The organism is Nocardia sp. NPDC059154, from assembly GCF_042755705.1.
Taxonomy (GTDB): domain Bacteria; phylum Actinomycetota; class Actinomycetes; order Mycobacteriales; family Mycobacteriaceae; genus Nocardia.
In genome coordinates, this window is sequence record NZ_JBHZCS010000031.1 from 1 (window position 1) to 57,671 (window position 57,671).

The 57,671-nt window shown below is 68.5% G+C and carries 53 protein-coding genes and 1 pseudogene; 33 read left to right on the forward strand and 21 right to left on the reverse strand.

Annotated features, from left to right (window positions below; all coding sequences use genetic code 11):
- From ACFXN1_RS25480 to ACFXN1_RS25495, 4 genes and pseudogenes are all read right to left on the reverse strand, one after another.
- Window positions 1-404 (reverse strand): annotated as a pseudogene (locus ACFXN1_RS25480) (hypothetical protein); the annotation flags it as partial.
- A gap of 27 nt (window positions 405-431) precedes the next feature.
- The gene (locus ACFXN1_RS25485; protein ID WP_379401089.1) at window positions 432-713 is read right to left on the reverse strand and encodes an acylphosphatase; all 282 of its coding nucleotides are present in this window, start codon (window positions 711-713) and stop codon (window positions 432-434) included.
- Window positions 710-1,174 (reverse strand): OsmC family protein, encoded by a 465-nt coding sequence (locus tag ACFXN1_RS25490; RefSeq protein WP_379401090.1) that lies wholly within the window; start codon window positions 1,172-1,174, stop codon window positions 710-712. Before ACFXN1_RS25490 ends, ACFXN1_RS25485 begins: the two co-directional genes overlap by 4 nt.
- A 70-nt stretch (window positions 1,175-1,244) precedes the next feature.
- Window positions 1,245-1,901 (reverse strand): HAD family hydrolase, encoded by a 657-nt coding sequence (locus tag ACFXN1_RS25495; protein ID WP_379441028.1) that lies wholly within the window; start codon window positions 1,899-1,901, stop codon window positions 1,245-1,247.
- A gap of 163 nt (window positions 1,902-2,064) precedes the next feature.
- Between ACFXN1_RS25495 and ACFXN1_RS25500 the strand changes: the two genes are divergently transcribed.
- Window positions 2,065-3,258, forward strand: coding sequence for a cytochrome P450 (locus tag ACFXN1_RS25500; RefSeq protein WP_379441027.1), 1,194 nt, complete (start codon window positions 2,065-2,067; stop codon window positions 3,256-3,258).
- A 114-nt stretch (window positions 3,259-3,372) separates the two neighbouring features.
- Window positions 3,373-4,986 (forward strand): alkaline phosphatase family protein, encoded by a 1,614-nt coding sequence (locus tag ACFXN1_RS25505; RefSeq protein ID WP_379441067.1) that lies wholly within the window; start codon window positions 3,373-3,375, stop codon window positions 4,984-4,986.
- 87 nt (window positions 4,987-5,073) lie between these two features.
- On the opposite strand, the gene ACFXN1_RS25510 is transcribed toward ACFXN1_RS25505, so the two are convergent.
- The 3 genes from ACFXN1_RS25510 to ACFXN1_RS25520 are packed head-to-tail and all read right to left on the reverse strand — an operon-like array spanning window position 5,074 to window position 8,437.
- Window positions 5,074-5,775: a response regulator gene (locus ACFXN1_RS25510; protein ID WP_354837780.1), complete on the reverse strand. Its 702-nt coding sequence runs from the start codon at window positions 5,773-5,775 to the stop codon at window positions 5,074-5,076.
- A complete protein-coding gene (locus tag ACFXN1_RS25515) occupies window positions 5,772-8,288 on the reverse strand; it encodes an ATP-binding protein (protein WP_379401093.1) in 2,517 nt (838 codons plus the stop codon). The genes ACFXN1_RS25510 and ACFXN1_RS25515 overlap by 4 nt, the downstream gene beginning before the upstream one ends.
- Window positions 8,285-8,437: a hypothetical protein gene (locus ACFXN1_RS25520; RefSeq protein ID WP_379386754.1), complete on the reverse strand. Its 153-nt coding sequence runs from the start codon at window positions 8,435-8,437 to the stop codon at window positions 8,285-8,287. The genes ACFXN1_RS25515 and ACFXN1_RS25520 overlap by 4 nt, the downstream gene beginning before the upstream one ends.
- 447 nt (window positions 8,438-8,884) lie before the next feature.
- On the opposite strand from ACFXN1_RS25520, the gene ACFXN1_RS25525 reads away from it, so the two are divergent.
- From ACFXN1_RS25525 to ACFXN1_RS25550, 6 genes are all read left to right on the forward strand, one after another.
- A complete protein-coding gene (locus ACFXN1_RS25525; RefSeq protein ID WP_379441026.1) occupies window positions 8,885-9,550 on the forward strand; it encodes a hypothetical protein in 666 nt (221 codons plus the stop codon).
- Window positions 9,551-9,628: 78 nt separating this feature from the next.
- Complete coding sequence (locus tag ACFXN1_RS25530) at window positions 9,629-11,374, forward strand: protein kinase (protein WP_379441024.1); 1,746 nt, start codon at window positions 9,629-9,631, stop codon at window positions 11,372-11,374.
- Window positions 11,375-11,785: 411 nt separating this feature from the next.
- A complete protein-coding gene (gene kdpF, locus ACFXN1_RS25535; RefSeq protein WP_157514163.1) occupies window positions 11,786-11,872 on the forward strand; it encodes a K(+)-transporting ATPase subunit F in 87 nt (28 codons plus the stop codon).
- On the forward strand, window positions 11,873-13,549 hold the full coding sequence (gene kdpA, locus ACFXN1_RS25540) for a potassium-transporting ATPase subunit KdpA (protein WP_379441023.1): 1,677 nt from the start codon (window positions 11,873-11,875) through the stop codon (window positions 13,547-13,549). It abuts the gene before it with no gap.
- Window positions 13,546-15,696 (forward strand): potassium-transporting ATPase subunit KdpB, encoded by a 2,151-nt coding sequence (gene kdpB / locus ACFXN1_RS25545; RefSeq protein WP_379401097.1) that lies wholly within the window; start codon window positions 13,546-13,548, stop codon window positions 15,694-15,696. The genes kdpA and kdpB overlap by 4 nt, the downstream gene beginning before the upstream one ends.
- Entirely contained in the window at window positions 15,696-16,625 is a 930-nt protein-coding gene (locus tag ACFXN1_RS25550) for a potassium-transporting ATPase subunit C (RefSeq protein WP_379438780.1), read from the forward strand. Before kdpB ends, ACFXN1_RS25550 begins: the two co-directional genes overlap by 1 nt.
- A 66-nt stretch (window positions 16,626-16,691) precedes the next feature.
- Here the strand turns inward: ACFXN1_RS25550 and ACFXN1_RS25555 are convergent, their stop codons facing one another.
- Entirely contained in the window at window positions 16,692-18,230 is a 1,539-nt protein-coding gene (locus tag ACFXN1_RS25555) for a substrate-binding domain-containing protein (RefSeq protein ID WP_379438779.1), read from the reverse strand.
- A 145-nt stretch (window positions 18,231-18,375) separates the two neighbouring features.
- Here ACFXN1_RS25555 and ACFXN1_RS25560 point away from each other — a divergent pair, with 145 nt between their 5' ends.
- Window positions 18,376-19,188, forward strand: coding sequence for an alpha/beta fold hydrolase (locus ACFXN1_RS25560; protein WP_379438777.1), 813 nt, complete (start codon window positions 18,376-18,378; stop codon window positions 19,186-19,188).
- 42 nt (window positions 19,189-19,230) lie between these two features.
- Window positions 19,231-20,199 (forward strand): alpha/beta fold hydrolase, encoded by a 969-nt coding sequence (locus tag ACFXN1_RS25565; RefSeq protein ID WP_379438776.1) that lies wholly within the window; start codon window positions 19,231-19,233, stop codon window positions 20,197-20,199.
- 41 nt (window positions 20,200-20,240) lie between these two features.
- Here ACFXN1_RS25565 and ACFXN1_RS25570 read toward each other — a convergent pair whose 3' ends face one another.
- The 5 genes from ACFXN1_RS25570 to ACFXN1_RS25590 form a co-directional block, all read right to left on the reverse strand.
- The gene (locus tag ACFXN1_RS25570; protein ID WP_379438774.1) at window positions 20,241-22,391 is read right to left on the reverse strand and encodes an acyltransferase family protein; all 2,151 of its coding nucleotides are present in this window, start codon (window positions 22,389-22,391) and stop codon (window positions 20,241-20,243) included.
- An 83-nt stretch (window positions 22,392-22,474) separates the two neighbouring features.
- The gene (locus ACFXN1_RS25575) at window positions 22,475-23,764 is read right to left on the reverse strand and encodes an ArsB/NhaD family transporter (RefSeq protein WP_379438773.1); all 1,290 of its coding nucleotides are present in this window, start codon (window positions 23,762-23,764) and stop codon (window positions 22,475-22,477) included.
- 19 nt (window positions 23,765-23,783) lie between these two features.
- Complete coding sequence (locus tag ACFXN1_RS25580; RefSeq protein ID WP_379438771.1) at window positions 23,784-24,227, reverse strand: CBS domain-containing protein; 444 nt, start codon at window positions 24,225-24,227, stop codon at window positions 23,784-23,786.
- A gap of 177 nt (window positions 24,228-24,404) precedes the next feature.
- The gene (locus tag ACFXN1_RS25585; protein WP_379438770.1) at window positions 24,405-25,115 is read right to left on the reverse strand and encodes a metallophosphoesterase; all 711 of its coding nucleotides are present in this window, start codon (window positions 25,113-25,115) and stop codon (window positions 24,405-24,407) included.
- Between the two features lie 109 nt (window positions 25,116-25,224).
- A complete protein-coding gene (locus ACFXN1_RS25590; RefSeq protein WP_354837756.1) occupies window positions 25,225-25,665 on the reverse strand; it encodes a carboxymuconolactone decarboxylase family protein in 441 nt (146 codons plus the stop codon).
- Between the two features lie 230 nt (window positions 25,666-25,895).
- On the opposite strand from ACFXN1_RS25590, the gene ACFXN1_RS25595 reads away from it, so the two are divergent.
- Window positions 25,896-26,075, forward strand: coding sequence for a hypothetical protein (locus ACFXN1_RS25595; protein WP_379401108.1), 180 nt, complete (start codon window positions 25,896-25,898; stop codon window positions 26,073-26,075).
- 105 nt (window positions 26,076-26,180) lie between these two features.
- Here ACFXN1_RS25595 and ACFXN1_RS25600 read toward each other — a convergent pair whose 3' ends face one another.
- Window positions 26,181-27,305, reverse strand: coding sequence for an acyl-CoA dehydrogenase family protein (locus ACFXN1_RS25600; RefSeq protein ID WP_379438768.1), 1,125 nt, complete (start codon window positions 27,303-27,305; stop codon window positions 26,181-26,183).
- Window positions 27,306-27,307: 2 nt separating this feature from the next.
- Window positions 27,308-28,540, reverse strand: coding sequence for an acyl-CoA dehydrogenase family protein (locus ACFXN1_RS25605; RefSeq protein ID WP_379438767.1), 1,233 nt, complete (start codon window positions 28,538-28,540; stop codon window positions 27,308-27,310).
- Window positions 28,541-28,712: 172 nt separating this feature from the next.
- On the opposite strand from ACFXN1_RS25605, the gene ACFXN1_RS25610 reads away from it, so the two are divergent.
- On the forward strand, window positions 28,713-29,141 hold the full coding sequence (locus tag ACFXN1_RS25610) for a DUF1707 domain-containing protein (RefSeq protein WP_379438765.1): 429 nt from the start codon (window positions 28,713-28,715) through the stop codon (window positions 29,139-29,141).
- A 186-nt stretch (window positions 29,142-29,327) separates the two neighbouring features.
- Entirely contained in the window at window positions 29,328-29,762 is a 435-nt protein-coding gene (locus tag ACFXN1_RS25615; RefSeq protein ID WP_379438764.1) for an Rpn family recombination-promoting nuclease/putative transposase, read from the forward strand.
- 303 nt (window positions 29,763-30,065) lie between these two features.
- Here ACFXN1_RS25615 and ACFXN1_RS25620 read toward each other — a convergent pair whose 3' ends face one another.
- On the reverse strand, window positions 30,066-31,004 hold the full coding sequence (locus ACFXN1_RS25620) for a MerR family transcriptional regulator (protein WP_379438763.1): 939 nt from the start codon (window positions 31,002-31,004) through the stop codon (window positions 30,066-30,068).
- A gap of 94 nt (window positions 31,005-31,098) precedes the next feature.
- Here ACFXN1_RS25620 and smc point away from each other — a divergent pair, with 94 nt between their 5' ends.
- Both smc and ACFXN1_RS25630 read left to right on the forward strand, forming a co-directional pair.
- Window positions 31,099-34,710 carry a chromosome segregation protein SMC gene (smc, locus tag ACFXN1_RS25625; RefSeq protein ID WP_379438761.1) on the forward strand — a complete coding sequence of 1,204 codons (3,612 nt, stop codon included), beginning with the start codon at window positions 31,099-31,101 and terminating at the stop codon, window positions 34,708-34,710.
- Window positions 34,711-34,814: 104 nt separating this feature from the next.
- A complete protein-coding gene (locus ACFXN1_RS25630; protein ID WP_379438760.1) occupies window positions 34,815-35,471 on the forward strand; it encodes an HAD family acid phosphatase in 657 nt (218 codons plus the stop codon).
- 57 nt (window positions 35,472-35,528) lie between these two features.
- Here the strand turns inward: ACFXN1_RS25630 and ACFXN1_RS25635 are convergent, their stop codons facing one another.
- Complete coding sequence (locus tag ACFXN1_RS25635; protein WP_379438758.1) at window positions 35,529-36,449, reverse strand: NmrA family NAD(P)-binding protein; 921 nt, start codon at window positions 36,447-36,449, stop codon at window positions 35,529-35,531.
- Window positions 36,450-36,552: 103 nt separating this feature from the next.
- Here ACFXN1_RS25635 and ACFXN1_RS25640 point away from each other — a divergent pair, with 103 nt between their 5' ends.
- Together ACFXN1_RS25640 and ACFXN1_RS25645 are read left to right on the forward strand one after the other, a co-directional pair.
- On the forward strand, window positions 36,553-37,389 hold the full coding sequence (locus tag ACFXN1_RS25640; RefSeq protein ID WP_379438757.1) for a TetR/AcrR family transcriptional regulator: 837 nt from the start codon (window positions 36,553-36,555) through the stop codon (window positions 37,387-37,389).
- A 174-nt stretch (window positions 37,390-37,563) separates the two neighbouring features.
- Window positions 37,564-38,469, forward strand: coding sequence for a hypothetical protein (locus ACFXN1_RS25645; RefSeq protein WP_379438755.1), 906 nt, complete (start codon window positions 37,564-37,566; stop codon window positions 38,467-38,469).
- Window positions 38,470-38,487: 18 nt separating this feature from the next.
- On the opposite strand, the gene ACFXN1_RS25650 is transcribed toward ACFXN1_RS25645, so the two are convergent.
- A complete protein-coding gene (locus tag ACFXN1_RS25650) occupies window positions 38,488-38,877 on the reverse strand; it encodes a DUF2237 domain-containing protein (RefSeq protein ID WP_326357779.1) in 390 nt (129 codons plus the stop codon).
- A gap of 238 nt (window positions 38,878-39,115) precedes the next feature.
- On the opposite strand from ACFXN1_RS25650, the gene ftsY reads away from it, so the two are divergent.
- The 8 genes from ftsY (at window position 39,116) to ACFXN1_RS25690 (ending at window position 49,464) form a co-directional block, all read left to right on the forward strand.
- The gene (gene ftsY, locus ACFXN1_RS25655; protein ID WP_379438754.1) at window positions 39,116-40,810 is read left to right on the forward strand and encodes a signal recognition particle-docking protein FtsY; all 1,695 of its coding nucleotides are present in this window, start codon (window positions 39,116-39,118) and stop codon (window positions 40,808-40,810) included.
- Between the two features lie 197 nt (window positions 40,811-41,007).
- Window positions 41,008-42,393, forward strand: coding sequence for an ammonium transporter (locus tag ACFXN1_RS25660; RefSeq protein WP_379401122.1), 1,386 nt, complete (start codon window positions 41,008-41,010; stop codon window positions 42,391-42,393).
- A 5-nt stretch (window positions 42,394-42,398) separates the two neighbouring features.
- Window positions 42,399-42,737 (forward strand): P-II family nitrogen regulator, encoded by a 339-nt coding sequence (locus tag ACFXN1_RS25665; protein ID WP_040859831.1) that lies wholly within the window; start codon window positions 42,399-42,401, stop codon window positions 42,735-42,737.
- 116 nt (window positions 42,738-42,853) lie between these two features.
- The gene (locus tag ACFXN1_RS25670) at window positions 42,854-45,301 is read left to right on the forward strand and encodes a [protein-PII] uridylyltransferase (protein WP_379438752.1); all 2,448 of its coding nucleotides are present in this window, start codon (window positions 42,854-42,856) and stop codon (window positions 45,299-45,301) included.
- A 197-nt stretch (window positions 45,302-45,498) separates the two neighbouring features.
- Window positions 45,499-45,807 (forward strand): hypothetical protein, encoded by a 309-nt coding sequence (locus tag ACFXN1_RS25675; protein ID WP_354837728.1) that lies wholly within the window; start codon window positions 45,499-45,501, stop codon window positions 45,805-45,807.
- 119 nt (window positions 45,808-45,926) lie between these two features.
- Window positions 45,927-47,498, forward strand: coding sequence for a signal recognition particle protein (gene ffh / locus ACFXN1_RS25680; RefSeq protein ID WP_379438750.1), 1,572 nt, complete (start codon window positions 45,927-45,929; stop codon window positions 47,496-47,498).
- Window positions 47,499-47,745: 247 nt separating this feature from the next.
- On the forward strand, window positions 47,746-48,693 hold the full coding sequence (locus ACFXN1_RS25685; protein ID WP_379438749.1) for a fumarylacetoacetate hydrolase family protein: 948 nt from the start codon (window positions 47,746-47,748) through the stop codon (window positions 48,691-48,693).
- A 33-nt stretch (window positions 48,694-48,726) separates the two neighbouring features.
- The gene (locus ACFXN1_RS25690) at window positions 48,727-49,464 is read left to right on the forward strand and encodes an MBL fold metallo-hydrolase (protein ID WP_379401126.1); all 738 of its coding nucleotides are present in this window, start codon (window positions 48,727-48,729) and stop codon (window positions 49,462-49,464) included.
- A 61-nt stretch (window positions 49,465-49,525) separates the two neighbouring features.
- On the opposite strand, the gene ACFXN1_RS25695 is transcribed toward ACFXN1_RS25690, so the two are convergent.
- A complete protein-coding gene (locus ACFXN1_RS25695; RefSeq protein ID WP_379438747.1) occupies window positions 49,526-49,846 on the reverse strand; it encodes a hypothetical protein in 321 nt (106 codons plus the stop codon).
- 58 nt (window positions 49,847-49,904) lie between these two features.
- On the opposite strand from ACFXN1_RS25695, the gene ACFXN1_RS25700 reads away from it, so the two are divergent.
- From ACFXN1_RS25700 to ACFXN1_RS25735, 8 genes are all read left to right on the forward strand, one after another.
- Window positions 49,905-50,303 (forward strand): hypothetical protein, encoded by a 399-nt coding sequence (locus tag ACFXN1_RS25700; protein ID WP_379463683.1) that lies wholly within the window; start codon window positions 49,905-49,907, stop codon window positions 50,301-50,303.
- 56 nt (window positions 50,304-50,359) lie between these two features.
- Entirely contained in the window at window positions 50,360-51,460 is a 1,101-nt protein-coding gene (locus ACFXN1_RS25705) for an amidohydrolase family protein (protein ID WP_379438744.1), read from the forward strand.
- Window positions 51,461-51,965: 505 nt separating this feature from the next.
- Window positions 51,966-52,403 carry a 30S ribosomal protein S16 gene (gene rpsP / locus ACFXN1_RS25710; RefSeq protein ID WP_356997761.1) on the forward strand — a complete coding sequence of 146 codons (438 nt, stop codon included), beginning with the start codon at window positions 51,966-51,968 and terminating at the stop codon, window positions 52,401-52,403.
- Entirely contained in the window at window positions 52,403-52,645 is a 243-nt protein-coding gene (locus tag ACFXN1_RS25715) for an RNA-binding protein (protein ID WP_029930032.1), read from the forward strand. Before rpsP ends, ACFXN1_RS25715 begins: the two co-directional genes overlap by 1 nt.
- Entirely contained in the window at window positions 52,646-53,182 is a 537-nt protein-coding gene (gene rimM / locus ACFXN1_RS25720) for a ribosome maturation factor RimM (protein WP_379438742.1), read from the forward strand.
- Window positions 53,183-53,186: 4 nt separating this feature from the next.
- Window positions 53,187-53,882 carry a tRNA (guanosine(37)-N1)-methyltransferase TrmD gene (gene trmD / locus ACFXN1_RS25725; protein ID WP_379438741.1) on the forward strand — a complete coding sequence of 232 codons (696 nt, stop codon included), beginning with the start codon at window positions 53,187-53,189 and terminating at the stop codon, window positions 53,880-53,882.
- Window positions 53,883-53,894: 12 nt separating this feature from the next.
- Window positions 53,895-54,221, forward strand: coding sequence for a DUF732 domain-containing protein (locus ACFXN1_RS25730; protein WP_379438739.1), 327 nt, complete (start codon window positions 53,895-53,897; stop codon window positions 54,219-54,221).
- Between the two features lie 317 nt (window positions 54,222-54,538).
- Window positions 54,539-56,857, forward strand: coding sequence for a Tex family protein (locus tag ACFXN1_RS25735; protein WP_379438785.1), 2,319 nt, complete (start codon window positions 54,539-54,541; stop codon window positions 56,855-56,857).
- 70 nt (window positions 56,858-56,927) lie between these two features.
- Here ACFXN1_RS25735 and ACFXN1_RS25740 read toward each other — a convergent pair whose 3' ends face one another.
- Both ACFXN1_RS25740 and ACFXN1_RS25745 read right to left on the reverse strand, forming a co-directional pair.
- Window positions 56,928-57,296 carry a bleomycin resistance protein gene (locus ACFXN1_RS25740; protein WP_379401132.1) on the reverse strand — a complete coding sequence of 123 codons (369 nt, stop codon included), beginning with the start codon at window positions 57,294-57,296 and terminating at the stop codon, window positions 56,928-56,930.
- Between the two features lie 69 nt (window positions 57,297-57,365).
- Window positions 57,366-57,575, reverse strand: a complete 210-nt coding sequence (locus ACFXN1_RS25745; protein ID WP_354837704.1) for a TOBE domain-containing protein — start codon at window positions 57,573-57,575, stop codon at window positions 57,366-57,368.
- Window positions 57,576-57,671: the final 96 nt, after the last annotated feature.

The window sequence follows — 57,671 nt, forward strand, 5'->3', positions numbered from 1 at the left end:
CCGAATCCGGATTCGTTCGGCAGCGCGAGCGTCGGCTCGTAGCCGCCCGGGCGACCCGGGCCCGGCTCAGCGGAATGTTCGGACTCGCCGCCCGCACCTCCTGCGCCGGATTCGGCGGGCAGCGCGAGAGTTGGCTCCTGGCCGTGTGGTTGACCTGGTGCGGGTACTCCGGTCGAACCAGGTGCGGAGTCCGAACCTCGCGCGGTCTCCGGCGTGAATCGGACGGTCGGGTCGGTACGGCCGATGGGCGCGGCGGTCTCGTCGTCCGGATCGCCGGGGAGCGGGTAGTGCTCGTGGCCCGGGTGGGCGGGATCGGCTGGGGCGGTATGAGATTCGGCGGGGTGTGCGGGGTCGGGGGTGGGGCGGTCCGGGTTTTCCGGACTACCGGGACGGTCTGTGGACATTGGTCGACTCCGTGGGCTCGCCGCTCGCTAGCGTTCTTCGAATCCTGTCATGTCGCCCGCGGCGGCACTCCAGTCTTCCACCACCAGGTTTACCCGACCCGGTGTAGTACCGGAACGTAGCAGGTCGAGCAGGGTTTCGCAGCGATCGCGGGGCCCTTCGGCCACGACGTGCACGCGGCCGTCGCGGTGATTGCGGGCATAGCCGGTCAGGCCCAGTTCCAGGGCGCGCGAGCGCGTCCACCAGCGGAAGCCGACGCCCTGGACCAGGCCGTGGACCCAGGCGCTGAGCCGGACCGGGTCACCGCTCATTCGTCGACGCGGAACGTCAGGTTGACGGTGGTGCCCGCCTTGAGGGTGCGGCCGACCGTGCAGACCTTGTCGACGGCGCGCTGCGCGGCGACCAGCAGGCGCTCGCGGGTTTCGGCGTCGAGTTCGCTGAGGTCGAGCTCGAACTCCTCGTTGAGCTCCGGGTACACCTCGTTCTCGCGGTCGGCGTCGCCGGAGACGTGCACGGTGGCGTCGAACGTCTCGCCCAGCCGGCGCGCGAGGGTGAAGTCGGCGCTCAGGCCGGTGCAGCCCGCCAGCGCGATCTTCAGCAGCTCACCCGGGGTGAACGCGCCCGGCACGCCCGCGGACGCGATGAACACCTCGCCACCGCGGTTGTTGCGGCCGGTGTAGGCGCGGGTGCCGGTGCGTTCGGCCCACAGCTTGACCGGCTCGGCGGCCGGGTCGGTGGTGGCGGTCTGCGGTGCGGCGGTCTGTTCGGACATAAGGAAGATCCTCCCATTGAGTCACCCGGGACAACCATCTGGTTGCCGCTCGTTCGGAACGCCGAGGCGGTCAGCGGAATTCCGCCATCAGCTCCGGGGTGATCTCTTTCAAGCTGTCGGCGACGTACGCCGCCAGCGTGATGGCGTCCACGGCGGGCGGGTACTTGGGATGCGGGACGGCGATGACCGTCATGCCCGCGGCGTAGGCGGCGCGCAGGCCGTTGCTGGAATCCTCGATGGCGACGCACGCGTCGGGGTCGATGCCCAGCCGCGCGGCGGCCTCGAGGTAGCCGTCGGGCGCGGGCTTGCCGCGCGCCACCTCCTCGGTCGACACGGTGGCGGCGAACAGGTCGGAGACGCCCATGTGGTCGAGCACCACGTCGATCAGCCGGCGCGGGGACGAGCTGGCCAGCCCGAGGGTGTAGATCCCGGCCAGCCGGCGCACGGTGTCGACCGCGTCCGGCATGAGCGGCAGATGGTCGGCGTAGCGGGCGGCCATCCGGGCGATGACATCCTCGGCGACCTCGTCGGGCGTGCGGCGGCCGTCGAGCAGCTCCTCGCTCAGGTACCGCGACCATTCGGCCGTGCTCATTCCCATGAACCGGTCCTGAGTGTCGGGCAGCCAGCGCCCGCGCATCTCCTCGACGTACGCGCGCCGCACCTCTTCCCAGATGGGTTCGGTGTCGATGAGCACACCGTCCATGTCGAATACGATCGCAACAGACATGTCCTCCATGGTGGTTCATCACCGTCCGGGTACCCGGCATCGGGGGCGCATGCGGCGCGTCCACTGACTGGGATCGCGGTGCGGAACCGCGTCGCCCGCTCGCGCGCGGCGTTAGCGTCCGAAGCGAAAGACGCATACTCGCAAGCGAATACCGAGGTGGGCCGTGGGCACGGTCATGGACATCTACGATCCGGAGCTCTATGTGTCCGGGCCGATCCACGAGATCTTCGCCGATCTGCGGCGCACGGACCCGGTGCACTGGCAGGAGATGCCGGGCGAACCCGGCTACTGGGCGATCCTCAAGCACGCGGATGTGGCGCACGTCGCCCGCAATCCGGAACTGTTCTCCGCCGAGCGGGAGGGCGTGATCCTGGAGAACCAGCCGCCCGAACGCCTCGAGCAGACCCGCAACATGCTGCTCATGATGGATCCGCCGCGGCACACCGACTACCGCAGGCCGCTGGCCGAGCACTTCAAGGCACGGGTCATCGGCGAGCTGGAGGACCGGGTCCGCGAGCTGACCCGGAACCTGCTCGAAAGTGTCGACGGCGACGTCGAATTCGTGCACGACGTGGCGGGCGTACTGCCCAGTCAGGTGGTGGGCGGTCTGTTCGGGATTCCGGTCGCGGACTGGCCGAGCATCCGGCGCTGGGCCGAACAGTCCACCAGCCAGCAGGATCCGGACCTGGTCGGCGATTTCGACGTGACGGCCGAGCTCACCAATATGGCCATCTACGCCATCCAGTTCTCCATGGCGCGGCGGGCCGAGCCGCCGCAGGCGGATCTGACCTCGCTCATCCTGGGCGGATCCTACGGTGGAAAACCCATGTCGGACCTGGAGTTCGGCAGCTTCTTCACCCAGCTGGTGACCGCGGGCAACGACACCACCAAGACCATGCTGTCCTCGGGTCTGGAACTGCTGCTGCGGCATCCCGAGCAACTCGCGGCACTGCGCGCGGACCCGGCGCTGATTCCCGGTGCGGTGGAGGAGATCCTGCGATACGCCAACCCGCTGCACTACTTCCGGCGCACCGCCACCGCCGACACCGAGATCCGCGGGGTCCCCATCAGGGCCGGGGACAAGGTGGCCATGTGGTACACCTCGGCCAATCGGGACGAGGACGTCTTCGACGACGTGCAGCGCTTCGACATCCGCCGAAATCCCAACCCGCACATGTCCTTCGGGCTGGCCCAGCACTTCTGCCTGGGCGTGCACCTGGCCCGGCTGGAGGGTCGGGTGTTCTTCGAGGAGCTGCTGACCCGCTTCCCGGCAATGGAGCAGACCGGCGAATCCCGCCGGATCCGTTCGAATCTGAACAACGGCCTCAAGACATTGCCGCTCCGCCTGACGCGGTAAGTTCGCGCGTCCATCACCACGGCGACGCCCGGCCGTTACCCGCACCCGCGACTCTGTCGGGATCTCGGCGCACCGGTACGGGTGGCCGGAGGTGAGGAGACGGAATTGAGTCAGGTGCGTGGACTGGGCTACCGGCTGGCGGCGGCCGGGGCCTGCGGGGTGCTCGGGCTGACGGGGTCCGGGTGCGGGAGCAGCGCGGATTCGGCGGCGCACGATCAGCATGTGCTGCTGCTGTCGATCGACGGCATGCACCAGTCGGATTTCGCCGGTTATGTGGCGGCGCACCAGGATTCGGCGCTGGCCAAGCTGGTCGCCCGCGGCGCGCAGTACACCGGCGCGCAGGTCCTGGCGCCGGCCGACTCCTTCCCGGGCACCATGGCGATGATCACCGGCGGCAGCCCCAAGACCACCGGCGTCTACTACGACGACACCTGGGCCCGGGACCTGCTCCCGGCCGGCACCAAGGACTGCGCCACCGCCAGGAAGGGTGCACAGGTCCCGCTGACCGAGGAGATCGACAAGAACACCGACGAGCTCGACGGCGGCCAGGGCCTGACCGGTCTGCCGGACGGCATCGCGGTCATGACCGGAGATCCGGGCTCGGTGCTGGATCCGGCCAAGCTGCCGGTGGATCCGGCTACCTGCAAGCCGATTTCGCCGTCGGACTATCTGAAGGTGAACACCGTCTTCTCGGTGGTGCACGACGCCGGGCAGCGCACCGCCTGGTCGGACAAGCACCCGGCGTACCAGATCATGAACGGCAAGGGCGGCCGCTCGATCGACGACCTGTTCGCCCCGGAGATCGACAGCAAGTCGCCGAAAGGTGATGCCTGGACCAAGGACTCGGACCAGACCAGGCGTTACGACACCTACAAGGCCGACGCGGTCGTCAACGAGATCAACGGCAAGGACCACTCCGGCACCCAGCAGGTCGGTGTGCCCGCGGTGTTCGGCATGAACTTCCAGGCGGTGTCGGTCACCCAGAAGCTGCCCGCGTCCAAGGGCTACTCCGCCGACGGGAAACCCGGTGCGCTGCTGTCGGCTTCGCTGGATTTCGTGGACCAGCAGATCGGCCGTTTCGTCACCGCCTTGGACCGGGCGGGCCTGACCGGCACCACCACCATCGTGCTGACCGCCAAGCACGGGCAGTCGCCGATCGATCCGAACGCGCTGACCCGGGTCGACGACAAGCCGATCATCGATGCGGTGAACAAGGAGTGGGCGGCCACCCACCCCGAGACCCCGAAGCTGATCGCGCACTCCATCGACGACGCCGCCATCCTGTGGTGGCTGGCCGACCGTTCGCCCGAGGCCACCGCCTTCGCGAAGCGAAAGCTGCTGGAGGCCAGCGGAACCGGCACCGACATCAACGGCAACCCGAAGCCGTTCACCGCGTCGGGCGTGGACACCGGCCAGGTGTACGCGGGCGCGGACGCCGTGAAGTACTTCGGCGCGGACGCCGACGACACCCGCGTGCCCGACCTCTTCGCCGGCACCAACGGCACGGTCTACACCGCCGGCAAGTCCAAGATCGCCGAGCACGGTGGCACCAGCCCCGACGACCGCCACGTCCCGCTGGTGGTCGTGGGCTCGGGCATCTCGAAGCACGATGTCCCCGACCAGGTTTCCCTCACCCAGGTCGCTCCCACCATCCTGGCTCGCCTCGGCCTGGACCCCCGGAAACTCGACGCCGTGAAATCCGAACACACGGCGACCCTGCCGAGCTAGGGGGTCCATACCAGATCAGGGAGCTCTCAGCGCGGAATTCTGTCCGATACCGCGCGGTGAGAGCTCCCTGATCGCTGTCCGGGGGATTTACGACTGGAAGCGGTAGCCCATGCCCGCCTCGGTGAGGAGATGTTTGGGCTGGGAGGGATCGTCCTCGAGTTTGCGGCGCAGCTGGGCGAGATAGACACGCAGGTAATGGGTTTCGGTCGCATAGGACGGGCCCCAGACCTCGCGCAGGAGCTCACGGCGGCCGACGAGCTTGCCGCGATTGCGCACCAGCATCTCCAGCACGCCCCACTCGGTCGGGGTCAGGTGCACGTCGTGGCCGTGGCGGGTCACCTTCTTGGCCGCGAGATCGACTGTGAAGGAGGCGGTTTCGATGACCGGCTCGGCGGTGTCGGCGGTACTGGCCGAGCGGCGGACGGCGGCGCGCAGCCGGGCCAGCAGTTCGTCCATGCCGAAGGGCTTGGTGACGTAGTCGTCGGCGCCGGCGTCGAGAGCCTCCACCTTGTCGGAGGAGTCGGTGCGGGCGGAGAGCACGATGACCGGGGCGGTGGACCAGCCGCGCAGGCCGGCCAGCACCTCGATGCCGTCCATATCGGGCAGGCCGAGGTCGAGAATTATGACGTCCGGGTGCTTCTCGGCGGCCGCGCGCAGGGCCGCGGCCCCATTGGACGCCGTGGTCACCTCGTAGCCGCGGACCGACAGATTGATGCGCAGGGCACGCAGGATCTGTGGTTCGTCGTCGACCACGAGCACTTTGATCGGCGCTGCCGCCGCGTTCGTCACCCGTCCTCCTCTTCGGTGTTCGCGGGGTCGTCCCCCGCGGGCAGATCGATCACCATGGTCAAACCGCCGCCCGGGGTGGGCTCCGCGTGCACGGTGCCACCCATGGCGTCCACGAAACCGCGCACCACCGACAGACCCAGGCCCACTCCGGTGGAGGTGTCGCGGTCGCCGAGCCGCTGGAAGGGCTCGAACAGTTGGTCCTCCAGGCCGGTCGGGACACCCGGACCGGTATCGACCACCGTAACGGCCACCCGCTTCCCGACCTGCTCTGCCGCCACCCGCACCATCGAATCCCTGGGGGCGTAGCGGGCGGCATTGTCGATCAGATTGGCCAGGACCCGTTCCAGCAGACCGGGATCGGCGCGCACCGAGACGGTGTCGACGTCCACCTTCACCCGGTCCATGGTGGTGCGGCGCATGCCGCGGGTGCCCATGCCCATGAGCGCGTGATGCACCACCTCGTCGAGGTAGACCTTGCGCACCTGCGGCTTGATCACGCCGACCGCCAGGCGCGAGGAGTCCAGCAGGTTGCCGACCAGCGCGGTCAGCTGATCCACGGATTCCTCGATGGTCTCCAGCAGTTCGGCGGTGTCCTCGGGGGAGAACTCCACATCGTCACTGCGCAGGCTCGACACCGCCGCCTTGGCCGCGGCCAGCGGGGTCCGCAGATCGTGGCTGACCGCCGACAGCAGAGCGCGGCGCAGCTTGTCGGCCTCCATGACCGCCTGCGCTGCGCTGGCCTCCTCCTGGAGCTGCTTCTGTTGCACCAGTCCCGCCGCCTGATTCGCGACCGCGCCCAGCACCAGGCGGTCCCTGGAGGTCACGGGACGTCCTCGCAACAGCAGCCAGTGCATGTCATCGCCTGCCTCCAGAGCGGTTTCGGCGTCGCTGACCTTCGTCGGCGGCTTCTCGCCCACCGACGCGATGACCTCGTCGTCGGTGACCAGGCTGACGGCGTCCTGGCCGTAGGTCTCGCGGGCGCGTTCGAGCAGATCCTGAAGATCCGCGCCGTGCAGCACCGAGCCCGCGAACAGCGTCAGCAGCTCGGCCTGGCGAGAGGCCTTGCGCGCCTCCAGGGTTCGCTTGGCGGCCACATCCACCAGCGCCGCGACCGCGACCGCCACGAACAGCAGCACCACGATGGTGAGGAAGTTGTCGAGCTGGTCGATGGTGAGGCTGTAGCGGGGTTGGGTGAAGAACCAGTTCAGCAGGACGCCCGACAGGATCGCCGACAGCGCCGCGGGCGCCACGCCGCCCAGCAGCGCGACCGCGATGACGCCGATGAAGAACAGGGCGCTCTCACCGCTGAGGTCCAGCAGGCGATCGAGCCAGAAGTAGATGACCGCGCAGATCACCGAGGGCACGATGAACGCGGCCGACCAGGAGCCGACCTTGCGCTCGCGCCGGGTCAGCGAGGACCAGCGGAAGCCGCCCTTGTTGGATTCCTCGTGGGTCACCATGTGCACGTCGATCTTGCCCGACTCCTGCACCACGGTGGCGCCGATACCCTCGTCGAGCATGCGCGCCCAGCGTGAGCGGCGGGAGGTGCCCAGCACCAGCTGGGTGGCATTGACCTGACGCGCGAAATCCAGCAGCGCGGTGGGCACGTCCTCACCGGTGACGGTGTGCAGGCTGGCGTCGAGACTCGTGGCCAGGTCGCGCAGGCGGCTGAGCCGTTGCGTCGAGACCCCGGCCAACCCGTCACCGCGCACGATGTGCACCACGATCAGCTCGGCGCTGGACTTGGCGGCGATGCGGCTGGCGCGCCGCACGATGGTCTCCGATTCCGGACCGCCGGTCACCGCCACCACGACGCGTTCGCGCGCCTCCCAGGTGGTGGTGATCTTGTGGTCGGCGCGGTATTTGGCGAGCGCGGCATCGACCTGATCGGCCAGCCACAGCAGCGCCAGCTCGCGCAGTGCGGTCAGATTGCCCGGGCGGAAGTAGTTGCGCAGCGCCGCGTCGACCTTCTCGGCGGCGTAGACATTGCCGTGGGACATGCGGCGGCGCAGGGCTTCCGGCGTGATGTCCACCAGCTCCACCTGGTCGGCGGAGCGAACCACCCAGTCCGGCACGGTTTCCCGCTGCACCACGCCCGTGATCTGCTCGACCACGTCGTTGAGGCTCTCCAGGTGCTGCACATTCACCGTGGACACCACGTCGATGCCCGCGTTCAGCAGGTCCTGGACGTCCTGCCAGCGCTTCTCGTGCTTGCTGCCCGGGACATTGGTGTGCGCCAGCTCGTCGACCAGCACCACCGCCGGATGCCGCCGCAGCACGGCGTCCACATCCAGTTCGGGCATGGTGGTGCCCCGGTACTCGATCATCCTGGGCGGGATGCGCTCGATTCCGGCCAGCAACTCGGCGGTCTTGCTGCGGCCGTGGGTCTCGACGACGGCGGCCACCACATCGCGCCCACGCTCGAGCCGCCGATGCGCTTCGGCGAGCATCGAGTAGGTCTTGCCCACGCCGGGGGCCGCGCCGAGGTAGATGCGTAGTTGGCCGCGTTTCACTCGTCCATCATCGCGCGGGGTGCGCGGAAGCCCTGCTGTGCCGTGCGGATGGATTCGCGGGTGCCTTCGGCGGCGGCCAGGACGCGCAGTATCAGCGCGCAACCGAGGAACCCGAAGATCACCATCAGGGTGACGGCGATGTGCGGCACGGCTTCTCCTTTATCTATCGGGGGTGTGCGCCCGGGCGCGCGTGCGCGCGTAGGGGTTCCCACTTCATACCTCCGATGCTGGTCAGGTCGCTGATCCTGACGGTTTCTTTACGGTGGTGTCTCGCGTTGTTGACAGGATCCGAGCGGGCCCCGAAAGAGCGACCGGTACGAGATCTGACTGGATGCCGGCGTCCGGGAGTCACTCGGCGAACCGCTGAGCGGATAGCAACAAAGTGGCAAACATTGTGCTGGCATCGAAGTCAAAGCCCCTTCGCATGATGCGCTGATCGCTGGGAGCGCGACGGGACCTATTGCCAAATAGTGTGGTTTGCGCCACATTATTCTGCATAACGCAGTTACTGTGTAGCTATCATTCTTGACGCGCGTTTTCGATAACCAGTGGTCAGGGGAGCTGTTCCAAGTCGAATCCAGCGAGAGGGCTGTCGCATGACTCGTCGGTATGGAGAATCCAAGACCAGCGCGTCGCGACGCGCCCTGCTGCCGATCGTCGGCGCGATACCACTGGCCGTCGCGGTGACCTGCTCCATCGCCACGGGCGACGCTGCGGCGCAGCCCAGCGTCCCGGCTCCCGCGGCTGTCGAGCAGCTCTGGACGAGTCCGGTACAGCCCGGTGCGTTCGGCATCCCGGTGCCGCAGAGTGTCCCCGACACCATGCTCGATCAGGCGAAAAACGCTGCAGCCGCCACCAATGCCGCCATCGGCGGCGGCCTGCACGCGGTCGACGACAACTACTCGGACAGGGTCACCAGGCTGAACGTGGGTAGCGGCACCGCCGGTCTCATCATCGGCACGGTCGTGGCGGCTGTACCGGGCGCGGTGGTCGGGGCGGTGCCGGGAGCAATTATCGGGGCTGCGTTCGGTGCGATTGCCGGCGCGATCGCGGGCGGCGTCGTCATGGCCGTTCCGACCATGGGGGTGGGTGCGCCCTTGGGAGTCGCAGGCGGCGCCCTCGCGGGGGCCGGCGTCGGCGGTGTGGTGGGTGCGGTGGTCGGTGGTCTGGTGGGCGCTGTTTCCGCTGGCGTCGTGGGCGCAGCCGTCGGTTACGAGCTCGGCGCAGCCACCGGGCAGGGCAACGGCATGCAGGGCACTTAGCCTGAATTCACCGCGCTCGAAAAGACTGACCGGTACGAGATCTCGCGTGGACAGTGGGGGAACCCTAAGCTGTCGTCCGTGAATTCCGGGCGGGCAGTGGTCGACGGGCGTTTCGAGTTGATCGAACCACTCGGCAGTGGCGGCATGGGCACGGTGTGGCGCGCCTACGACATCGCGCTGCACCGCGAGGTGGCATTGAAAGAGGTGCGAGCCGAAGGCGACGCGGGCTCCGCGGAGGTGCAGCGAGAACGGGTGCTGCGCGAGGCACGCGCGCTGGCGCGCATCACGCACCCGAATGTGGTTGCCATCCACCACATCGTGGACACACCCGCCGAGAAGCATCCATGGATCGTGATGGAACTGGTCGCGGGCGGCTCGCTCGCGGACCGGCTGGACGAGGGGCCGATGTCGCCCGGACAGGCCGCCTGGGTCGGTCGCGGCATCCTGGCCGGCCTCCGCGCCGCGCACGCGGTGGGCGTCCTGCACCGCGATGTGAAACCCCCGAATGTGTTGCTGCGCACCGACGGTTCCCCCGTCCTCACCGATTTCGGCATCGCCGCAGTGAACGACCTCACCGGTCTCACCTCCACCGGCAGCGTCGTCGGCTCCCTCCCGTACGTCGCCCCCGAACGCCTCCAGGGCCACGAGGGCAACCCCGCCTCCGACCTCTGGTCCCTCGGCCTGGTCCTCTTCGCCGCAGTCGAGGGCTACCAGCCCATGCGCCGCGACACCGATGTCGCCACCCTCGCCGCCGTCCTGATGGGCGCGGTCCCACCCCCACGCCAGGCGGGCCAGCTGACCCCGGTCCTGCAAGCCCTGCTGGTCCCCAACCCCGGACACCGCCCGCCGGCCGATCAGGTCGACCAGATGCTCGCCCAGGTCACCCAGGACTTCACGCCGCCGTCCCAGGGCTTCCAGCCGTCGCCGCAGGACTTCACGCCGCCGCCCCATTTCCAGGGATTCACGACGGCGTCCAGACCCCAGGACGCGCCGCCGTCGCAGGGCTTCCCGGCAACGCCCCCGCCCCAAGGGTTTTCGACCGCACCGCAGCAGCAGGGCTTCCCGACCTCGCCACCCTCGACGGGATACCCGACAGTCCAGCAGCCTCACGGGTTCACCGCATCCCAGCCGTTTCCACCCGGCTTGCCGAACCCCGTCCACACTGCGCCGCAACGCAATTCGCGCCCCTTGATCCTCGCCGGCATCGGTGTCGTCCTGGCCGTCGCCGCGGTCGCCGCCATCGCCTTGTGGCCCTCCTCCTCCGGCGGCGGCCAAGGCCAATCAGGTCAGCCGAACGTCCCCACTCAACCCACGGGCATCCCCCTGAGCGGAGTCATCCCGCCCACCGTCATCGCCCCCACCACCGCCAAGGGCGACGCGACCACCGACCTGCTCACTCCCGACGGCATCCGCAAGGCCGTCGCCGCCCTCGAAAAGGTCACGGGCGGCAAGCAATTCACCGAAACCACGATATACCCGACCTACATCAGCACGGGCGCCCCGGTCCAGGGCCAGCCCAAGCTCTACGACCAGTTCTCCTACCGCAACGGCACCGCCAAACGCGACGGCGCCGGCAGTGAGCTGACCGACCCCACCATCGACCTCGGCTCCATCAACTGGGACCTCCTCCCCACCCTCCTCACCGCCGCCGCCCAGCAACTCAACGTCCCCAACCCCACCAGCCGCTACATCATCGTCAACCCCGCCTGGACCTTCAACGACGACCAGCCCAGCCTGCTGGTCTACCTTTCGGACGAGTACGGCGGCGCCTACCTGGCGGCTGGCCTCGACGGCACCATCGTCAAGACCTACCCCCGCAAGTAAGCCGTCGTTCAGGCCACGGTCGAGGACGGTCCGGCCAACCCGGTCCGTTCCCGATGCGCCTTCTGGCGACAGCCCCGGAGAGCATTGCTCTCCGGGGCGGTTCGGCGTCCGGAGTCCGTCGAAATGCCAGGTCCTGACGGTTTCTTGATGGATTTGGGTGATATGTCGACGACATCTCTGCGACACGCGGCGCGACCCTGTAAGCGGAGCGTCAATGCGACCCGCTGGGACGCTAAGAAGGCGTAAAGGACCTCGAAGTTGGGCTATCCGGGCGCTTGACTCACCTCCGGCGCGTCTCAGGACGTGCCCGTAAGCAGAGAGGTTTCGAGACATGTCTGTCGTGGTGTTCACGGTGCTGACGGTGGCGATCTTCGCCCTGTTCGGCTTGATCCAACGCGGGGTGGAACGGCTGTGACGCAGAACATTATCGGTCTGGTCCTTGCCATCGGCATCGCCGTTTACCTGGTAGCTGCGCTGCTGTATCCGGAGAGGTTCTAAGTGAGCACGACAACAGCGGGGATCCTGTTCGCGGTATCCCTGGTCATCGCGCTGGCCGCGGTGCATGTGCCGCTGGGCGACTACATGTACCGGGTCTACAGCAGCGAGAAGCACTCCAAGGCCGAGAAGGGTATCTATCGACTGATCGGCGTGCAGCCGGGCGTCGAGATGACCTGGGCCGTCTACGCGCGCAGCGTGCTGGCCTTCTCGGCCATCAGCGTGCTGCTTCTGTTCTTCCTGCAGCTGATTCAGGGCAAACTGCCGTTGCACCTGAACGATCCGGGTACCAAGATGACCCCGGATCTGGCGTGGAACACCGCCATCAGCTTCGTCACGAACACGAACTGGCAGAACTATGCCGGTGAATCGACGATGGGTCACGTCGTTCAGGCCGTGGGCCTGAGCGTGCAGAACTTCGTCTCGGCGGCCGTCGGCATGGCCGTGGCGGTCGCGCTGGTGCGCGGCTTCGCCCGGCGTCGCAGCGGCGAACTCGGCAACTTCTGGGTGGATCTGGTGAGGGGAACCACCCGTATTCTGCTGCCGCTGTCGATCGTGTTCGCCATCGTGCTCGTCGCGGGCGGCGCCATCCAGAACCTGCACGTGTACGACCAGATCGCCCAGACGGTGGGCAACACCGGTTCGCAAACCCTGCCGGGCGGACCTGTTGCCAGCCAGGAAGCGATCAAGCTGCTCGGCACCAATGGCGGCGGTTTCTACAACGTGAACTCGGCGCACCCGTTCGAGAACCCGACCGCGTGGACCAACTGGGTCGAGATCTTCATGCTGCTGGTGATCAGCTTCTCGCTGCCGCGGACCTTCGGTCGCATGATCGGCTCCAAGAAGCAGGGTGTGGCCATCGCCGCCGTCATGGCGACCCTCGCCATCCTCAGCGTCACCGTGATGAACCTCTTGCAGCTGCAGCACCACGGCACGGTGCCGTCCGCCATCGGCGCGTCCATGGAAGGTGTGGAAACCCGTTTCGGCGTCTCGAATTCGGCGACCTTCGCCACCGCGACCACGCTCACCTCGACCGGTGCGGTGGACTCGGCGCACGACTCCTACACCAGCCTCGGCGGCATGATGACGATGTTCAACATGCAGCTGGGTGAGGTCGCGCCCGGTGGTACCGGTTCGGGCCTGTACGGCATGCTGATCCTTGCGGTCATCACGGTGTTCATCGCCGGACTGATGGTCGGCCGCACCCCGGAGTACCTGGGCAAGAAGATCACCCCGAAGGAAATCAAGCTCGCCGCTTCGTATTTCCTCGTCACCCCGCTGATCGTGCTGACCGGCACCGCCGTCGCCATGGCCCTGCCGGGCGAGCGCGCGGGCATGGCCAACTCGGGTCCGCACGGGCTCTCGGAGGTGTTGTACGCCTTCACCTCCGCGGCCAACAACAATGGTTCGGCCTTCGCCGGTCTGTCCGGCAACACGCAGTGGTGGAACACCGCGCTCGGCCTGGCCATGGTCTTCGGTCGTTTCCTCCCCATGATCTTCGTACTGGCACTGGCCGGTTCGCTGGCGGCTCAGGGGCACACCCCCGCCTCCGAGGGCACGCTGCCGACGCATCGGCCGCAGTTCGTCGGCATGGTCGCGGGCGTCACCGTCATCCTGGTCGCGCTCACCTTCCTGCCGATGCTGGCGCTCGGCCCGCTTGCTGAAGGAATCCACTCATGAGCACTCCCACCCTCGATTCCGCGCCGGCGGAACAGGCGCACGGCAAGCCGAAACGCGGTGTCTCGGCGGGGTTGTTCGACCCCAAGATGCTGGTGAAGTCCCTGCCGGACGCGGTCAAGAAACTGGATCCGCGCATCATGTGGCGCAATCCGGTGATGCTGATCGTCGAGATCGGTGCGGTCTGGTCCACCATTCTCGCGCTGGTGCATCCGACGTTCTTCGCCTGGGCGATCGTCGTATGGCTCTGGCTGACAGTGATTTTCGCCAACCTGGCCGAAGCGGTGGCCGAGGGCCGCGGCAAGGCGCAGGCCGACACCCTGCGCAAGGCCAAGACCGACACCATCGCTCGCCGTCTGGTGGACTGGTCCCCGGGCGCGCGGGTGGTCGAGGAGAAGGTCGCGGCCCCCGAGCTGCAGCGCGGCGACTACGTGGTCGTCGAGGCGGGACAGGTCATTCCGGGTGACGGCGATGTCGTGGAAGGCATTGCCTCCGTGGACGAGTCGGCCATCACCGGTGAGTCCGCGCCGGTCATTCGCGAGTCCGGCGGTGACCGTTCCGCGGTCACCGGCGGCACCACGGTGCTGTCGGACCGGATCGTCGTCAAGATCACCCAGGAGCCGGGCGGCTCGTTCATCGACAAGATGATCGCGCTCGTCGAGGGCGCCTCGCGGCAGAAGACACCGAACGAGATCGCGCTCAACATCCTGCTGGCCGCGCTGACGATCATCTTCGTGTTCGCGGTGGCGACCCTGCAGCCGCTGGCCATCTTCTCGAAGGTCAACAACCCGGGTGTGGGCGACAGCCAGGCGCTCGACATCAACGGTGTCACCGGCATCGTGATGGTCTCGCTGCTGGTGTGTCTGATCCCGACCACCATCGGCGCGCTGCTGTCGGCCATCGGCATCGCCGGCATGGACCGGCTGGTACAGCGCAATGTGCTGGCCATGTCCGGTCGGGCCGTCGAGGCCGCCGGTGACGTGAACACGCTGCTGCTGGACAAGACCGGCACCATCACCCTGGGTAACCGCCAGGCTTCGGACTTCGTGCCGATGCCGGGCATCACCGCCGACGAATTGGCCGACGCCGCACAGCTTTCCAGCCTCGCGGACGAGACCCCGGAGGGCCGCTCGATCGTGGTGTACGCCAAGCAGGCGTACAACAAGCGCGAGCGCACCCCGGGCGAGCTGACCGGCGCCCACTGGGTGGAATTCACCGCCCAGACCCGCATGTCGGGTGTGAACCTGGCCGACGGCCACCAGCTGCGCAAGGGCGCGGCCAGCGCCGTCACCGAATGGGTCCGCTCCAACGGCGGTCGGGTGCCGACCGAGGTCGGCGTGACCGTCGACGGCATCTCGGCGTCCGGCGGCACCCCGCTGGTGGTGGCCGAGATCAAGCAGGGCACCGCCATGCTGCTCGGCGTCATCCACCTCAAGGACGTGGTGAAGCAGGGTATGCGGGAGCGCTTCGACGAGATGCGCCGCATGGGCATCCGCACCGTCATGATCACCGGCGACAACCCGTTGACCGCCAAGGCCATTGCCGACGAGGCGGGCGTGGACGACTTCCTGGCGGAGGCGACTCCGGAGGACAAGCTCGCGCTCATCAAGAAGGAGCAGGCCGGCGGCCGCATGGTCGCCATGACCGGTGACGGCACCAATGACGCGCCCGCGCTCGCGCAGGCCGACGTGGGTGTCGCCATGAACACCGGAACGTCGGCGGCCAAGGAAGCCGGCAATATGGTCGACCTGGATTCCGACCCGACCAAGCTGATCGAGATCGTGGAGATCGGCAAGCAGTTGCTGATCACCCGTGGTGCGCTCACCACGTTCTCGATCGCCAACGACATCGCCAAGTACTTCGCGATCATTCCCGCGATGTTCGTGGTGCTGTTCCCGGGCCTGGACGTCCTGAACATCATGCGACTGCATTCGCCGCAGTCGGCGATCCTGTCGGCGGTCATCTTCAACGCGCTCGTCATCGTGGGCCTGATCCCGCTGGCGCTGCGCGGCGTCAACTACCGTCCGTCGAGCGCGTCGAAACTGTTGAGCCGCAACCTGTACATCTACGGCCTCGGTGGCATCATCGCGCCGTTCATCGGGATCAAGCTCATCGACCTCGTCATCCAATTCTTCCCGGGGATGTCCTAATGCGTATGTCAACCTGGATCCGGCAACACATCGCGGCGCTGCGCGCGCTGCTGGTGCTCACGGTGATCACCGGGCTCATCTACCCGGCCGTGGTGCTGGGTATCTCGCAGATACCCGGGCTGAAGGACAAGGCGGACGGGTCGCTGATCACCAAGGACGGAAAGCTGGTGGGCTCCAGCCTGATCGGGCAGGCGTTCACCGACGGCAAGGGCAACGCGCTGGTGCAGTACTTCCAGACGCGTCCGTCCAACTCCGCCCCGGCCGACGGCAGCATTCCCGACGGCTATGACCCGACCAACACGGCGTTCGGCAATATGGGCCCGGAGTCGGTGGTCGACACCCTCGACGCCAGTGACCCGAAGAAGGACAAGCTGAGCCTGCTCGGCACCGTGTGCTCGCGCAGCGCGGCGGTCGGCCAGCTGGAGGGCGTGGACGGCAGCCGTCCGTACTGCACCTCCGGTGGCGTCGGCTCGGTGCTGGCGGTCATGGGCGACCGTGACTCGCACGGTCTGGTCACCCACCCGACCCAGGTGATCAGCATCAACGAGGCCTGCTCGACCGATCCGAAGAACCCGACCACGCCGTTCATGGAGGCGTACGAGGGTGTGAAGGTGGAGTGCGCCAAGCGTGGCGAGGACTACTCCGCCGGTCAGATCGTGCCGATCCGCGGCGACGCCTCGTCCGACACCCCGGTGCCGACCGACGCGGTGACCGCCTCGGGCTCCGGCCTGGATCCGCAGATCTCCCCGGAATACGCCGCCATCCAGGTGGCGCGGGTTGCCAAGGCGCGCCACGTCTCCGAAGATCAGATCAAGGCCCTCGTGGATGCCCACCGGAGCGGCCGGGCCCTGGGCTTCATGGGTGAGCCCACGGTCAATGTCGTCGAGCTGAACTACGACCTGGACAGCAAGTACCCGTCCAAGGGCTGATCAGCCGACCCCTGGGGTCCGGTCGCTTCGCTCACGAAGGCGACCGGGCCCCTTGGCATGTGTCGGCTACCGGTCCGGCGAACACGTGGTGGGGTTGGGCAGCTCACCGCACGGGGTGTTGCCGTAGGACCGCAGCACATCCTTGCCGGTCCCGCCGGTGAGGAAGCGCAGGAAGGCCGCGGCGAGTGAAGCGGCGGGGAGTTCGCCGTTGCTGTAGGCGTATTCGACGCTCCAGAACGGATAGGTGTGGTCGAGGACCTGGTCGCGGGCGGGCACGTGGCCGTCGATGGTCACCGTCTTGATGCCGGAAGCCTTTGCCGCGTCGGAGTATTCGCTGTATCCGATCGAACCCGGCAGGTCGGCAATGGTTTTCAGCATGTCGCTGGTGACCGGGACCTCGCAGAATGCGGGTCCGGGCGGATTGGTGGCCGCGATGGTGCGGCAGGAGGTGGCGGCCGGCGCAGCGGGCTGGTCGCTGCCCAGCACATGCTGGCGGAAGGCCTCCCGGGTGCCCGAGCCCAGCGCCCGATTCACCACGCGCACCGGCAGATCCGGGCCGCCGACCAGTCGCCAGTTGTCGATGCGCCCCGCGTAGAGGTCGCGGATCTGCTGGGTGGACAGATCGTGCACACCCACCCCCGGATTGACGACCATGGTGAACAGCGACATGGCCAGGGTGCGGGGGAGCAGGTTCGGGTAGCCGACACCCTTCGGGCCGTCGGTGACGGCGAGCAGCCCCGGATTGTTCCTGCCGTCCTCGTCCACCCGGCTCAAACCCCGGTCGCTGCTGTCGAATTCGAAATCGAAGTGCGCGGTGGAGCAGTGCTCGGCGTACGCGCCGGCCGCATCCTGGATGGCGGGCTCGAAGGCGGTGGAGCCGACCAGGGTCAGCGTCCCCGAAACACAGTCCGCCGCATCGTTGTTCGACCTGCCGTCGCCCATGCCCATGACGAACTGCACGGCGATGACCGCCACCAGGAAACCGATGAGCCCCAACAGCTTCGGTGAGACGCCGACCCGGCTGCGGGTCTCCGACACCCGCCCGCCCTTGAGCTTGGCCCGCATCACCGGCGCGGGGTACTCACCCGCTCCGGCCGTGCGCTGCAGGATGGCCAGGATTTTGTAGTGGTCGCCCCGGTCCATGGGCACCTTGGGCAGGTCGATGATCCCGACCCGGTGCTGGGTGTCCTCGCGGCTCCCGATCCCGGTACCCGGTTTCAGGCTGTCGCCCATGGCGTCGTCGGACAGCTCGGTCACCGCCATGCCGATGACCCGGCGGTGCGCGAAGTGCAGGTGCAGGCCGACATTGTCGGTGTCGGGGGAGGCGTAGTCGGCGCTGTCGATATCGGTGATGCCGTTGTTCTCGATGCGCACCAGCACCACCGACAGATCCTGCAGGTCCGGCGCGGATCCACCGCCCTCCGGCCGCAATTGGGGCAGTACGCCCGGAAAGACCGATTCGATCTCCCCGGTGACCGGCGTATCCATCTGTACCCGGTACCCCAGCCGCTTCCGGCCCACCAGCACGAATTCCCACACGAAGGCCACGATCGGCACCGTGATGCCGATGACGGCCAGCGCCGTGTCGAGGGCAATACCACTCACCGAGTCCCCGAATTCTGTTGTGTTACCGCGTCATCGGTAGAGCGTAGTCGTGTCAGGGGTCGTGTCAGGTCCGTGTCAGGCGCTTGCCAGCACGGGCGACGACAGTTGCGGACATCGCCCGAAGCGGATCAAGGAGCAACCCGTCATGACGAACAACAGCACTTCCCCGGCCACCTCGACCTGGACCGGCATGGTGGCGGTGGAGGACACGGCCCTCGCGGTCACCGACACCGGCGGTAGCGGCGTTCCGGTCGTCTACCTGAACGGTTCCTATGCCACGCAGAAGAACTGGAAGAAGGTGATCGCCGATCTCGGTCCCGGGTTCCGGCACATCACCTTCGACGAGCGGGCGCGCGGCAGGTCGAAGACCTCGGCGGACTACTCGTTCGACGCCTGTGCGCGGGATGTCGATGCCGTGCTCGCGGCGCGGGGTGTCGAGCAGCGGCCGATTCTGGTGGGCTGGTCCTACGGTGCGCTGGTCGCGGTGCACTGGGCCGACCGGAACCCCGACCGCATCGCGGGCGTCGTATCGGCCGACGGTGCGATGCCCTGGGGTTTCACCGATGAGGAGAACCTGGAGCGGATCCGGGCGATGTTCCGCAAGATGGGGCCGATGATGCCGGTGCTGCGCCCACTGGGCCTGGCCGCGCGGATGAGCGCCGAGCAGCACGCCGAGGTCAATGTCGAGCTCAACCAGCTCTGCGCCGCCCTCGCCCCGGTCCTGGAACGGCTGCGCTGCCCGGTCCGCTACGTCGTGGCCACCGGCGCCAATCTCGGTGCGGCCGAAGCGGAGATCGAAGCGGTGCGGGCCTCCCTGGAACCGCTGCTGGCGGTCAACCCGAACCTGACGGTCAGCGCGCGGGTCGCCAGCAACCACTCCAAGATCCTCGCCAAGGATTTCCACGCGGTCGCCGAGGCCATCCGCGAGACGACAGCGGCTCTCGACCAGCTGAGCTGAGCAGATCAATCCACCGGACACTCACCAGGTTTCAGGACACCCATGTACTTTCCGACATCCGGCAAGCGGGTCGGCCCGCTTGCCGCGCTGCTGGCCGCGGCCGCTCTCGTCGCGGTCTCCTGCTCGTCGTCACATGACACCGCGGCACCGAAACCCGCGGCATTCCCCGGATTCCAGGACGGAACCGTCGACGCCGACGGGATCGCGATGCACTACGTCAAGGGCGGACAGGGTCCGGCGATCGTGCTGCTGCACGGCTGGCCCGAAGACCTGCAGGCGTTTCAGAAGGTCGCACCCGATCTGGCCAAGGACCACACCGTGATCGCCGTCGACCTGCCCGGGTTCGGGGATTCCGGGTTCCCCGAGACCGATGACGGGTATCAGGCCCTGGCTGTCGCCGCCGACGTGCACGCGGTGACCCAGGGCCTGAACCTCGGCCGCTTCGACCTCGTCGGCCACGACTGGGGCGGGGCGATCGCATTGGCCTATGCCGCCGAATACCGTTCCGATCTGGGGCATCTGGCGATCCTCGAAGCCCCGCCGACCACCGACTACCTCGAGCTGGTGCAGCACAGGCCCGGGACCTTCTGGTGGGATTGGCTGGCGAACGGCCCCAAGAACGACCTGGCCGAACAGCTCATCGACGGCAAGGAGTCCGCCTTCTACGGATCCTTCTACCGGGAGGCCGACGGCGCCATCGACAAGGCCGAAAGCGATGGCCTGATCGCCGCTTTCAGCAAACCCGGCCGCACCCACGCCGGACTGGAGTACTTCCGTGAGCAGGAGATCGGCGAGAAGGCGGTCGACGCTCTCATCGCCAAGGACGGCAAGATCACCGTCCCGGTGCTGGGCATCGGCGCCGAGCACAGCATGGGCGCCGGCGTCGGGGGGCTCACCGCACGGGTCGCCGAGCACGTCACCACCGACGTGGTGCCCGGCGCCGATCACTGGGTGCTGGAGGAGAATCCGATCTACGTGCTCACCAGCGTGCGGAACTTCCTGAAGAGCTGAACGATCCGCCCGGCGCTCGGGCACCATCGGTCCAGGATGGGCTACCACCAGTCCAGGATGGGCTGGAGTTCGCGGGCGAGTTCGGGGGCCATGGACCGCGAATAGCTTGCGGTCAAATGGTGTTCGTCGTGGTAGATGAGGATGTTGCCCTCCACGACGGGGCAGATGTCGTGTTCGCAGACCGCGTCGTTGGGGTCGATGAGGTGCATGTTCGGGAAGGCGGCGGCGGGTGCGGCGGCCGGGTTCTCCGCATTGAGGGCCTCGGCGCGCGGGATGCCGCAGCTGAGGCGATCGCCGCCGCCGGCCAGGCAGTCGATGGCGCGGTAGCGAATGCCGTTGCGGCGCAGCCACGGAGTGTCGCGGATGCCGATGAGCTGGAGGCCGCGGTCGGAGAGCGCCGACCAGACGTCGACGTAGTCCTGCGGTGTTTCGTCGCCGCCATTGTCGTTGGGGCGGGTGGCGGTGGTGAAGACGTAGTCGGGGCGCTCCACGCCGAGCCGGTCGATCACCTCGGACGACCAGTCGCGGCAGTCCGGATTCTGCTGGCCCTTGTACACGGGATCCTCGGCGACCGTGAGCGGGCAGCCCATCTTCAAGTAGACGACGACCCGGAAACGGTACTGCTCGCCCAGGATCTGCAATGCCGGAATCCAGTGCTCGGCATGCGAATTGCCCACCACCGCGAGGGTGCGGTGCGCGTCGCGATCACCGTAGGTGCAGGTGGTGACCGCGCGGGTGTCGAAGTCGGAGATACAGCCGTCGCGCGTGGGGTAGGGGATATCGGCGGGGGCTTCCTCGGTGGTGGGGCGCATCGGGGCGCGCGGCACCAGCGCGTGATCGGTGAGCGCCTCCGCACCCGGATATTTGGCGGGATCCAGCTCGCCGACCGCGTGCGCCTTCGCACCCATGCTCCACTGCCAGGCGAGGGTCGAGCCGACCAGCAGCACCCCGACCGTGGACACCGCCACCCCGGCGAGTACGCGGCCGAGCGCGGGGGTCGCGGCGGGCCGCGAGCGCAGCCGCAGCGGCTCCTCGACCAGATGATGGGTCACGAAGGCCAGCAGCAGCGAGATCAGGATGATGACCAGCCCGCCCAGCCACCCGGCCCGGCGCTGATGCTGTTCACCCAGGTAGAAGATGAGCATCGGCCAGTGCCACAGATACAGCGCGTAGGCGAACCCACCGAGCTGCACCACCGGTCCGGTGGCCAGCAGGCGATTCACCACCGGCTGATCGGCAGTGTCGCGGCCCGCACCCGCGAGAATCAGTGCGGCCGTGGCCAGGACCGGAATCAGCGCGGCCGGGCCGGGGAAGACCAGGGAGCCGTTCACCATCCAGCCACAGCAGGCGATGGCCGCGATTCCGGTCCAGGCGAACACTTCCCGCGTGGGCCTGGGCAGCCGGATCAGCGGCGCGGCCAGGGAGAGCAGACCGCCCACGAGCGGTTCCCAGGCGCGGGCGAAGGTGTCGTAATAGTTCCAGCCCTGCTGGGTCGAAACGCCTTCACCGGCATGGCGGAACGAGATGATGGCGGCGGCGGCGAACATTACCGCGAGCGTCAGCCGCAGCACGCCGTCCTGTCCTGCGCGGCGCAGCAGCGGGTACTCGGCGGCCAGTTTCCAGGCCCCCGCCCGGACCAGGCGCCGCAGCATCCAGGCCACGACGGCGACCGTCAGCAGCAGTACGAGATACATCTGGCCCTGCACCGACATCGACCACAGATGCTGCAGCGGGCTCACCGAGGGATCCGCGGCCAGATAGTCCGACCAGGACAGCGCCAGGTACCAGTTCTGGTAGTAGAACAGCGAGGCCAACGTCTGGCCCGCGATATTCGACCAGCGGGTGTGGGGGAGCAGCACCACCGTGGCGACGACCACCGCCGCCAGCACCACCACCATGGCGGGCAGCAGCCGGCGCAGCGTGCGCCGGATGGTGGTCAGCACACCCACCGATCCGCTGTCGGCGCGGCGCACCAGCATGCCGGTGAAGAAGAAGCCGGACAGCACCAGGAATACGTCCACACCGCCGGATACGCGTCCGGCCCAGATGTGGAAGGCGACCACCAGCGCGATAGCTACGCCGCGCAATCCGTCCAGATCGCGTCGGTAGGCCCCGGGCCTGGTGGGTGCGTCCGGTGCGTCCTGGCGGTCGCTGCGCGGCGCGGTCGGGTGATCGGTGCTGGATATGGACATGGCGGCTGCCATTGTCGGTCAGGGGTCGCGGAAATTACCAATCGCCACACAGAAGAGGTCCGTGTTGTGCCGATTGTCGCTGGTCAGGCGAATGCGAAATAGCGCAGCCACAGATATGGCGCGGCCACCGCAATCGTGACCGCAGTCACCGGAATGCCCTTCCGGGTGAATTCCCAGAACGAGATCGGATGGTCCGAGCGCCGCGCAATGCCGAGCATCACCACATTCGCGCTGGCCCCGACTGCTGTGAGATTGCCACCGAAATCCGCGCCCAGTGTCAGCGCCCACCACAGGGCGTTCGCCTGGGCCGGGTGATCGACGTGCTCCACCAGCTGGGCCACCAGTGGACTCATGGTCGCCACGTACGGGATGTTGTCGATGACACCCGAGAGCACCGCCGAGACCACGAGTATCAGCATGGTTGCCACGAGCGCGTCACCGCCGGTGAGTTCGGTCGCGGATTTCGCAATCCGGGCGATCACACCGGTTTTCACCAGCGCCCCGATCATCACGAACAGGCCGGCGAAGAACAGCAGCGTTTCCCATTCCACCGCGGACAGGTAATCCTGTTGCGGCAGACCGGAAATCAGCACCAGCGCGCCCGCGCCGAGCAATGCCACCAGCGACGGTTCGAGGTGGAAGATCGGGTGGCCGAAGAATCCCGCGAATACGGCGGCGAGCACAATTCCGCACTTGATCAGCAGCTTCGGATCGCTGATCGCCTCGCGCTCGTTCAGCTGCATGATGTCGGCGGCGCGTTCGGGATCGACGTCGAACGAGCCCTTGAACAGGCGCGGCAGCAGCAGGGTGAACACGGCCAGCGTGATCAGCACGATCGGCGTCAGATTCAGGAAGAAATCGTTGAACGACAGCCCCGCCCGGCTGCCGATGATGATGTTGGGCGGGTCGCCGATGAGGGTCGCGGCGCCGCCGATATTGGAGGCCAGCACCTCGGCGATGAGGAACGGCGCCGGCGGCACCTCGAGGCGCTCGCACACCAGCAGGGTGACCGGGGCGATGAGCAGCACGGTGGTGACATTGTCCAGGAAGCCGGACGCGGTGGCGGTGATGAGCACCAGCAGGATCATCACCCGCAGCGCGGATCCCTTGGCGCGCTTGGCCGCCCAGATGGCGACGTACTCGAAGATGCCGGTCTGCCGCAGTACCCCGACGATGATCATCATGCCGAGCAGCAGGTAGATGACGTTCCAGTCGATGCCGGTCTCGTGCGAGTAGAAGACGTCGTCGGAGTCGAGGATGCCGATACCGATGACCACGCCCCCGCCGACCAGCGCCGCAATGGTCTTGTGCACCCGCTCCGAGGCGATGAGCACATACGCGACGACGAAAACGGCGATGGCGGCCGCGGTCACGACAGCCGCCCCGGCGGGCTCAGTTCGCCAGCGCCACCTCGAGCAGCCGCGAGGACGTGATCACGCCGAGCAGCGTCTTGCCGTCCTGCACCGCCACCAGCGGCGACTTGTACTTCGCCATCAGCGCGGCCACCTCCACGATATTGTCGTCGGCCTTCGCCGCCGGAATCTTGGTGAGCCGCTCCGGAATCACATCCCGAACCTTCTTGCCCCGCAACCGCTTCACCACCTGCCCGCACATGGACTCGTTCAGCACCCCCGCCAGCGACGGATCGTCCTGCACGTATTTCGGCACGATGAACAGCGCCACCTGCGACGCCGGCAGCACCGAATGCGGCGCCCCCTTGGCATCGGTCACCAGGATCCCGGGTAGTCGATGCTCGGCCAGCAACTTCGCCGCGTCGATCGCGTCGGAGTCCAGATCGATCACGGGATAGTCCTCGGCCATCTGAGCGGCATGCATATGTGCAGGATACGACGAATAGCCGGGCATTCACGGCAGCAGAATACGTCAAGATCGAAAACGGATGCCGCATCGAAACTCCCAGGTCGGACCGTGCGACCCGAGGTTTCGGACCGGCCGACCAGACTTCCCGGCACACCGTGTGTAGAGATTTCGTCAACGGTACCGCGAACGGGTTTACCTGTCGCCCGGGTGGCTGAGCTCGTACACCCGGCAGGCTGCGCGGATGACCGGATAGGAGACGTTGCGCACCTCGACGCCGCCGGCGGTGCGGCCGAATTCGGTGCCGCCGTGGGCGTGGCCATGGATGGCGAGGACGGCGCCGGACGCGTCCACCGCCTCGGCGAGATCGTGGCAGCCCAGGCCCGGGTAGATCTTCGGGGGCTCGCCGGCGAGGGTGTCGACGACGGGGGAGAAGTGCATGAGGGCGATGCGGAGATCGGTGTCGAGGGATTCCAGGGCGGCGCGCAGGCGGGTGGCGTCGGCGGGGCCGCGGCGGAAGCGGGCGCGGTGTTCGACACTGCCCTCGGCGGGATTGCCCGGGTGGCCGGGAAATCCGCCGCTGCCGCCCATCACCCCGGCGATGCCCAGACGAATCCCATTGACGGGCAGGGTGATCGCGGTGCCGTCGAGCATGTGGACGCCGACCTCGCTGAGCCGCACCGAGATCCGGAAGCCGAGCCGGCGGTCGTGATCGTGATTGCCCAGGACGGCGACGACCGGGACCGGCAGCTCCTCGATCTCGGCGCACAGCGCGTCGGTGTCGCGCAGGGTGCCGCCATTGGTCAGATCACCGGCCAGCAGCAGCACATCCGCGCGTTCACCCAGTTCCAGCAGGGCGGGCCGGAATCGGCCGCGCATGCTCTCGCGCATGTGCAGATCGCCCACTGCCGCGATCCGGACGCGTCCGGAATCGCTCTCACCACGGCCCATACCGTCAGCCAGCCACAGAACCTTCCTGGCTGTCAACGCTATTCGGGTTGTGGCCGGTGCGGGCCTACTCGCCCAGGGGCTCCAGCCGCAGCGGGACGCCGATCCGGTTCCACAGGTTGATCTGCGCGGTCACCGCGACCAGACCTGCCCGCTGGCCCTCGTCGAAGTGCTTCTCCACGCCCGCCCAGATCTCGTCGCTCACCCCGTGCGGGCCGAGTTGCGTTGCGGCCTCGGCGTATTCCAGCGCGGCCTGCTCGGCCGGGGTGAAGAGCTCGGACTCCCGCCAGGCGTTGAGGTGCCAGAGCCGCCGCTCGGTCTCGCCCTCCTTGCGGGCCTCGGTGGAGTGCATGTCGATGCAGAACAGACAACCGTTGACCTGCGAGACCCGGATCTTGACCAGTTCCCGCACGGTGGCGTCGAGGGGGCCGCGACGGATCGCGGTCTCGGCGGCGATCCAGGCCTTGTAGACCTCGGGGGCCGCCTGCTGCATGTTCAATCGCGACATGGTGTCGTCCTTTCGTCCGGTTCGTTTCCACACCAAGGACGAGGCAGGGCCCGCGGACGTGACGGGTGGACCGCTGTGGCCTCGATCACACCAGCATGGCGCTGGTCGCGGCCGCAGTTGCCGGTGGGTTCCCGGACCGCGTCCCAGCTGGACCGGTCGGCTCGTTCGGTCCGGAGGGTGGCGTTTGCCGTAATTGTGCGAAATGCGGCGCGGCGGACAATAATCCGCACGTGGGAACAGTTCTGCTGATCGCGCTGGGTCTGCTGTGCTTCGTCACCGGACCCGCGTTGGCGCTGGTTATCGTGCTCGCCGTGCGAGGGTCGGCGCGGGGCGCCGCCGCCGCGCCCCGGTCCGGACGCCGTGATGCCGGACGGATACCCGTCGGCGTCGACCAGGGCCATCGCCGGTAGCCACGGGATCGCCTGCGCGACGGCCGGGTTCCGGTGGATCCCCCAGGCGATCCACCGGAACCCGGCCGGACACCGGATCACCCCTGAACCGGTGTGCGGGAACCGCTACGGCCGCGTCAGTGCGGCATAGCGGGCGATGTGCTGGTCGGTGGTGCCGAATTCGTACTGCACAGCGGTCAGGCGCTTGAAGAAGTGGCCGATGGCCAGCTCCTCGGTCATGCCCATGGCGCCGTGCAATTGCACCGACTCCTGGCCGATGCGCCGGGCGGCGCGGCCGATGGTGGCCTTGGCGGCCGAGGCGGCGCGGGCCCGCTCGGGTGCGGGGGCATCCAGCTTCAGCGTCACCAGATACGTTGCGGCCACGGCCTGTTCGAGCTCCAGCAGCATGTCCACCATGCGGTGCTGCAGCGCCTGGAAGCTCGCGATCGGGACGCCGAACTGCTGGCGCTGCTTGGTGTAGGCGACGGTGTCGGCGACGACCTTGCGCATGGCTCCGACCGCCTCGGCGCACACCGCCGCGATGGCCTCGTCCAGGGTGGCGGCAATGGCCTCGCCCGCGTCTGCGAGCAGCAGGGCGTCGGCGGGCACGCGCAGGGCCTCGAAGGTCAGGTCCGCGGCCTGGCGCTCGTCGATGGTGCGGTACTGGCGCGCGGTGAGCCCGGCGGGGGGACGGGCGGCGTCGAAATCGACCGCGAACAGCGCGATGCCGCCGTCCAGTCGCGCGGTCACCAGCAGGTGGGTGGCCAGCGGTGCGGCGGTCACCACCGTCTTCTCTCCGGTCAGCACCCAGTCGTCACCGTCGCGGACCGCGGTCGCCGCGACAGCGGTGTAGTCGTAGCCGGATTGCGGTTCCAGCGCGGCGAATCCGGTGACCACCTCGCCGGCGGCGATGCCCGTCAGCAGATCCTCGGCCCGCTTGCCGTCGGCGCGCCGCAGCAGGCCGCCGCCGACCACCACGGTGTCCACGTACGGTTCCAGCACGAGTGCCGCGCCCAGCGCCTCGGCGATGATCATGGTCTCGACCGGGCCGCCCCCGATGCCGCCCACCGACTCCGGCAGGCTCGCCCCGAGAATCCCGACCTCCTCGGCCAGCCCGCGCCACACCTCCGGCTGCCAGCCGGCCCCGGTGCGCGCCGCCGCGCGGCTGGGCTCGAGCGGATAGCGCGCCGCGAGGAACTCGGTGACGGTGTCGCGGAGCAGTTCTTGTTCGGCGGTGAAGGAGAAGTCCATGGCTACAGTCCCAGGGTGGCTTTGGCGATGATGTTGCGCTGAATCTCGTTGCTGCCGGCATAGATCGAGCCGGCGCGGTCGTTGAAGTACCGCAGCGGGGCGACCGCCTGCCAGTCCGCGCCGGCGACGAAACCATCGGCGGGCGGGGTGAAATCGGCGATCGGGCCGCCCGGCATGGTGGCGTGCGGCTGATAGGCGCGACCGCGCGGACCGGCGGCCTCCAAAGCGAGCTCGGTAAGTGTCTGGCTCAGCTCGGTGCCGAGGATCTTGATGGTGGACGCGGCCGGGCCCGGGTCCTTGCCGCTGGAAACCAGTGCGAGAGTGCGGTATTCGAGGATCTCCAGCACGTCCGCGCGCAGGCGGGCATCGGCCAGCTTGGCGGCGAAGGCGGGGTCGTCGATGAGCGCCCCGCCGTTCGGGGCGACCTGCTCCGTGGCGGCCTGGGCGAGCTCCTCGGCCATGACCTGCAGGGCCGGGGCCGCCGCGCCGCCGCCGCGCTCGAAGTTGAGCAGGTACTTGGCGACGGTCCAGCCGTCGTCGATGGCGCCCAGCACGTTCGCCTGCGGCACCCGCACCTGGTCGAAGAACACCTGGTTCTGCACCTGCTCGCCGGAGGTCATGACCAGCGGGCGGATCTCGATGCCGGGGGTGCGCATGTCGATGAGCACGAAGGTGATGCCCTGCTGCTTCTTGGCCTGCCGGGAGGTGCGGACCAGGGCGAAGATCCAGTTGGCCTCGGTGGCGTGCGTGGTCCAGATCTTGGAGCCGGTGACGACCAGGTCCTCGCCGTCGGGCACCGCGGCCATGGTCAGCGAGGCCAGGTCCGAGCCCGCCTCGGGCTCCGAATAGCCCTGGCAGAAGAAGACGTCGCCGGTGAGGATGCGGGGCAGGAAGAAGTCCTTCTGCTCCGGGGTGCCGAAGGCCATGATGGCGTGCGCGACCATGCGAATTCCCATGGGGGACAGGTTCGGTGCGCCGGCCAGGGTGCATTCGCGGCCGAAGATGTAGTGCTGGGTCAGGCTCCAGTCGCAGCCGCCGTACTGCACCGGCCATGCCGGGGCGGCCCAGCCGCGCTCGTGCAGGATGGTCTGCCACTGCATGCTGGCCTCGTGGTCCGGGTAGACGCTGGTCGCCAACCGTCCCGCACGGCGAAGACCATCGGTTAACTTTTCGTCGAGGAAGCTGCGCACTTCATCACGAAATGCCAGATCGGCAGGCGACCAGTCGAGGTCCACGATGACTCCTTGTCCGAGAACTGGCACTAACCATCTCATCGCATCACCCCTGCTGGCAAATGTGCTGGCACCTGCCTTCACTTCAATGTCCTTGACATTCCATTGTGGAGGTTTATCCTGGATTCATATTCCACTGTGGAACATATGGAAGCGTCCGACCGAGAGGATCGACATGGACATCACCACCGGCACCCGCGCCTCCGACGCCGAGCGCGCCCAGATCGCCGACCTCCTCGGCCGCCACCTCTCCGACGGCCGCCTCGACCTGGCCGAATACAACGAGCGCCTCACCCGGGTCTACGCCACCGCCACCCGCGAAGACCTCCAACTGGTCCTCCAGGACCTCCCCAAACTGCCCAAGGCCGTTGCACCCCAGTCCATCTCCCGCACCCGCTTCCCCATCTGGCAGCAGATCGAAGGCAGCGCCTGGCTCGGCGTCAGCCTTCTCTGCCTCGGTATCTGGGCCGCAATCTCACTCACCACAGGCGAATTCACCTACCCCTGGCCCATCTGGGTCATCGGCCCCTGGGGCGCAGTCCTCGTCTTCCGTGTCGTCATGGGCTGGGAATCCGCTGCCCAGAACCGCCACCGCACTCGCTGACCCCGAGTACTCGTCAGGGCGTGGCATCGCCGCGTGTCAGATGGCGAGTCGCCATGAAACCGATTGCAGGGGAGTGGATGCGGCGTAGGTTGCCCGAATATGGCTGACCCGCCGAACAATCCGCACGACGCCTACTTCCGGCACGTCCTGGCCAAGCCCGCGAACGCTGCCGGAGAATTGTAGGCGGTGCTCCCGCCGGCCGTATCCGCGCGCGTGGACTGGGACGCCCTGGAACTGCAGCCCTGCAGCTTCGTCACCCCAGAGCTCCGCTCCCGCTTCAGTGATCTCCTGTTCCGCACCCGCCTGGCGGGCCACGACGCCTTCATCTATGTCCTGGTCGAACATCAAAGCCAACCCCACCCGCTGATGCCGTTCCGGATGCTGGAGTACATGGTCCGCATCTGGAACCACTACATAGACGACCACCCCAAGACCGACACCCTGCCAGTGGTGATCCCCATGGTCGTACACGCCGGCCCCAACGGACGCCGTTGGAACAAACCGACCGAGCTCGCTGACCTGATCAGCATCGACGCAGGCGCCCGCACCGCGCTCGGCGATTACCCGATCTCGGATCCGTCATCGGACAACTCGGACCCCAGGCCAGGGAGGTCATCATGACGACAGCAGACCGACTCCGCGCCGAAGGCCGCGCGGAAGGCGAGGCGAGGGGTGAAGCGAAAAGCGAAGCGAAATGGCGCGCGCAGGCTCTGATCGAGCAGCTGTCGGAGAAGTTCGGGACGCTTACCGCCGAGACTGTCGCCGCGGTCCGTTCCGCGACCCCGGAGCGGTTGCGCGCGTGGAATGCGCGGGTTCTGACAGCGGGCAGTCCCGACGAGGTGTTCGAGGATCAGTGTGCAGCACTTCCCATTTGGGATTTGCTGCACACTGATCGGCTTTCGGCACGGGCTCTCGGTGCCTCGACTACTGGGCGAGTCGGCTTCGCAGCGCGGTGGCGAACCAGCTGAAGGTTGGGGTCAGGTCGGGGAGTGGGGGCCAGGCGTTGATGGTGGCTACCAGGTGCCAATAGCATTCTACGCGTGGGTCGTTGGCGATTTCCAGGCGGTTCAGGATCCATTCTCGGAGATTGCGGTCGTCCGGCTTGGTGAAGGTTTCGGCGTAGCGGGCTGTGAGGGTGTCGAGGACGGGTGCTGCGGCGGGGCTTTCGGGGGCGATGCCATCGGTCAGGGCTCGGGCGACTTCGGTGCGGACGGCCTCGGTGAGGTCGTGGTGGAGGCCGGTGTCGTCGCCGGCGGCGCGTTCCTCGGCCTGGTAGTCCGCCATGCGGCGGACCGCGGCGCGAAATTCCTTGTCCTGCACCAGTTCCACCAGGTCCATCCAGGCGCCGACCTGGTCGGGGGTGGGGTCGTCGGGGAGTTCCGGCATGGTGGAACGGAGCAGTTCCAGGACGGCGGGGTTGCCGTCCACGGCGCCGAAGGTGTCGTCGACGAAGTCGTGAATGATTCGGGCGCGTTCGGCTTCCGACAATTGCACCAGTTTGTGCATGAATCCCATCTCCTTGTCATCCGATCCCCGGTTGGCCACCGCGCGGAGCACCGCGCGCCGGAGCCGCAGTACGCGGATCTGTACGTCCACAGCCTCGGCGTGCCCGGTCGCGACCTCGGTAAGGGAGGTTTCGCGGGACAGCACGCGCCGCACGGTCGCCAGGTCCATGCCCAGTTCGCGCAGGGTGCGTACCAGTTCCAGGCGCGCCACGGCCTCGATGTCGTACAGCCGGTAGCCGCCGGGGCTGTACATGGTCGCCGGAACGATCCCCTTATCGGAGTAGAACCGAATGGTCTTGACCGTCAGGCCGGTGCGTTCGGCCAGCGCCCCGATCGTGTAGAGCGTTTCGTCGTCCATGCGTCAACCTTGGTGCTTCCCCTTGGTGGAGACTCAAGTCCTCGTGTCCGGCATACTCGGGGCAATCCCGGCGGAGCGGGTAGTCTGAGCCGCTGTGCACCTGAAGAGTCTGACGCTGAAGGGGTTCAAGTCCTTCGCGTCCGCGACGACGTTGCGATTCGAACCGGGGATCACCTGCGTGGTCGGGCCCAACGGGTCGGGGAAATCCAACGTCGTCGACGCGCTCACCTGGGTGATGGGTGAGCAGGGCGCGAAAGCGCTGCGGGGCGGGAAGATGCAGGACGTCATCTTCGCCGGTACCACGGGCCGCGCCCCGCTCGGTCGTGCCGAAGTCACGCTGACCATCGACAACTCCGACGGCGTGCTGCCCATCGAGTACTCCGAAGTGTCCATTACCCGCCGCATGTTCCGGGACGGCGCGGGCGAGTACGAGATCAATGGAAACTCCTGCCGGCTCATGGATGTCCAGGAGCTGCTCAGCGACTCCGGCATCGGCCGGGAAATGCACGTCATCGTCGGGCAGGGCCAGCTGTCGGCGATTCTGGAATCGCGGCCGGAGGATCGGCGGGCCTTCATCGAGGAGGCCGCGGGCGTGCTCAAGCACCGGCGGCGCAAGGAGAAGGCGGTCCGCAAGCTGGACGCCATGCAGGCCAACCTGGCCCGCCTCACCGACCTCACCACCGAATTGCGCAGGCAGTTGAAGCCGCTGGGCCGGCAGGCCGAGGTGGCCCGCCGCGCCGCGACCGTCCAGTCCGAGCTCCGCGACGCCCGCTTGCGCCTGGCCGCCGACGATCTGGTGAGCCGCCGCCGCGAACTGGAGAGTCAGCAGAGCAAGGAAGCCTACGCCCGCGAGCAGCAGGTCAACATGCAGGCCGAGCTGGACGCCGCCAATGCCGCCCTGGCCCAGCAGGAATTCGAGCTCTCCAAGCTCACCCCCAGCGCCGAGGCCGCCGCCCAGACCTGGTTCCAGCTGTCCGCCCTGACCGAACGCGTCAATGCCACTATTCGCATTGCCCGCGATCGCGCCCGCAACCTCACCATCGAGCAACCCGCCGGCGCCGGCCGCGACCCGGAACAGCTGGAGCGCGAGGCGGATCGGGTCGAAGCCGAAGAGGCCGAACTACGCGAAGCGGTCGAAATGGCCACCGAAACCTTGGAAGCCGCCCGCGAGCAACTGCACGAACGCGAGCAGGCCGCCAAGGCCGCCGAACAGGCCCACCTGGCCGCCGTCCGTGCCATCGCCGACCGCCGCGAGGGCCTGGCCCGCCTGTCCGGCCAGGTCGATACCCTGCGCATCCGCGCCCAGTCCGTGGACGGCGAGATCGCACGCATGTCCACCGGCATCGCCGAGGCCCGCCGCCGCGGCGAGGACGCGAACGCCGAATTCGACGCCGTCCAGGGCGAATTGAGCGAACTCGACGCGGGTGAGGAGGGCCTCGACACCTCCTACGAGCACGCCGCCCAGGCGCTCGCCCTGGCCGACCAGCGCGTCACCGAACTGCGCGAGAAGGACCGCGAGGCCGGTAAACGCGTCGCCTCGCTGACCGCCCGCATCGAGGCCCTCACCATGGGTCTGCGCCGCAAGGACGGTGTGGCCTGGCTGCTCGAGCACCGCACCGACGGCCTGCTCGGCCCGCTGTCCGGGCTGATCCGGGTGCACGGCGGTTTCGAGTCCGCGGTCGCCGCCGCACTGGGTCCGCTCGCCGATGCCGTCGCCGCCGACACCGGGCCCTCGGCCCACGCCGCCGTGCGCGCTCTCAAGGAATCCGACGGCGGCCGCGCCGCCATCGTCTACGCCGACGCCACCGATCACCCGGTGGCACCGGCGGATTCGCGACTACCGGCCGCCGCGCGCTGGCTCACCGAGGTGGTGGACTGCCCCGCCGACCTGCGCGGCGCCATCGCCGCCCTCACCGCCGGCATCGCCGTCACCGACGATCTCGCCACCGCCGCCCGGGTCCTCGCCGAGCGCCCGGAACTGCGCGTGGTCACCCGCGACGGCGACCTCACCGGCAGCGGCTGGCTGCTCGGCGGCTCCGACCGCGCCCCCAGCCAGCTCGAGGTGCAGGCCGACATCGATTCCGCCAAGGACGAATTGGCCTCCTGGCAGCGCACGGCCGAGGAACTCGAGGCCGCGCTCGCGGGCGCGCTCGCCGAGCAGTCCGACCGCAAGGAGGCGGTCGACCACGCCCTGCTCGCCCTGCACGAATCCGATCAGGCCCTGGTCGCCATCTACGACCGCCTGGGCCGCCTCGGCCACGCCGCCCGCACCGCCCAGCGCGAATGCGACCGCCTGCTGGCCCAGCGCGACGATGCCGAAACCGGCCGCGAGGACACGCTTTCCAAGCTGGCCGACCTCGAGGACCGGCTGCGCCACGCCGAACTCGAACAGGCCGAAATGGATCCGGAGGCCGCCGGCACCGAGACCGCGGGGTACGCCCGCGAGGAGGCTGCCGTCGCCCTCGCCGAGGCCCGCTCGATGGAGGTCGAGGCCCGTCTGGCCGTCCGCACGGCCGAGGAACGTGCGGAATCGGTACGCGGCAAAGCGGATTCGCTGCGCCGCGCGGCCCGCGCCGAACGCGAGACCCGCGCCCGCGCCGAACGCGCCCAGGCCGCCCGCCGCCAGGCCGGCGCAGTCGCCGCCGTGGTCGCCGAGTCCGCGGAACGGGTGGCCGCCGAACTCGAGCAGGTGGTCGGCCAGGCCGCCACCCGCCGCGACGAATTGGTGCGCCGCCGTAGCGAATTCGCGGCCCAGGCGGAGCAGACCAAGGAACGCTCCCGCGCCCTCACCACCCAGCTCACCCAGCTCACCGACGCCGTGCACCGCGACGAGGTGGCCCGCGCCCAGGCCGCGCTGCGCATCGAACAGGTCGAGACCACCATCTCCGAGCAGTTCGGCATCAGCCTCGACGACCTGATCGCCGAATACGGCCCGGACGTCCCCATGCCGCCCACCGCGCTGGAGCTGATGGAGTACGAGCAGGCCCGCGACCGCGGCGAAGCCGTCAGCGCACCCCAGCCCATGCCCTACGACCGCGCCACCCAGGAGCGCCGCGCCAAGCGCGCCGAGAAGGACCTCACCACCCTCGGCAAGGTGAATCCCCTGGCGCTGGAGGAATTCGCGGCCCTCGAGGAGCGCTACACCTTCCTCAATACCCAGCTCGAGGACGTCAAGAAGGCCCGCCAGGATCTGCTCGACGTGGTCGCCGAGGTGGACGAGCGCATCCTGCAGGTCTTCACCGAGGCCTACGAGGACGTCGAACGCGAATTCACCGGGGTCTTCGGCCGCCTGTTCCCCGGCGGTGAGGGGCGGTTGCTGCTCACCGATCCCAGCGACATGCTCACCACCGGCGTCGAGGTCGAGGCCCGCCCGCCGGGCAAGAAGGTCAAGCGACTGTCGCTGCTCTCCGGTGGCGAGAAATCCCTTGCGGCAGTGGCTTTCCTGGTGTCGATCTTCCGGGCCCGGCCCTCCCCGTTCTATGTCATGGACGAGGTCGAGGCGGCGCTGGACGACACCAACCTGCGCCGGCTCATCGGCCTGTTCGAGCAGCTGCGCGAGAAGAGCCAGCTCATCGTCATCACCCACCAGAAGCCGACCATGGAGATCGCCGACGCGCTCTACGGCGTCAGCATGCGCGGTGACGGCATCACACAGGTGATCTCGCAGCGCATGCGCGGGGAGAATCTGGTCGGCGCGACACCGTGACCCGGTGACGACCGTGGTGCAGCCGTCCCGGTGAGCGGGATTGCGGTGCGGCGCAAAGTGAAACGCCTGCGGGTCGCACGGGCGAGGCATTAGCGTCCGGCCCCATGAGACGCTCCATCGCAGTACTGGCCGCCGGCATCGCCGTCGGCCTGGTCGCCCCGCTCCCGGTCGCCCTGGCCGACTCCGGATCCTCCGCACTCGGATCCGGATCGGCCTCCGGCTCGGGCACCGGTTCCCTGTCCGGTTCCGGCGGCAGCAACAGCAACCTGCCGCCCTACAGCCAGTGGATCGGCGACATCACCCCGATCGCCGCTGACGCGCAGACCTACCTCACCACCGCGCTGCCCGGAACCGCCAAGCCCGCCATAGTCTTCGACGTCGACAACACCGTGCTCGAGACGACCTACCATCCGGGCCCGATCACTCCGGCCATCCAGCCGATCCTGAAGCTGGCGCAGTGGGCGAAAAGCCAAGGCGCGTCCATCATCTTCGTGACCGGCCGGCCCGCGCTCATGAACTTCTACACCCAGGTCAACCTGACCACCGTCGGCTACCCGGTGGACGGGCTCTACGGCGGCGGCCTCACCACCGGCTCCAGCGGCGCGGGCGCCCTCGCCGACTACAAGACCGCCACCCGCGCCTCCATCGAGGCCCAGGGTTACACCATCGTCGCCAATATCGGCAACAGCGCCTCCGACCTGTCCGGCGGCCATGCACTGAAAACCTTCAAGCTGCCCGACTACAACGGCGCCCTGCCGTGACCTACCGAGTCCCGTGACCGCGGGAGAGGAGGCTCCGGTCCGCCTCGCCCGCGGTTCTCACCCGTCCAGCAGCGACTTCAGCCGCGCCGCACCCGTTTCGGCGAGCCACATGTCGAAAGTCCGCAAACCGGGGTGGATTTCGCGCAGCGCGGGAATGTCGGCGTGCCAGCCCTGGCCCTGCCGCGACAAGCGCCAGACCGCCCCGACCTCGGGCCCCATGGCATCGGCCTCGGCCTCGGTGCCCTCCAGGTACCGCACCGCATGCCCGGTGGCGGCCGTGATGGCCGCGGCCGCGGCGGGCATGGTCGGATCGTCACCCGCCAATTCCAGGACCTGGCCGTGGAATCGGGCCGGATCCGCGAAGGCCAGGTGCGCGAACACGGCGATATCGTCGAGGGCGATGGACTGCACCGGCCGGTCCGCCGGGAACAGATGCTTGTGCACGCCATCGTTGATGCCGTCCACCGGGAAGCCCTGCATGAAGTAGTTCTCCATGAAGCGGGCCGGGCGCAGGATCGTCCAGTGCAGACCACTGGACTGCAACGCCTCCTCCACTCGCCGCTTGCCCTGCGCACCCCACTTGCCGTCCTCGGTGTAGGAGGCGACGGTGGTGAACACGATGAACTCCACCCAGGCGGCGCGCGCCGCCGCGATGAACCGCGTGCCGCGCTCGACCTCCAGTTCGGTGTCCCAGCCGTTCGGGCCGAAGGTCGCGGGCGGTACCAGGAAGGCCGCGCCCACGCCGGACAGTGCCGGGGCAAGGGACTCGGGAGCGTCGAAGTCCCCGATGGCCAGTTGCGCACCCGCGGCCGCGAGTTCCTGTGCCGCAGGCGATTCCGGATCACGCACCAGCACCCGCACCGCCCGGCCGGAAGCGAGCAGCCGGCGCGCGGTGGCCCCGCCCTGCTTGCCGGTCGCCCCGGTCACCAGCACCAGATCATTGCGAGAAGGCTCGGTCGGATCATTTCGAGAAGACATCGTCAGCCGTTCGTTCGGTAGTATTCGGGTCGGTCGACCCGAATATGGACGCTAGAACCGCCCGTTTCCGTTGACCACCACCGGAAAGGACCCGCGTAACGAAATGTCCGCGCCCAGCCTGTCCCACGTAGAGCCCACCCTGTCCGACATGGAGCGCACCCTGTCCCGCGTAGAGCCGACCCCGCTCCGCGACAAGCCCGCCCCGAACACCCGGTCCGATGCGCGCCGCAATCGCGCGCTGGTGCTGGCCGCGGCACAGCGGGCCCTCGCCGAGGCCGGCGTCGCGGTGTCGCTGGCCGAGGTGGCCCGCCGCGCGGGCGTCGGCGCGGGCACCGTCTACCGGCATTTCCCCACCAAAACCGCACTGCTGGAAGCGGTCATGCAGCAGCGCATCGACCGCCTCACCGCTCTCGCGCACCGCCTGCGGGATGCGCCCGACCCGGGTCGGGCCTTCTTCGTCTTCTGTACCGAGGTCATCGTCTCGTCCCATCGCAACCAGGCCGTCTGCGACCTGGCCGCCAATGACGGCTGGCCCCGCGAACTGGTGCAGGACGCGGGCGCCCGCTTCCACACCGCCCTCGACGATCTGCTGGTCGCCGCGCAGCGCGCCGGCGCGGTCCGCCCGGACCTCGCGCTCTCCGACGTGCTGGCCCTGTTCACGGGATGTGTTGCCATCCAACGCCTCAGCCCGGGTCGCGAACTGTCCCGCCCCGCCGCCCTGGTCCTGGATTCCATGCGCGCCCGGGCCGCATCCGGCACCGTAACGAAACTCCGGAACCCGCCCGCGCCCCGTGATGAAACCAGGGCGCGTGACGAAATACCCCACTGCCCGATCTGCGCCACCCCGATTCACCCGACCGGCACCGGCCGCCCGGCCCGCTACTGCTCCGCCGCCTGCCGTCAGAAGGCCCATCGCCGTCGCCACGCCACCCCCGCATGAGCCCCTGATCGGCCCCGCCCTGAAAGCCGTTGGGGCACTTCGTGACCTGGGTGTGTCCGAACGGATGCGAAGGTGTGACGAGACGGGTGTGGAGGCGAAAAATACTGGTAGAAGGCCATATTTGGCGTCTTGGTATGGACCCGCAACAGGGCGGTGGGGAAGTACGCTCCCTGCGTGGTTTGGGTGTCGGCCGCGACGTTCGGTGTCGCATGGTGGCTCGGTTTGTATCTACTGGCGCGGGATCCGCGAAAGCCGTTGTTACGCAGGGCTGCCATCGGGCTGCTGGCATTCGCCGCGGCCGTGGTGGCGGATCGGCTGGCCGGCGGCAACTCCTGGTTCGACGGTCCGCGGATCGTGCTGGTGTGCGCGCCGGTGCTGGCCTTCAGCGGAGTCTTCGTGCGGCTGCTGCCCCTCGGCGCCGTCGAGCGCGTGGACCGCTGGTGGCGGGTCGGGCTGCTGCCACTGTCAGCCCTGCTGGCCATGCCCGCCGTGGGCGGCTTCCTGCCCGCCGGGTACCTGCTCGGCGCGCTCACCCTGCTGGCGCTGCTCGGCACCATGCTCGGGATGCTGGGACAGCACGCCGAATGGTCCGAGGATTCGCGGCGGTCGGCGGCCGGGCTGCTCACCATCGGCGCGCTGCTGCTCGGGCTCAGCGCGGCCCTGATCCTGTTGGGGCTCAACGTCCTGCCGCGCACTGCCATGCTGTCGGTGATCGCGGCCGACCTGGTGGTGCTGGGCCTGGGCATCGCCGTGGTGGACGCCTACGACGAGGGCGAGGCGCTGCGCGCCGACATGACCCACTCGCTGGTGCTCTCGGCGGCCACCGCGGCCGTGTTCGGCGGTCAGGCCGCGCTCGCCCTCACCCTGGCCGGTGAGCGCCCCGCCCTGATCGCCCTGTTCTTCGGCGCCGTCGCGGGCTCCATCACCCTGCAGGTCCTCCACGGCCCCCTGCACGCCGGCGCCGACCGTGTGGCCTTCGCCTCGGACCCGCAGCTGTGCGCGGCTCGCGTCGAATTGCGCAGCGCCACAGAGGCATTGCTGCGCAGGGGTAGCGACAACGAGCTGCACACCGGCGGATGAGCCGACTGCGGCAGGGTCTCAGAGCAGGTCGCTGACGTCGTCGGGGACGTCGACGGCGTACTTGCGCAGGGTTTCCATGGGCACCACCTCGAGGGCGTTCTCGTGGGTGGCTGCCAGCACCACCGGCGCGGCCACCCCGTCCTCGTGGGCGTGCAGCCAGCGCACGGCCACCACGCACCACCTGTCGCCCGGTTGCAGGCCCGGGAAGTTGTTCTCGGGCCGCGGAGTGACGAGGTCGTTGCCGATCGACTTCTGGTGCTCCAGGAATTCCGCCGTCACCACGGTGCAGACGGTGTGGCTGCCCAAATCCTCGGGACCGGTGCTGCAGCATCCGTCCCGGTAGAAGCCGGTGAGAGGATCGGTGCCACACTCCTCCAGCGGTCCCCCAAGCACATTTCGATCGGTCACGTCGCCGATCCTATTGTCTCGGTGTCGCATTCGCCGCTCCTTCCGCACTGTGGCACGATCTCGAGCAGACCGGTTGGTAGTTGCTGGGATTTCCAAGCCCCTCCCCGGCGTGTCTCCGCATCGGACGGCCTCGCTGTGTGATAGACGACACTGCCCTGCGTGATAGACGACACTGCCCTGCGACGCGTCGGTAGGTATGTGAATCCGGCAATACAGGTGCCTCTGAAAGGATGGGGGCGTGACGACTGCTGAACTGTGGATTCTCATCGCCGCGATCGCGGCGGTGCTGCTCGTGGCGCTGGTTGCCGGCTACGCCCTGAACAAGCGCCGCCGGATCTCGCTGACCCCGGAGGTCACCGAGACCAAGGAGGTGACCGACCGGTCGGGCGGATATCAAGCCTCGACCGGATTCAACTTCAGCCAGGGCAGCGGCACCGCGGAGCGCGAGCAGGCGCCCGCCGCCAAACCCAAGCCGCAACCGCTGCCGCTCCCGCCCGAGCGCACCGACGACGAGGGCCAGCCACACGTCGGCGACGACGCCGCCGTCCCGCGCGACGCCGCCAAGCGCAGCATCACCAATGTCCGCCTCCCCGAACCGGTCCAGGGCCCCGAGCCCGCTCCGGCCACCGAGCCCGTCACGCCCACCGAGCCCGTCGCCACCGAATCCGCCCCGGCCACCGAATCCGCCCCAGCCGCCGAGGCCGGCGAGGCCGCCGACGCGGGTGACGCGGCCGCGCAGTCGACCGAGAACGCCGAGGACAACGCCCGAGCTGCGGCGGTCGAGGCCGCCGAGCAGGCCGGTGAGACCGCGGCCGGCACCGCCGCCGGGGATGTCGTCGAGCACCCCGCCTCGGAAGAGGCCGCCGCCGAGGAGGCCGCCGAGGCTGCGGTCGCCGCCGCCGAGGTGGCCGCTGCCGCCGAGGCCGCCATCGCCGCGCACGCGGGTGCGCCCGCCGCCGCGCCCGAAACCGCGCCCCCCGCCGAGGCTGCCGCCCCGGCCATCGCCGAGATCGAGCCCACCGCGGGCCGGTTGACCCGGTTGCGCGGTCGCCTGTCCCGCTCCCAGAACGCCGTCGGCAAGTCGCTGCTCGGCCTGCTGGGCGGTGGCGATCTGGACGAGGACTCGTGGGAGGAGATCGAGGACACCCTGGTCATGGCCGACCTGGGTACCGCCAGCACCGCCGCCATCGTGGAGCGGCTGCGTCAGGAGATGGCCGCCCGCAGCATCCGCACCGCCGCCGACGCGCGCGGCCTGCTGCGCGAGGTGCTCGTCGACGCGCTACGACCCGAGCTGGATCGCTCCATCCGTGCCCTACCGCACGCCGATCACCCGTCGATCCTGCTGGTCGTGGGCGTGAACGGCACCGGAAAGACCACCACCACCGGCAAATTGGCGCGTGTGCTGGTGGCCGACGGCCGCCGGGTGCTGCTGGGCGCGGCCGACACCTTCCGCGCCGCGGCCGCCGATCAGCTGCAGACCTGGGGTGAGCGCGTGGGCGCGGAGACCGTGCGCGGCAAGGAGGGCGCGGATCCCGCGGCCGTGGCCTTCGACGCGGTGTCGGCCGGTATCGATCGCGGCGTGGACGTGGTGCTCATCGACACCGCCGGTCGCCTGCACACCAAGACCGGCCTGATGGACGAGCTGGGCAAGGTCAAGCGCGTGGTGGAGAAGAAGGCCGCGGTGGACGAGGTCATCCTGGTGCTCGACTCCACGGTCGGCCAGAACGGCCTGATGCAGGCGCGGGTCTTCGCCGACGTCGTGGACATCACCGGTGTCGCGCTGACCAAGCTGGACGGAACCGCCAAGGGCGGAATCGTCTTCCAGGTGCAGCATGAGCTGGGCGTTCCGGTCAAACTGGTCGGTTTGGGAGAGGGCGCCGACGACCTCGCACCCTTCGAACCGGGCGCCTTCGTCGACGCCCTGCTGGGTTAACCGCTACTGAACTGCATCGATACCGAAATCAACATCATCCTCACCCGGTCGTCCTAACAGCGGTGCGGTTTCGGAAACGTGACCGCAACAGTGCAAGCTCACCCGTTCACCTAGGCGAAACGCCGCAGGATCACGGCTGAAACACCGACTGGTGAATCTCATTGCAGGCTTATTCGCAGGTTGCTGCGGGGCCAGAGATGAGGAGGACAAAGGTGGCGTACCCCATCGTTGATTTGCCGAACACCGGCGACACAGCCTGGATGTTGGCGAGTTCGGCATTGGTGCTTTTGATGACCCCGGGGCTCGCGTTCTTCTACGGCGGCATGGTCCGTAGCAAGAACGTGCTCAACATGATCATGATGAGCATCAGTGCCATGGGCATCGTCGGCGTGCTATGGGCAATCTTCGGATTCTCGGCAGCGTTCGGCAACAACAAGTTCGGACTGATCGGCAACCCGAAGCAGTTCTTCGGCCTCAAGGGCCTGATCGGTCCCGACGCGGTCGCGGATTCCGATCCGACCAAGGTCGTCGGGATCCCGCTGGCCGGTAACACCCACATTCCGATGACCGTGTTCGTGGCGTTCCAGCTGATGTTCGCGATCATCACCGTCGCCCTGATCTCGGGCGCGGTGGCGGACCGTCTGAAGTTCGGCGCCTGGGCGCTGTTCGCCGCGGTCTGGGCCACGATCGTCTACTTCCCGGTCGCGCACTGGGTCTTCGACTTCAATGCCACCGACTCCGACGGCAATGTCATTCACGAGGGCGGCTGGATCGCCAACAAGCTGCACGTGATCGACTTCGCCGGTGGTACCGCGGTCCACATCAACGCCGGTGCCGCGGGCCTGGCCCTCTGCCTCGTCCTGGGTAAGCGCAAGGGCTGGCCGAAGACCCCGATGCGTCCGCACAACCTGCCCTTCGTCATGCTCGGCGCCGGTCTGCTGTGGTTCGGCTGGTTCGGATTCAACGCCGGTTCGGCGCTGTCCTCCAACGGCACCGCGGGTTCCACCTTCCTGACCACCACCTTCGCCACCTGCTCGGCCATGCTCGGCTGGCTGCTCGTGGAGAAGCTGCGTGACGGTCACGCCACCTCGCTGGGCGCCGCGTCCGGCATCGTCGCGGGTCTGGTCGCCATCACCCCGTCCTGCTCCTCGGTGAACGTCCTCGGCGCGCTGGCCATCGGCGCGGTCGCCGGTGTGGCCTGTGCCCTGGCCGTCGGCCTGAAGTTCAAGCTGGGCTTCGACGACTCGCTCGACGTGGTGGGCGTCCACCTGGTCGGCGGCATCATCGGCACCCTGATGGTCGGCCTGGTGGCCACCAAGGAGGCGCCGGCCGGTGTCGCGGGTCTGTTCTACGGCGGCGGCTTCAACCAGCTGTGGCGTCAGGCCGTGGGAGCCGGTGTGGTGCTTGCCTTCTCGTTCATCGTGACGCTGATCATCGCGTTCGCCATCAAGTTCACCATCGGTCTCCGCGCCAAGGAGGAAGAGGAGTTCGTCGGCATGGACGAGTCGGATCACGCTGAAACGGCATACGATTTCGCTGCTGTGGGTGGTGCGGCGCGCACCGCCGCCGTCAAGGAGGCATGACGAAAATGAAACTGATCACTGCGATCGTGAAGCCGTTCACCCTGGAGGACGTGAAGACCGGCCTGGAGCAGGCGGGCGTGCTCGGCATGACCGTCAGCGAGGTTCAGGGTTACGGTCGCCAGAAGGGCCACACCGAGGTCTACCGCGGTGCCGAGTACTCCGTCGACTTCGTCCCGAAGGTTCGGGTCGAGGTGGTCGTGGACGACGCCTCCGTCGACAAGGTCGTCGAGGTCATCGTCGAGGCCGCCCGCACCGGCAAGATCGGTGACGGCAAGGTCTGGGTGACCCCGGTCGACGCCATCGTCCGGGTGCGCACCGGCGAACGCGGTTCCGACGCTCTGTAGGCGGTAACCAGAACAGCGGAACCAGTGGCGGCCCCGGCCACCGTCGGTGTCGAACCGGCGGTGGCGGGGCCGCCCCCATGTGCGGCGAAGAACTGAATTCAGATGGGTGGTGGGTTGTGGGTTTCCAGCAGGAACGCGACGACAGAACCGAGGCCGAGCAGGTTTCCGGCGGAGCCTCGGACCTGGTCCGGGCCCGCAACCAACTGCTCGCGGAGCACAGCGCCAACGGCCGCGCGGCCCGTCTGGACCCCGAGGCGCTGCGGGAAGCGCTGGTGGATCTCTACGAGCTGTGGCTGACCACCAAGGGCCACGAGGTCGGCATCACCGCCGACAGCGGGCTCGCCCTCGTCGCCGTGGGCGGACTGGGCCGCCGGGAAATGCTGCCCTACTCCGACCTGGATCTGGTGCTGCTCTACGACGACGTCGATCCGCAGCGGGTCGCCGAGGTCGCCGATCAGCTCTGGTATCCGCTGTGGGACGCCCACATCAAGCTCGATCACAGCGTGCGCACCGTCCCGCAGGCGCTGCGCGTGGCCGCCGACGATCTCACCGCCGCCCTCGGCATGCTCGAGGCCCGGCACATCGTGGGCGACGACGGTCTGAGCAACCTGCTCATCAGCGGCGTGCGCCGGGACTGGCGCGCCGGAATTCGGTCCCGCTTCGACGCCCTGATCGAACAGGCCCAAACCCGCTGGCGCAGAAGCGGAGACGTCGCGCACCGCGCCGAGCCCGATATCAAGAACGGGCGCGGCGGGCTGCGGGACATCCAGCTGCTGGACGCGCTCGCCATCGCACAACTGACCGACGCCATGCCGGGGCTCGGTCCGGATGTGCCCGGTGGCGGGTTGCAGCAGGCGCATCGCCGCCTGCTGGATGTCCGCACCGAACTGCACCGGGTGGCGGGCCGGGCCCGCGACCAGTTGCGGGCCCAGGACGCCGACGAGATCGGGGCGGCCCTGCGCATCGGGGATCGCTTCGATCTGGCCCGCACGCTCAGTGATGCGGCCCGCACGGTGAGCTACTCCACCGACGTCGGGCTGCGGACCGCAGGGAACGCGCTGCCTCGGCGCGGGCTCGCGCGCTTGCGCCGCGCCCCGGTACGCCGACCACTCGATGAGGGGGTGGTCGAACACTCCGGGGAGGTGGTGCTCGCCCGCGATGCCCGGCCGCAGCGCGATCCCGGGCTGATCCTGCGGGTGGCCGCGGCCTCGGCGCAGACCGGGCTGCCGATGTCGGCGACCACGCTCAACCGGCTCGGCGAGGACGCGCCCGAGCTACGCGAGCCGTGGCCCAAGGAAGCCCTCAACGACCTGCTGGTCCTGCTGGGCACGGGCCGCGGCGCCGTCGACACCGTGGAGGCGCTGGACCGGACGGGCCTGTGGGGCAGGCTCTTTCCGGAATGGGGCGTGGTGCGCGACCTGCCGCCGCGCGATGCCATGCACACCTGGACCGTGGACCGTCACCTCATGGAGACCGTCGCCCAGGCCGGGGCGCTGTCCACCCGGGTCGCCCGCCCGGACCTGCTGCTGCTGGGCGCGCTGCTGCACGATATCGGCAAGGGCCGCACCGAGGATCACAGCGTGGTCGGTGCGGAGCTGGCCGTCTCTATCGGAAATCGCCTGGGGCTGTGGCCTTCCGACGTGCAGATGCTCGCGGGCGTGGTGCGCCACCACCTGCTGCTGCCCGACACGGCCACGCGGCGCGACATCACCGATTCCGACACCGTGAAGATGGTGATCGACGCGCTCGACGGTGACCCGCAGCTGCTGGAACTGCTGCACGCCCTGGCCGAGGCCGACGCGCTGGCCACCGGGCCCGGCGTGTGGAACGACTGGAAGGCCTCGCTCATCGGCGATCTCGTGCGCAACTGCCGCACGGCCATGGCGGGCTACGCCCTGCCCGAGCCGACCCCGATTCCCGACGAGCTGCGCGCCCGCGCGGAATCCGGTGGCGTGCACGTGGATCTGAAGCCGGGAGAGAGCCGCTACCAGCATGTGGTCACCGTGGTCGCGCCCGACAATCCGGGTCTGCTCTCCGACGCGGCGGGTGTGCTGGCCGTGCACTCGCTGCGGGTGCTGTCGGCCGAACTCGCCAGTGTGGGCGCCTCGGCCATCGATACCTTCGTCGTGGCACCGCGTTTCGGTGATCCGCCGGACCCGGGCCTGCTGCGCCAGGAACTGATCCGCGCCATCAACGGCGACCTGGATCTGGCCTCGGTGCTGGCCCGCAAGGAGCGCGATGCGGGCGGCGCCCAGCCGAGGCCGTTCGCGCAGGCGCGGCCGCGGGTGTTCTGGCACGAGACCGCCGATCCGGGCCGGGTGCTGCTGGAATTGCGTGCCGAGGATCGCATCGGATTGCTGAGCCGGTTGGCCGCGGCGCTGGCTGAGGCCGGGGTGAATGTCTGCTGGGCGAAGGTGGTGACCATGGGTTCGGCGGTCATCGACTCGTTCTGCCTGGATCTGGGCGCTTCCGACACGCCCGGGCGGCGGGCGGAGATCGAGGCGGCGATGCTGACGGTGGTGCCGCCGCAACAACCGAAGAAACCTCTCGAATCGGACAGCTGAATCGGATCTCCCGGCGGTTTCCCCATTGTTCGCCAGGATCCGGGATTAGCGGGCAAACCGCATGTCTGCCGGTTAATCAGAATGTTGCAGGAGATTTGCTGCAATACCGATCGGGTGATCGGAGTCACACCCTAGTATTCGCGTGCAAGGTCGATCCGGAGGTCCCAAGCTGTCGCGAGCATGAGGGGAGCAGGTCGGTGGCAATCGAAGTCGTATCCGCGTCGATGATGACCAGCGATTTGACCGCACACATCGCCCGCTGCGTGGGTGGTGATCGCTGGGTGGTCTCCTGGCTGCCGGGGCGCACCCTGAGCGGTCAGCAGGCGGTGACCGCGATGACCATCGCGTCCACCGTCGCCGACCAGGCGCCCTCCGACGCCGAATGGGCGTTGCTGGACGGGCTCGCCCTGGAACTGGGCCTCACCGCCCGCGAGGCGGTCGGTATGGTCGCCACCGAGAACCATGATCTGCGGCGGCCCGGCCCGCGTCCCCGCTCGCTGGAATAGCCGCCGGAACCGCTTGCCACGCCGCCTCGTTCGCGCAGGTCCGAGCCTGGCGCAACGGCATCACGCGGATCCCACTACCCTGGTATCTCGAGTGACGTCCCTCGAGATCAGGAGCATCGGTGTTCGAATCCCTTTCCGACCGGTTGGCCGGTGCCCTCAAGGATCTGCGTGGCAAGGGACGCCTGTCGCCGGCGGACATCGACGCGACCGCCCGTGAGATCCGGCTGGCGCTGCTCGAAGCCGACGTGGCGCTGCCCGTGGTGCGCGGCTTCATCGCCAAGATCAAGGAGCGGGCCAAGGGCTCCGAGGTCTCCGCCGCCCTGAATCCGGCGCAGCAGGTCGTCAAGATCGTCAACGAGGAGCTCGTCAATATCCTCGGCGGCGAGACCCGGCGGGTGCGGCTGGCCAAGAACCCGCCGACCGTCATCATGCTGGCCGGTCTGCAGGGTGCCGGTAAGACCACCCTCGCGGGCAAGCTCGCCAAATGGCTGAAGGCGCAAGGACATACGCCGCTGCTGGTGGCCTGTGACCTCCAGCGTCCCGGCGCGGTCACCCAGCTGCAGGTGGTCGGCGAGCGGGCCGGGGTGCCGGTCTTCGCGCCGCACCCGGGCACCTCCATCGGCGGCGGCGAGAACCCGCTGGGCGTCTCGGCCTCCGACCCGATCGATGTGGCGCGCGCCGGTATCGAAGAGGCGAAGACCAAGCAGTACGACGTGGTCATCGTCGACACCGCCGGTCGCCTCGGCATCGACGAGGAGCTCATGCGGCAGGCCGCGGGCATCCGCGACGCCGTCAACCCCGACGAGACCCTGTTCGTCCTCGACGCCATGATCGGTCAGGACGCGGTCGCCACCGCCGAGGCCTTCCGCGACGGCGTCGGCTTCACCGGTGTCGTGCTGACCAAGCTCGACGGCGACGCCCGCGGTGGTGCGGCCCTGTCGGTGCGTGAAATCACCGGTCAGCCCATCCTTTTCGCCTCCACCGGCGAGAAGCTCGAGGACTTCGACGTCTTCCACCCCGACCGCATGGCCAGCCGCATCCTCGGCATGGGCGACCTGCTCACCCTGATCGAGCAGGCCGAACAGGTCTACGACGCCAAGCAGGCCGAGGAGGCCGCCCGCAAGATCGGCTCGGGTGAGCTGACCCTCGAGGACTTCCTCGAGCAGATGCTGGCCATCCGCAAGATGGGCCCGATCGGCAACCTGCTGGGCATGCTGCCCGGCGCGGGGCAGATGAAGGACGTGCTGGCCCAGGTCGACGACAAGCAGCTCGACCGGGTGCAGGCCATCATCCGCGGCATGACCCCCGCCGAGCGCGCCAACCCCAAGATCATCAATGCCTCCCGCCGCCTGCGCATCGCCAATGGCTCGGGCGTCGCGGTGTCCGACGTCAACCAGCTGGTCGACCGGTTCTTCGAGGCCAGGAAGATGATGGGCGCGATGTCCCGGCAGTTCGGCCTGCCGGGCGCGGGCCGTGGCGGCAAGAACACCAAGAAGGGCAAGAAGGGCAAGAAGGGCGGGCGCGGCCCGACCCCGCCGAAGGTGCGCGGCGGCTTCCCCGGTATGCCCGGCCTCCCGGGCGGCATGCCCGCCGGTATGCCCGACCTCTCCAACCTCCCCGCCGGTCTCAACGAGCTGCCGCCGGGCCTGGAAGGTTTCGACCTCTCGAAGCTGAACTTCCCCAAGAACTGATCCGCGCGAACCCGATTCGGCCCCGCCCCACCCGGGCGGGGCCGAATTGCGTTCCCGGCCAAGGGTCATCGTGCGTTCGTACCCAGGATTCGATCGACATCGCCATCGGTGCCCCCAACGCCCAACTGGTCCTGTACGCGGATGACGACCACTGCGCCATGGGTCATGCCGTGCAATGGTCGGAATTATCGGTACGGTTCCTGCGTGACCACTTGGTGTCCTCCGACGCGGCAGAACCGGTGATGCGATGACCGAACCCACCCCGCTCCCGCGCCTGCGCCGCACCCTCGACCGCGGCCGGCGGTGCATCCTCCGCCAGATCGACACCGGTGGCGGGTGGACGACGGTCGGCGAATCCGAGGGCGGCGCAGCCGATCTCGTGCCCTCGGCCTGGACCGAGGAGTTCGAGCTGGCCCGCTACGAGCGCCTGGACCTCGCCGACGGGGCCACGGTGCTGCCGGTATGCCCGGCCTCGTTCCGGGACTTCATGCTCTACGAGAAGCATGCCGTGGACGCCGCGCGCGGGATGGCCCGCCGATTCCTGCCCGGCGGATACCGGCTCGGGCAGGCGTACGAGACGATGACCCGCCGGACGTTCCCGGCCTACCGGCCGCACCGGCTCTGGTACGCCCAGCCCATCTACTACCTGTCCAATGCGCTGACCATCGTGCCCTCGGGTGTCCCGATCGCGCCGCCCGCCTACAGTCGCGCACTGGATTTCGAGCTCGAACTCGGGGTGGTGCTGGGCGTTCCCCTGCGCGACGCGTCGCCGGAGGAGGCGCTGGCCGCGATCGCGGCGGTGGTGGTCGTCAACGACTTCTCGGCGCGGGATGTGCAATTGGCGGAAATGCGGTCGGGTTTCGGCCCGCAGAAGTCCAAGCATTTCGTCAGCTCGATGTCCGGGACGGCGGTCGCCGGTGCGGCGGTGGCCGACCGGCTCGATCGGCTCACGGCCACGGTGGCGATCAATGGGGAGACGGTGTCCCGCACCGGGACCGGGGGCATGCGCTTCTCGCTCGGTGAGGCCATTGCGCATGTCTCGCGCTCGGAGCAGCTGTATCCGGGTGAGCTGCTGGCCACCGGCACCCTGCCCGGTGGCAGCGGTATGGAAGTGGGCCGCTGGCTGGCTCCCGGCGACGAGCTGCGCCTGGAGATCGACGGCATCGGCGTCATCGAACATCGAATCCAACCGTGATCGACCACCGAATCCGACACTGAGGAGGGGTACGTGAAAATCGACCAGGTTTCCGATTCCGTCTACGTCGTCGCGGGCACGAACGTCAACTGGGCGTTGGTCAGTGACGAGCGCGGCGTGACCGTCGTGGACGCCGGATATCCCGCCGACACCGAGTCGGTGCTGAGCTCGGTGCGCCAGATCGGGCACGAGCTCGGCGATATCGCCGCGGTCCTGCTGACCCATGCGCACCTCGATCACATCGGTGCGATTCCGACCCTGGTCGAACGCCTGGGCGTGCCGGTCTACACCGGTGCCGAGGAGGTCCGGCACGCCAAACGTGAGTACCTGCAGCAGATCACGCCCGTGGACATGGTGCGGCAGTTGCGGACTCGGCGCGGGGCGGTCTGGGTCGCGCAGACCCTGCGCGCCTGCGTCGGTCACATCGGGATGACCGTGCCGACCGCTCGAACCGCCGACGCCGATACCCTGGCGGCGCTACCCGGCGGTTTCGTCGAGGTGCCGACGCCCGGTCACACCAACGGTCACACGGCGTATCTGATGCCGTCCGAGGGTGTGCTGTTCTCCGGCGACGCCCTGGTCACCGGTCACCCCCTGTTGCTCGAGACCGGTCTGCAACTTCTTCCGAGCGTGTTCAACCACGATGAGGCGGGGACGCTCGCGAGCGCCCGCGCGCTCAGCACGCTGGAGGCCGGGATTCTGGTTCCCGGGCATGGGCTGCCGGTCCGGCACGACCTGTCGAGCCTGCTGGGTGATTTCGCCCGGCCGTGATCGGCGGGCCGGGCCGCCGCGGGCCACAGGTTCCGGCGGCGGCCAGGGGCCGACGGTGAGGTCAGATCGGCAGGCAGGGGTTGTCGTTGCCGGGCGTGACCTTGGTGCTGCCGGTGCTCAACCCGATACCGCAGAGGATCACGGCCACGATCGAGATGGGTGCCGCGGCCGAGGCGGTGATCATGCCCGGATCCCAGTTGACTCCGAACGCGCTGGACCCCGAGCTGGTCGCTACGGGGGCGGCGGTGGTGGTGTCCGGGGACGGCTGGTCGAGGGAGACGGGCGCGGCCTGTGCGGTGGCGCCGACTGCGGTGACGGTCGCGCTGATCGCCAGCGCGGCGACTGTCAGGCGGATTCGATTGCGGGCGAACAACAATGACATGGGTGGGCCTCCAGCAAAGTGATGTGTGACCCGATCGTAAACGGATATTGAAACTCGCGTGCTTCAAATTTTGGGAATGCGGGTGGAGTTGACGGCCGCGGGGCACACGCTGCTGCGGCACGCGGATCTGCTTGCGGCACAGGCGGAGAGCGCACGGGCGGAGCTGGCGGCGCACCGGGCGGGCATCGCGGGAGTGCTGCGGATCAGTGCGATGCCGACCGCCCTCGCGGCCCTGGTGGCGCACGGGTTCGGGGTGAGTCCGGTGCCCCGGCTCGCGTTCCTGCCGCCGGAGCTGGCGGTGGTGCGCGTCCCGCTGCACGACGATCCGGTCCCGGTCCGCCGTCATCTGTCCGCGGTGCGGCGGGGCGGCGCCGAGCATCCGGTGATCGCAGCCGGGCTGGATGCCATTCGCGGGCTTTGCCGGGAGCGCACCGATATCACCGTGCTCGACGACTGATGCGATAGTGGACCCGGATTCGTGTCGAGACATACGTCCCAGGCGAGGAGGTCGGCATGCGGCTGCATTTCCGCGGCGTGGTCCTGCCCGATGACGAAGTCCGCGACCTCTGGGTGCGCGACGGCCGGATCTCCGCGGAGCCGATTACCGGCGCCGACACCGTGCAGTCCTCCGGCTGGATCGTGCCAGGCCTGGTCGACGCCCACTGCCATGTTGGCATCAAATACGGCGGCGGACACGAGGATTCGGCGGGCGCGATCGCCCAGGCCGAGGTCGAGCGGGACGCGGGCGCCTTGCTGCTGCGCGATGCGGGCTCGCCCATCGACACCCGTTTCATCGACGACCGCGACGACCTCCCGCGCATCATCCGCGCGGGCCGCCACGTCGCCCGCCCCCGGCGCTACATCCGCGAACTCGGCATCGAACTCGACGACGAGCGCGACCTGCCCGAGATCGTCGCCGAGCAGGCCTGCCGCGGCGACGGGTGGGTCAAGATCATCGGCGACTGGATCGACCGCGCGATCGGCGACCTCGCCCCACTGTGGTCCGACGACATCCTGAAGGCCGCCATCGACGCCGCCCACCGCGAGGGCGCCCGCGTCACCGCCCACGTCTTCGGCGAGGACGCCCTGCCCGGCCTGCTGAACGCCGGCATCGACTGCATCGAGCACGGCACCGGCCTCACCGACGACACCATCGCCCTGATGGCCGCCCACGGCACCGCCCTCGTTCCCACCCTCATCAATATCGACACCTTCCCCGGAATCGCCGACGGCGCAACCAAATTCCCCGCCTATGCCGCCCACATGCGCGACCTGCACCGCCGCTCCCGCGCCACCGTCGCCAAGGCCCACGAGGCCGGCGTCCCCATCTACACCGGCACCGACGCCGGCGGCTCCATCCGCCACGGCCGCATCGCCGACGAGATCGCCGCCCTCGCCGGCGCCGGCTTCACCCCGCACAACGCCCTCGGCGCCTCGTCCTGGCACGCCCGCACCTGGCTCGGCCGCCCGGGCATCGAACCCGGCGCCCCCGCCGATTTCGTTGTGTACCAAGAAGACCCACGAGAAAACCTGGCCGCGCTCGCCACCCCCTCCTGGGTGGTATTACGCGGCCGCGTCTACAACCGCCGCGACCCGGTCACCAGCCACCGCTGAGCTCCGGGTGCTCAGGCGACCCGCCAAGTTCTGCACCATGAGCTGCATCCGCCGCAGGTGAGGGGTCGGTCGGACGGGTCTGGCGATTCGGCTGCGCATTCAAAGTGAATCGGTCATGCTTCAGACGTTTGTTGTTTCGACTCGATGAGGAGATGACCGTGGGGTCTATCGAAACCCTGGCCATTAGCGTGTTGGCCGGTTTGATCGTGAAGCTGCTGACGTCCGGGAGCTCCGGGCCCGGCCCGGTTCAGCCGTAGGCTCTGCGTGAGACGCAGCCCATCGGGGTCGTACCCGGTGGGCTGTGGTGTTTCCGGGGCCGGCTCAGGGCGATTTCTCCGGGCCGCCGGTGCTCTGGCAGAATGGACGACCGTCCTCATCGAGGACAGTGTCAGCCCGTCTCCGGTTCCGTACCGCGCGGCGGTCACAGCACTTGACGCAAAACCGGGTCCACCTCGTGTGGGCTGCTGAATTGCGACGTGACCAACCATTTGAAAGGCATCAGCTCATGGCTGTTCGTATCAAGCTGACCCGTATGGGCAAGATCCGCAACCCGCAGTACCGCGTCGTCATCGCCGACGCCCGTACTCGTCGTGACGGCCGCGCCATCGAGTCCATCGGCAAGTACCACCCGAAGGAAGAGCCGTCGCTCATCGAGATCGACTCGGAGCGCGCTCAGTACTGGCTGGGTGTCGGCGCGCAGCCGACCGAGCCGGTGAAGCGTCTGCTGGAGATCACCGGCGACTGGCAGAAGTTCAAGGGCCTGCCGGGCGCCGAGGGCACCCTGAAGACCAAGGCCCCGAAGCCGTCCAAGCTGGACCTGTTCAACGCCGCGCTGGCCGCCGCCGAGAACGAGCCGGTCGCCGAGGCCGTCACCCCGAAGAAGAAGGCCGCCAAGAAGGACGAGGCCGCCGAGGCCGAGGCCACCACCGAAGCCGCCGAGTAATGAGTGCCGTTGTCGCCGATGCCGTCGAGCACCTGGTGCGCGGCATCGTCGCCAATCCCGACGACGTCCACGTCGAGCTGATCACCAGCCGTCGTGGCCGGACCGTCGAGGTGCACGTGCACCCGGATGATCTGGGCAAGGTGATCGGTCGTGGCGGTCGTACCGCGACCGCCCTGCGCACCCTGGTCGCCGGGATCGGCGGTAAGGGCATTCGCGTCGACGTGGTCGACACGGATCAGTAGATGGAACTGGTCGTCGGGCGGGTCGCCAAGTCACACGGTGTGCGTGGCGAACTCGTCGTAGAAGTCCGCACCGACGAGCCGGAACTGCGGTTCGCGCCCGGCCGCGTCCTGAAGGGGAAGCTGCCGCGCGCGAAGCAGACGCAGGAATTCGAAGTGGAGTCGGTCCGGGAGCACTCGGGCCGGCTTCTCCTGCGTCTGGACGGCGTCGCCGACCGCACGGCCGCGGATGCGTTGCGGGGCATGCTGTTCGTGGTGGACTCCGCGGATCTGCCACCGTCGGAGGACCCGGACGAGTACTACGATCACGAACTCGAGGGCCTGCGCGTCGAACTCGGCGACGGCACCCAGGTCGGCACCGTCAACGAGGTGCTGCATTCCGCTGCGGGAGAACTGCTTTCGATCAAGGCCGGGGACGCGTTCCCGCCCGCGGGCCGGGAGATCCTGGTGCCGTTCGTGCTGGCCATGGTGCCGACGGTGTCGGTCGCCGACGGCCTGATCGTCATCGACCCGCCCGAGGGCCTGCTGGACCCGGAGTAGCGGCGTGCGAATCGACGTAGTCACGATCTTCCCCGAATACCTCGAGCCGATGCGAGCGGCCTTGCTGGGCAAGGCGATCGACAAGGGTCTGCTCGAGGTGGAGGTGCACGACCTGCGCCGGTGGACCCACGACGTCCACAAGTCGGTGGACGACACCCCCTACGGCGGCGGGCCGGGCATGGTCATGAAGCCGACCGTGTGGGGCGACGCCCTCGACGAGGTGTGCCCGGACGACGCGCTCCTGGTGGTGCCGACTCCAGCTGGCGTGCCGTTCACGCAGGAGACCGCGCAACGGTGGTCCGCCGAAGAGCACATCGTCTTCGCCTGCGGTCGCTACGAGGGCATCGACCAGCGCGTCTTCGACGATGCCGCGCGCCGGGTGCGCGTCGAAGAGGTCAGCATCGGCGACTACGTGCTCATCGGCGGCGAGGCCGCCGTGCTGGTCATGACGGAGGCGTTCGTCCGGCTGATCCCGGGCGTCCTCGGCAATCAGCAATCCCACGAACAGGATTCGTTCTCCGACGGTCTATTGGAAGGCCCCTCCTACACCCGGCCGGTGTCCTGGCGCGGCCTCGACGTCCCCGAAATCCTGTTGTCCGGCAACCATGCCAAGATCGCCGGGTGGCGGCACGAACAGTCGCTGCGCCGCACGGCCGAACGCAGGCCCGACCTCCTACCGGATAACTTGGGCCATGCGTGAAGGAGATTCATCATGCGTGAAACCAGAGGATTTCTCAGCGCGACGCTGGCCGGGCTGGCCCTGTTCGCCGCGATGTTCGGCGGCGGCAAGGCGGTCGCGGACAACCTCGATGTGCTCTTCCTGAGTCACCTGGGCGACCAGACGGTCGCGTCGCCCGGCTACGAGGACACCGCGGACGGGCAGCGCCTGATCGCCGAGGGCAAGGACATCTGCGCCCACCTGCGTGCGGGCACCCCGGTTGTAGCGACCGACCAGTGGGGATTCGGGGAAAGGCTCGCCCGCGCGGCCGTCGCGGTGTACTGCCCCGAATTCAAGGCGTCCCCAAGAGATTTCGGCTGACGGTGAAATTCGGTACGTAACAACTGATTTCGCGAGGATCGGGGTAACTCCCCGGGTACGCCCAGAGGTGATTCGGCACCCGGCGCAGGCACGCATGCGTCACGGGTGACGGCTCTCGGCGGGGCGCTGAAGTCTCGGAGAGGCGGGGCAATGACCGAATCCTGTGTGGGCCTTGCACGCACTGTCGGGTGGCGGCGGTAGTGTCTGCGGGCGTGACGACAGCCTCCGAAACCGTCAGCGCAGCATCCGCAGGTGCCGCATCCACGGGTGCAGCGACCACCGAGAGCACCGTCCGCCTCGCCAGCGTCGGCCGGCGTATCGCCGACGAGCTGGGGGTGCGCGAGGAGCAGGTGCGCTCCGCCGTCGAGCTACTGGACGCCGGGTCGACCGTGCCGTTCATCGCCCGCTACCGCAAGGAAGTCACCGGTGGGCTCGACGACGCCCAGCTACGCACCCTCGACGAGCGCCTGAGCTACCTGCGCGAACTCGACGAGCGCCGGGGCTCGATCATCGAATCCATCCGTGGCCAGGGCAAATTGGACGAGGCGCTGCACGCGCAGATCATGCTCGCCGACACCAAGGCCCGCCTCGAGGACATCTACCTGCCCTACAAGCCCAAGCGGCGCACCAAGGCGCAGATCGCGCGCGAGGCCGGGCACGAGCCCGTGGCCGACGCACTCCTGACGGACCCGACCACCGATCCCGCGCAGTACAACGCCGAACAGCTCGACGGCGCGCGGTCCATCCTGGTGGAGCGTTTCGCCGAGGACGCCGACCTGGTCGGTGAACTGCGCGAGCTCATGTGGGAACGCGGGCAGATGAGCTCGACGGTGCGCGCGGGCAAGGAGGAGGCGGGCGCGAAGTTCGCCGACTATTTCGAATTCTCCGAGCCCTTCAGCAAGCTGCCCTCGCACCGCATCCTGGCGCTGCTGCGCGGTGAGAAGGAAGAGGTGCTCAACCTGCACCTCGAACCCGACACCGAGGAGCCCGAGGACGGGCAGCGCTCGATCTACGAGGGTCGCATCGCCATCAAGTTCGGGATCGCCGATCAGGGCCGCGCCGCCGACTCCTGGCTGTTGGACACCGTGCGCTGGGCGTGGCGGACCAAGCTGCAGGTCAGCATGGGCATCGATACCCGAATGCGGTTGCGGCAGTCCGCCGAACGCGATGCCGTCGACGTGTTCGCGGCCAACCTGCGCGACCTGCTGCTCGCGGCGCCCGCCGGCACCCGCTCGACCATGGGCCTGGACCCGGGCTACCGCACCGGTGTGAAGGTCGCCGTCGTGGACGCCACCGGCAAGGTGGTCGCCACCGAGGTCATCTACCCGCACAAGCCGCAGGGGCAGACCGAGAAGTCCCTGGCCGTGCTGGGCGCACTGGTCGCCCGCTTCAATGTCGAGCTCATCGCCATCGGCAACGGCACCGCCTCCCGCGAGACCGACGCCCTTGCTGCCGAACTGATCTCGCGCATCCCCGAGAACAAGCCCACCAAGATCGTGGTCTCCGAGGCGGGCGCGTCGGTGTACTCGGCCTCCGCATACGCCTCACAGGAACTGCCCGACATGGACGTGTCGCTGCGCGGCGCCGTCTCCATCGCCCGCCGGCTCCAGGACCCGCTGGCCGAATTGGTGAAGATCGACCCGAAGTCCATCGGCGTCGGCCAGTACCAGCACGACGTCTCCGAAACCCTGCTGGCCCGCTCGCTGGGCGCGGTCGTCGAGGACGCGGTGAACGCCGTCGGCGTCGACGTGAACATCGCCTCCGTCCCGCTCCTGTCCCGGGTCTCGGGCATTTCCAACTCGATCGCGGAAAGCATTGTGGCGCACCGCGATGCCAACGGCCCGTTCCGCAGTCGCGCCGCACTCAAGGATGTCCCGCGCCTGGGCCCCAAGGCGTTCGAACAGTGCGCGGGATTCCTCCGCATCCGCGAGGGCGACGACCCGCTGGACACCTCCGGCGTGCACCCCGAGGCGTACCCCGTGGTCCGGCGCATCCTCGATGCCAGCGGTAAGGGTGTGAAGGAGATCATCGGCAACACCTCCGCCCTGCGCGCTCTGCGGCCGGCCGACTTCACCGATGAGCGGTTCGGTGTCCCGACCGTCACCGACATCATCGCCGAACTCGAGAAGCCCGGCCGCGACCCTCGCCCCGAATTCAAGACCGCTGAATTCGCGGCGGGCATCGAGAAGGTCGCCGACCTGAAGCCCGGCATGGTGCTCGAGGGCGTCGTCACCAATGTGGCCGCGTTCGGCGCCTTCGTCGACATCGGCGTCCACCAGGACGGCCTGGTCCACGTCTCGGCCATGTCCCACAACTTCGTCAAGGACCCTCGCGAGGTCGTGAAGTCCGGCGACGTCGTGAAGGTCAAGGTCCTCGAGGTCGACGTCCAGCGCCAGCGCATCGGCCTGTCCCTGCGCCTCGACGACGAGCCCGGAAACGCCAAGCCCGACCGTGCCGACCGCGGCCCGCGCAACAACCAGGGCGGCGGCCAGCGCGGCGGCAACCGCGACAACCGGCAGGGCGGCCAGGGCGGCCAGCGCCAGGGCGGACAGCGTCAGGGCGGCGGCAACCGCAACCAGCCCGCCCCCAGCGGTTCGATGGCCGACGCCCTCCGCCGCGCCGGCTTCGGCCGCTGACCAGCAGGTCCCGAACCAGCCGTCCGGCCGCACCCACACCCGGGTCCGGCCGGACGGCCGTCCGGCACCGCTAACTCAGTGGGGAGCCGACCCGGTGCAGGGTGCCGTCGGGGTCGACGTAGCCGAATTCCCTCAGGCCGTAATCGGTGTCGACCGGGGTGGTGAGGCGGCCGGGCAGGTCTGCGGAAGCCCACTCCGCGTGCAGCGCGTCGGCGTCGGAGACGTAGAGGTAGACGGCCGCGGCGGTTCGTATCGCGTCGTGCTCGTCCCACTCGGTGAGGTGCAGGGATACGCGGCCGCGGTCGGCGAAGCCGTAGCGAGCGTCGCCCTCGTAGGCGTGGACGCTGAACCCGAGGCGGCGATAGCGGGCCAGGGCGGCGTCGAGGTCGAGGACCGGGATCACGGGGGCGACGCGATCGAAGGTGATGTCGTCCGGCATGGAAGCTCCGAAAAATGAAGACGCCGAGGCGGTCCCGGTTCGGGGGCGCCTCGGCGTGCTCGTGGTGGGTTATTCGACGCCGAGGGAGACCTCGGTGGATTTGATGAGGACCTTGACGGGTTTGCCGTCGGCGAGACCCAGGTCGTCGGCGGCGTCGCGGGTGATGGAGGAGGTGATCTCGTCACCACCTGCGAGGCGGATGCGCACCACCGCCATGGCCTCGCCGCGGGTGACCTGGGTGACTGTTCCATCGAGCTGGTTTCGTGTACTCAGTCGCATGGTGTGAGCCTAGTCACCGGCAGCCGCCATTTCGATGGTGGCTGGAAGGTTGCTCTATCACGTCGCGACCGCATGTGATCTTTCCGTGCGGGTGGG

Coding starts and splice junctions, on each gene's coding strand:
- ACFXN1_RS25485 (WP_379401089.1), bottom strand. CDS start 713: ATGAGCGGTGACCCGGTCCGGCTCAGCGCCTGGGTCCACGGCCTGGTC.
- ACFXN1_RS25490 (WP_379401090.1), bottom strand. CDS start 1,174: ATGTCCGAACAGACCGCCGCACCGCAGACCGCCACCACCGACCCGGCC.
- ACFXN1_RS25495 (WP_379441028.1), bottom strand. CDS start 1,901: ATGTCTGTTGCGATCGTATTCGACATGGACGGTGTGCTCATCGACACC.
- ACFXN1_RS25525 (WP_379441026.1), top strand. CDS start 8,885: ATGACTCGTCGGTATGGAGAATCCAAGACCAGCGCGTCGCGACGCGCC.
- kdpB (WP_379401097.1), top strand. CDS start 13,546: ATGAGCACTCCCACCCTCGATTCCGCGCCGGCGGAACAGGCGCACGGC.
- ACFXN1_RS25550 (WP_379438780.1), top strand. CDS start 15,696: ATGCGTATGTCAACCTGGATCCGGCAACACATCGCGGCGCTGCGCGCG.
- ACFXN1_RS25560 (WP_379438777.1), top strand. CDS start 18,376: ATGACGAACAACAGCACTTCCCCGGCCACCTCGACCTGGACCGGCATG.
- ACFXN1_RS25565 (WP_379438776.1), top strand. CDS start 19,231: ATGTACTTTCCGACATCCGGCAAGCGGGTCGGCCCGCTTGCCGCGCTG.
- ACFXN1_RS25570 (WP_379438774.1), bottom strand. CDS start 22,391: ATGTCCATATCCAGCACCGATCACCCGACCGCGCCGCGCAGCGACCGC.
- ACFXN1_RS25580 (WP_379438771.1), bottom strand. CDS start 24,227: ATGCATGCCGCTCAGATGGCCGAGGACTATCCCGTGATCGATCTGGAC.
- ACFXN1_RS25590 (WP_354837756.1), bottom strand. CDS start 25,665: ATGTCGCGATTGAACATGCAGCAGGCGGCCCCCGAGGTCTACAAGGCC.
- ACFXN1_RS25600 (WP_379438768.1), bottom strand. CDS start 27,305: ATGGACTTCTCCTTCACCGCCGAACAAGAACTGCTCCGCGACACCGTC.
- ACFXN1_RS25610 (WP_379438765.1), top strand. CDS start 28,713: ATGGACATCACCACCGGCACCCGCGCCTCCGACGCCGAGCGCGCCCAG.
- ACFXN1_RS25620 (WP_379438763.1), bottom strand. CDS start 31,004: ATGGACGACGAAACGCTCTACACGATCGGGGCGCTGGCCGAACGCACC.
- ACFXN1_RS25630 (WP_379438760.1), top strand. CDS start 34,815: ATGAGACGCTCCATCGCAGTACTGGCCGCCGGCATCGCCGTCGGCCTG.
- ACFXN1_RS25635 (WP_379438758.1), bottom strand. CDS start 36,449: ATGTCTTCTCGAAATGATCCGACCGAGCCTTCTCGCAATGATCTGGTG.
- ACFXN1_RS25640 (WP_379438757.1), top strand. CDS start 36,553: ATGTCCGCGCCCAGCCTGTCCCACGTAGAGCCCACCCTGTCCGACATG.
- ACFXN1_RS25660 (WP_379401122.1), top strand. CDS start 41,008: ATGAGGAGGACAAAGGTGGCGTACCCCATCGTTGATTTGCCGAACACC.
- ACFXN1_RS25665 (WP_040859831.1), top strand. CDS start 42,399: ATGAAACTGATCACTGCGATCGTGAAGCCGTTCACCCTGGAGGACGTG.
- ACFXN1_RS25685 (WP_379438749.1), top strand. CDS start 47,746: ATGACCGAACCCACCCCGCTCCCGCGCCTGCGCCGCACCCTCGACCGC.
- ACFXN1_RS25695 (WP_379438747.1), bottom strand. CDS start 49,846: ATGTCATTGTTGTTCGCCCGCAATCGAATCCGCCTGACAGTCGCCGCG.
- ACFXN1_RS25705 (WP_379438744.1), top strand. CDS start 50,360: ATGCGGCTGCATTTCCGCGGCGTGGTCCTGCCCGATGACGAAGTCCGC.
- rpsP (WP_356997761.1), top strand. CDS start 51,966: ATGGCTGTTCGTATCAAGCTGACCCGTATGGGCAAGATCCGCAACCCG.
- ACFXN1_RS25715 (WP_029930032.1), top strand. CDS start 52,403: ATGAGTGCCGTTGTCGCCGATGCCGTCGAGCACCTGGTGCGCGGCATC.
- rimM (WP_379438742.1), top strand. CDS start 52,646: ATGGAACTGGTCGTCGGGCGGGTCGCCAAGTCACACGGTGTGCGTGGC.
- ACFXN1_RS25730 (WP_379438739.1), top strand. CDS start 53,895: ATGCGTGAAACCAGAGGATTTCTCAGCGCGACGCTGGCCGGGCTGGCC.
- ACFXN1_RS25740 (WP_379401132.1), bottom strand. CDS start 57,296: ATGCCGGACGACATCACCTTCGATCGCGTCGCCCCCGTGATCCCGGTC.
- ACFXN1_RS25745 (WP_354837704.1), bottom strand. CDS start 57,575: ATGCGACTGAGTACACGAAACCAGCTCGATGGAACAGTCACCCAGGTC.